Source organism: Muricauda sp. MAR_2010_75 (assembly GCF_000745185.1).
GTDB lineage: Bacteria > Bacteroidota > Bacteroidia > Flavobacteriales > Flavobacteriaceae > Flagellimonas.
The window spans coordinates 3,635,024-3,692,057 of sequence record NZ_JQNJ01000001.1 but is presented as its reverse complement, the minus strand read 5'-3'; the positions used below and the strand labels follow the sequence as shown (position 1 = coordinate 3,692,057).

General features: G+C 41.5%; 61 protein-coding genes (2 of these 61 cut by a window edge). 22 read left to right on the top strand and 39 right to left on the bottom strand.

All coding sequences use genetic code 11. The features are described from left to right. On the bottom strand, positions 1-379 hold the 5' portion of the coding sequence (locus FG28_RS16595; RefSeq protein ID WP_036384769.1) for a DUF2461 domain-containing protein. It extends 299 nt beyond the left edge of the window; the window shows 379 of its 678 coding nt (coding positions 1-379); it begins with the start codon at positions 377-379; the stop codon falls past the left edge of the window. Between the two features lie 98 nt (positions 380-477). On the opposite strand from FG28_RS16595, the gene epsC reads away from it, so the two are divergent. Continuing rightward, on the top strand, positions 478-1,269 hold the full coding sequence (epsC, locus tag FG28_RS16590) for a serine O-acetyltransferase EpsC (RefSeq protein ID WP_036386772.1): 792 nt from the start codon (positions 478-480) through the stop codon (positions 1,267-1,269). Then, entirely contained in the window at positions 1,262-2,146 is an 885-nt protein-coding gene (cysM, locus tag FG28_RS16585; protein ID WP_036384768.1) for a cysteine synthase CysM, read from the top strand. Before epsC ends, cysM begins: the two co-directional genes overlap by 8 nt. Here cysM and FG28_RS16580 read toward each other — a convergent pair whose 3' ends face one another. Both FG28_RS16580 and FG28_RS16575 read right to left on the bottom strand, forming a co-directional pair. Beyond that, a complete protein-coding gene (locus tag FG28_RS16580; RefSeq protein WP_231562647.1) occupies positions 2,147-2,851 on the bottom strand; it encodes an alpha/beta hydrolase in 705 nt (234 codons plus the stop codon). Between the two features lie 79 nt (positions 2,852-2,930). Continuing rightward, the gene (locus tag FG28_RS16575) at positions 2,931-3,806 is read right to left on the bottom strand and encodes an alpha/beta hydrolase (protein WP_036384766.1); all 876 of its coding nucleotides are present in this window, start codon (positions 3,804-3,806) and stop codon (positions 2,931-2,933) included. A gap of 240 nt (positions 3,807-4,046) precedes the next feature. On the opposite strand from FG28_RS16575, the gene FG28_RS16570 reads away from it, so the two are divergent. After that, positions 4,047-4,529 carry a hypothetical protein gene (locus FG28_RS16570; protein ID WP_036384765.1) on the top strand — a complete coding sequence of 161 codons (483 nt, stop codon included), beginning with the start codon at positions 4,047-4,049 and terminating at the stop codon, positions 4,527-4,529. Between the two features lie 12 nt (positions 4,530-4,541). Here the strand turns inward: FG28_RS16570 and FG28_RS16565 are convergent, their stop codons facing one another. The 24 genes from FG28_RS16565 to FG28_RS16450 form a co-directional block, all read right to left on the bottom strand. Further along, positions 4,542-6,011, bottom strand: a complete 1,470-nt coding sequence (locus FG28_RS16565; protein ID WP_036384764.1) for a hypothetical protein — start codon at positions 6,009-6,011, stop codon at positions 4,542-4,544. Positions 6,012-6,019: 8 nt separating this feature from the next. After that, positions 6,020-7,183, bottom strand: a complete 1,164-nt coding sequence (locus FG28_RS16560; RefSeq protein ID WP_036384762.1) for a VWA domain-containing protein — start codon at positions 7,181-7,183, stop codon at positions 6,020-6,022. A gap of 63 nt (positions 7,184-7,246) precedes the next feature. Next, on the bottom strand, positions 7,247-7,843 hold the full coding sequence (hisIE, locus tag FG28_RS16555) for a bifunctional phosphoribosyl-AMP cyclohydrolase/phosphoribosyl-ATP diphosphatase HisIE (RefSeq protein ID WP_036384760.1): 597 nt from the start codon (positions 7,841-7,843) through the stop codon (positions 7,247-7,249). A 78-nt stretch (positions 7,844-7,921) separates the two neighbouring features. Further along, positions 7,922-8,677 (bottom strand): imidazole glycerol phosphate synthase subunit HisF, encoded by a 756-nt coding sequence (gene hisF, locus FG28_RS16550; RefSeq protein ID WP_036384757.1) that lies wholly within the window; start codon positions 8,675-8,677, stop codon positions 7,922-7,924. A 203-nt stretch (positions 8,678-8,880) separates the two neighbouring features. Then, on the bottom strand, positions 8,881-9,396 hold the full coding sequence (locus FG28_RS16545) for a DinB family protein (protein WP_036384755.1): 516 nt from the start codon (positions 9,394-9,396) through the stop codon (positions 8,881-8,883). Beyond that, complete coding sequence (gene hisA, locus FG28_RS16540; RefSeq protein WP_036384752.1) at positions 9,389-10,168, bottom strand: 1-(5-phosphoribosyl)-5-[(5-phosphoribosylamino)methylideneamino]imidazole-4-carboxamide isomerase; 780 nt, start codon at positions 10,166-10,168, stop codon at positions 9,389-9,391. Before hisA ends, FG28_RS16545 begins: the two co-directional genes overlap by 8 nt. 1 nt (position 10,169) lies before the next feature. Further along, entirely contained in the window at positions 10,170-10,586 is a 417-nt protein-coding gene (locus FG28_RS16535) for a GNAT family N-acetyltransferase (protein WP_036384749.1), read from the bottom strand. After that, on the bottom strand, positions 10,586-11,170 hold the full coding sequence (gene hisH, locus FG28_RS16530; protein WP_036384746.1) for an imidazole glycerol phosphate synthase subunit HisH: 585 nt from the start codon (positions 11,168-11,170) through the stop codon (positions 10,586-10,588). The genes FG28_RS16535 and hisH overlap by 1 nt, the downstream gene beginning before the upstream one ends. 51 nt (positions 11,171-11,221) lie before the next feature. After that, positions 11,222-11,575, bottom strand: coding sequence for a four helix bundle protein (locus FG28_RS16525; RefSeq protein ID WP_036384745.1), 354 nt, complete (start codon positions 11,573-11,575; stop codon positions 11,222-11,224). Positions 11,576-11,610: 35 nt separating this feature from the next. Then, positions 11,611-12,747: a bifunctional histidinol-phosphatase/imidazoleglycerol-phosphate dehydratase HisB gene (hisB, locus tag FG28_RS16520; protein ID WP_036384744.1), complete on the bottom strand. Its 1,137-nt coding sequence runs from the start codon at positions 12,745-12,747 to the stop codon at positions 11,611-11,613. Beyond that, entirely contained in the window at positions 12,747-13,796 is a 1,050-nt protein-coding gene (hisC, locus tag FG28_RS16515; protein ID WP_036384743.1) for a histidinol-phosphate transaminase, read from the bottom strand. The genes hisB and hisC overlap by 1 nt, the downstream gene beginning before the upstream one ends. Before the next feature lie 32 nt (positions 13,797-13,828). After that, positions 13,829-15,118: a histidinol dehydrogenase gene (gene hisD / locus FG28_RS16510; protein WP_036384742.1), complete on the bottom strand. Its 1,290-nt coding sequence runs from the start codon at positions 15,116-15,118 to the stop codon at positions 13,829-13,831. Next, positions 15,111-15,551, bottom strand: a complete 441-nt coding sequence (locus tag FG28_RS16505) for a GNAT family N-acetyltransferase (RefSeq protein WP_036384740.1) — start codon at positions 15,549-15,551, stop codon at positions 15,111-15,113. Before FG28_RS16505 ends, hisD begins: the two co-directional genes overlap by 8 nt. Before the next feature lie 12 nt (positions 15,552-15,563). After that, complete coding sequence (gene hisG, locus FG28_RS16500) at positions 15,564-16,421, bottom strand: ATP phosphoribosyltransferase (RefSeq protein WP_036384738.1); 858 nt, start codon at positions 16,419-16,421, stop codon at positions 15,564-15,566. 201 nt (positions 16,422-16,622) lie between these two features. After that, complete coding sequence (locus FG28_RS16495) at positions 16,623-17,438, bottom strand: prohibitin family protein (protein WP_036384736.1); 816 nt, start codon at positions 17,436-17,438, stop codon at positions 16,623-16,625. Between the two features lie 9 nt (positions 17,439-17,447). Then, complete coding sequence (locus FG28_RS16490) at positions 17,448-19,478, bottom strand: VWA domain-containing protein (protein WP_036384734.1); 2,031 nt, start codon at positions 19,476-19,478, stop codon at positions 17,448-17,450. A gap of 6 nt (positions 19,479-19,484) precedes the next feature. Next, positions 19,485-20,234: a 3-oxoacyl-[acyl-carrier-protein] reductase gene (fabG, locus tag FG28_RS16485; protein WP_036384726.1), complete on the bottom strand. Its 750-nt coding sequence runs from the start codon at positions 20,232-20,234 to the stop codon at positions 19,485-19,487. 105 nt (positions 20,235-20,339) lie between these two features. Beyond that, positions 20,340-21,212 (bottom strand): succinate--CoA ligase subunit alpha, encoded by an 873-nt coding sequence (sucD, locus tag FG28_RS16480; protein ID WP_036384725.1) that lies wholly within the window; start codon positions 21,210-21,212, stop codon positions 20,340-20,342. Between the two features lie 59 nt (positions 21,213-21,271). Continuing rightward, entirely contained in the window at positions 21,272-22,207 is a 936-nt protein-coding gene (locus tag FG28_RS16475) for a UDP-3-O-(3-hydroxymyristoyl)glucosamine N-acyltransferase (protein ID WP_036384723.1), read from the bottom strand. 5 nt (positions 22,208-22,212) lie between these two features. Then, positions 22,213-22,779, bottom strand: coding sequence for an elongation factor P (efp, locus tag FG28_RS16470; protein ID WP_036384721.1), 567 nt, complete (start codon positions 22,777-22,779; stop codon positions 22,213-22,215). A 4-nt stretch (positions 22,780-22,783) separates the two neighbouring features. Beyond that, complete coding sequence (gene lpxA, locus FG28_RS16465; RefSeq protein WP_036384719.1) at positions 22,784-23,569, bottom strand: acyl-ACP--UDP-N-acetylglucosamine O-acyltransferase; 786 nt, start codon at positions 23,567-23,569, stop codon at positions 22,784-22,786. Beyond that, positions 23,569-24,981, bottom strand: a complete 1,413-nt coding sequence (locus FG28_RS16460; protein ID WP_036386770.1) for a bifunctional UDP-3-O-[3-hydroxymyristoyl] N-acetylglucosamine deacetylase/3-hydroxyacyl-ACP dehydratase — start codon at positions 24,979-24,981, stop codon at positions 23,569-23,571. Before FG28_RS16460 ends, lpxA begins: the two co-directional genes overlap by 1 nt. Further along, the gene (gene lpxD / locus FG28_RS16455) at positions 24,968-25,999 is read right to left on the bottom strand and encodes a UDP-3-O-(3-hydroxymyristoyl)glucosamine N-acyltransferase (protein ID WP_036384718.1); all 1,032 of its coding nucleotides are present in this window, start codon (positions 25,997-25,999) and stop codon (positions 24,968-24,970) included. The genes FG28_RS16460 and lpxD overlap by 14 nt, the downstream gene beginning before the upstream one ends. A 23-nt stretch (positions 26,000-26,022) precedes the next feature. After that, the gene (locus tag FG28_RS16450) at positions 26,023-27,249 is read right to left on the bottom strand and encodes an HD domain-containing protein (protein ID WP_036386768.1); all 1,227 of its coding nucleotides are present in this window, start codon (positions 27,247-27,249) and stop codon (positions 26,023-26,025) included. 36 nt (positions 27,250-27,285) lie between these two features. Between FG28_RS16450 and FG28_RS16445 the strand changes: the two genes are divergently transcribed. The 6 genes from FG28_RS16445 (at position 27,286) to FG28_RS16425 (ending at position 31,803) form a co-directional block, all read left to right on the top strand. Continuing rightward, on the top strand, positions 27,286-28,830 hold the full coding sequence (locus FG28_RS16445) for a PglZ domain-containing protein (RefSeq protein WP_036384716.1): 1,545 nt from the start codon (positions 27,286-27,288) through the stop codon (positions 28,828-28,830). A gap of 7 nt (positions 28,831-28,837) precedes the next feature. Continuing rightward, positions 28,838-29,254 carry a tRNA (adenosine(37)-N6)-threonylcarbamoyltransferase complex ATPase subunit type 1 TsaE gene (tsaE, locus tag FG28_RS16440; protein ID WP_036384714.1) on the top strand — a complete coding sequence of 139 codons (417 nt, stop codon included), beginning with the start codon at positions 28,838-28,840 and terminating at the stop codon, positions 29,252-29,254. Between the two features lie 174 nt (positions 29,255-29,428). Continuing rightward, positions 29,429-29,563: a hypothetical protein gene (locus tag FG28_RS21060; protein ID WP_262491877.1), complete on the top strand. Its 135-nt coding sequence runs from the start codon at positions 29,429-29,431 to the stop codon at positions 29,561-29,563. 86 nt (positions 29,564-29,649) lie between these two features. Beyond that, positions 29,650-30,192 (top strand): hypothetical protein, encoded by a 543-nt coding sequence (locus tag FG28_RS16435; protein WP_036384712.1) that lies wholly within the window; start codon positions 29,650-29,652, stop codon positions 30,190-30,192. Between the two features lie 47 nt (positions 30,193-30,239). Beyond that, a complete protein-coding gene (locus FG28_RS16430) occupies positions 30,240-31,439 on the top strand; it encodes an alanine dehydrogenase (protein ID WP_036384698.1) in 1,200 nt (399 codons plus the stop codon). A 4-nt stretch (positions 31,440-31,443) separates the two neighbouring features. After that, complete coding sequence (locus FG28_RS16425) at positions 31,444-31,803, top strand: hypothetical protein (protein WP_036384694.1); 360 nt, start codon at positions 31,444-31,446, stop codon at positions 31,801-31,803. A 72-nt stretch (positions 31,804-31,875) separates the two neighbouring features. Here FG28_RS16425 and FG28_RS16420 read toward each other — a convergent pair. Both FG28_RS16420 and FG28_RS16405 read right to left on the bottom strand, forming a co-directional pair. Then, a protein-coding gene (locus FG28_RS16420) for an IS3 family transposase (RefSeq protein ID WP_231562646.1) occupies positions 31,876-33,014 on the bottom strand; the annotation gives its coding sequence in 2 pieces (ribosomal slippage) (positions 31,876-32,753 and positions 32,753-33,014; 1,140 coding nt in all). Between the two features lie 804 nt (positions 33,015-33,818). Next, the gene (locus FG28_RS16405; RefSeq protein ID WP_036384681.1) at positions 33,819-34,991 is read right to left on the bottom strand and encodes a proline dehydrogenase family protein; all 1,173 of its coding nucleotides are present in this window, start codon (positions 34,989-34,991) and stop codon (positions 33,819-33,821) included. 91 nt (positions 34,992-35,082) lie between these two features. Here FG28_RS16405 and aroB point away from each other — a divergent pair, with 91 nt between their 5' ends. Both aroB and FG28_RS16395 read left to right on the top strand, forming a co-directional pair. After that, positions 35,083-36,141: a 3-dehydroquinate synthase gene (aroB, locus tag FG28_RS16400; protein WP_036384679.1), complete on the top strand. Its 1,059-nt coding sequence runs from the start codon at positions 35,083-35,085 to the stop codon at positions 36,139-36,141. Positions 36,142-36,236: 95 nt separating this feature from the next. Beyond that, a complete protein-coding gene (locus FG28_RS16395) occupies positions 36,237-36,581 on the top strand; it encodes a hypothetical protein (RefSeq protein WP_036384677.1) in 345 nt (114 codons plus the stop codon). A 9-nt stretch (positions 36,582-36,590) separates the two neighbouring features. On the opposite strand, the gene FG28_RS16390 is transcribed toward FG28_RS16395, so the two are convergent. The 3 genes from FG28_RS16390 to FG28_RS16380 form a co-directional block, all read right to left on the bottom strand. After that, positions 36,591-37,106 (bottom strand): DinB family protein, encoded by a 516-nt coding sequence (locus FG28_RS16390; protein ID WP_036384676.1) that lies wholly within the window; start codon positions 37,104-37,106, stop codon positions 36,591-36,593. Between the two features lie 18 nt (positions 37,107-37,124). Beyond that, positions 37,125-37,604, bottom strand: coding sequence for an Lrp/AsnC family transcriptional regulator (locus FG28_RS16385; RefSeq protein WP_036384670.1), 480 nt, complete (start codon positions 37,602-37,604; stop codon positions 37,125-37,127). 100 nt (positions 37,605-37,704) lie between these two features. Next, positions 37,705-38,811 carry a M14 metallopeptidase family protein gene (locus FG28_RS16380; RefSeq protein WP_036384668.1) on the bottom strand — a complete coding sequence of 369 codons (1,107 nt, stop codon included), beginning with the start codon at positions 38,809-38,811 and terminating at the stop codon, positions 37,705-37,707. 286 nt (positions 38,812-39,097) lie between these two features. On the opposite strand from FG28_RS16380, the gene FG28_RS16375 reads away from it, so the two are divergent. Genes FG28_RS16375 through FG28_RS16365 form a run of 3 tightly spaced genes read left to right on the top strand, consistent with a single transcriptional unit; the run spans position 39,098 to position 40,750 of the window. Then, positions 39,098-39,520: a helix-turn-helix transcriptional regulator gene (locus FG28_RS16375; protein WP_051947427.1), complete on the top strand. Its 423-nt coding sequence runs from the start codon at positions 39,098-39,100 to the stop codon at positions 39,518-39,520. 31 nt (positions 39,521-39,551) lie between these two features. After that, complete coding sequence (locus tag FG28_RS16370; protein WP_036384664.1) at positions 39,552-39,929, top strand: hypothetical protein; 378 nt, start codon at positions 39,552-39,554, stop codon at positions 39,927-39,929. Between the two features lie 2 nt (positions 39,930-39,931). After that, a complete protein-coding gene (locus FG28_RS16365; protein WP_036384660.1) occupies positions 39,932-40,750 on the top strand; it encodes a TerC family protein in 819 nt (272 codons plus the stop codon). A gap of 7 nt (positions 40,751-40,757) precedes the next feature. Here FG28_RS16365 and FG28_RS16360 read toward each other — a convergent pair whose 3' ends face one another. From FG28_RS16360 to FG28_RS16335, 6 genes are all read right to left on the bottom strand, one after another. Continuing rightward, complete coding sequence (locus tag FG28_RS16360; RefSeq protein WP_036384659.1) at positions 40,758-41,714, bottom strand: sterol desaturase family protein; 957 nt, start codon at positions 41,712-41,714, stop codon at positions 40,758-40,760. Between the two features lie 69 nt (positions 41,715-41,783). Continuing rightward, on the bottom strand, positions 41,784-44,414 hold the full coding sequence (locus FG28_RS16355) for a DNA gyrase/topoisomerase IV subunit A (protein WP_036384658.1): 2,631 nt from the start codon (positions 44,412-44,414) through the stop codon (positions 41,784-41,786). 25 nt (positions 44,415-44,439) lie between these two features. Then, complete coding sequence (locus FG28_RS16350) at positions 44,440-46,299, bottom strand: DNA topoisomerase IV subunit B (protein ID WP_036384657.1); 1,860 nt, start codon at positions 46,297-46,299, stop codon at positions 44,440-44,442. Positions 46,300-46,402: 103 nt separating this feature from the next. Continuing rightward, entirely contained in the window at positions 46,403-47,305 is a 903-nt protein-coding gene (locus tag FG28_RS16345) for a DMT family transporter (protein WP_036384656.1), read from the bottom strand. Between the two features lie 67 nt (positions 47,306-47,372). Next, positions 47,373-48,467 carry a redox-regulated ATPase YchF gene (ychF, locus tag FG28_RS16340; protein ID WP_036384654.1) on the bottom strand — a complete coding sequence of 365 codons (1,095 nt, stop codon included), beginning with the start codon at positions 48,465-48,467 and terminating at the stop codon, positions 47,373-47,375. Positions 48,468-48,741: 274 nt separating this feature from the next. Continuing rightward, positions 48,742-49,095, bottom strand: a complete 354-nt coding sequence (locus tag FG28_RS16335; RefSeq protein WP_036384649.1) for a 4Fe-4S dicluster domain-containing protein — start codon at positions 49,093-49,095, stop codon at positions 48,742-48,744. 85 nt (positions 49,096-49,180) lie between these two features. Here FG28_RS16335 and FG28_RS16330 point away from each other — a divergent pair, with 85 nt between their 5' ends. The 8 genes from FG28_RS16330 (at position 49,181) to FG28_RS16295 (ending at position 56,867) form a co-directional block, all read left to right on the top strand. Further along, complete coding sequence (locus FG28_RS16330) at positions 49,181-50,227, top strand: acyl-CoA reductase (protein ID WP_036384648.1); 1,047 nt, start codon at positions 49,181-49,183, stop codon at positions 50,225-50,227. Between the two features lie 72 nt (positions 50,228-50,299). Beyond that, positions 50,300-51,364 carry a 3-phosphoserine/phosphohydroxythreonine transaminase gene (serC, locus tag FG28_RS16325; RefSeq protein ID WP_036384646.1) on the top strand — a complete coding sequence of 355 codons (1,065 nt, stop codon included), beginning with the start codon at positions 50,300-50,302 and terminating at the stop codon, positions 51,362-51,364. A 76-nt stretch (positions 51,365-51,440) separates the two neighbouring features. After that, positions 51,441-52,394: a D-2-hydroxyacid dehydrogenase gene (locus FG28_RS16320; RefSeq protein ID WP_036384643.1), complete on the top strand. Its 954-nt coding sequence runs from the start codon at positions 51,441-51,443 to the stop codon at positions 52,392-52,394. A 66-nt stretch (positions 52,395-52,460) separates the two neighbouring features. Further along, positions 52,461-53,102 (top strand): DUF937 domain-containing protein, encoded by a 642-nt coding sequence (locus FG28_RS16315; protein WP_036384641.1) that lies wholly within the window; start codon positions 52,461-52,463, stop codon positions 53,100-53,102. Between the two features lie 74 nt (positions 53,103-53,176). Beyond that, entirely contained in the window at positions 53,177-53,623 is a 447-nt protein-coding gene (locus FG28_RS16310; protein WP_036384639.1) for a DUF6146 family protein, read from the top strand. 31 nt (positions 53,624-53,654) lie between these two features. After that, on the top strand, positions 53,655-54,170 hold the full coding sequence (locus FG28_RS16305) for a DUF6787 family protein (protein WP_036384637.1): 516 nt from the start codon (positions 53,655-53,657) through the stop codon (positions 54,168-54,170). A 54-nt stretch (positions 54,171-54,224) separates the two neighbouring features. Further along, on the top strand, positions 54,225-54,563 hold the full coding sequence (locus FG28_RS16300; protein ID WP_036384633.1) for a hypothetical protein: 339 nt from the start codon (positions 54,225-54,227) through the stop codon (positions 54,561-54,563). 45 nt (positions 54,564-54,608) lie between these two features. Next, positions 54,609-56,867, top strand: a complete 2,259-nt coding sequence (locus FG28_RS16295; RefSeq protein WP_036384632.1) for a TonB-dependent receptor — start codon at positions 54,609-54,611, stop codon at positions 56,865-56,867. An 81-nt stretch (positions 56,868-56,948) separates the two neighbouring features. Here FG28_RS16295 and FG28_RS16290 read toward each other — a convergent pair whose 3' ends face one another. Beyond that, positions 56,949-57,034, bottom strand: partial view of a hypothetical protein gene (locus FG28_RS16290; RefSeq protein ID WP_036384631.1) — the 3' portion only. It continues 211 nt past the right edge of the window; 86 of the gene's 297 nt are visible here — the last part of the coding sequence; the start codon falls outside the window, past its right edge; its stop codon occupies positions 56,949-56,951.

Here is a 57,034-nt window from a genome sequence, read left to right as displayed (position 1 = left end):
GCTCCTTACGGATACGGAACAAATCCTCTTTGTTGGGATCCCAAAAACCAGTCGCCAAAAATGAACCTCCTGGCGTGAGATGGATGTAATATCCGCCGCGTAAATGTGCCCCTAAGCGTGCAAACGAAGCCGCCAAGTGGGTTTTATAGGGTGTCTTATCTTTTGAAAAACGCACATCCCGATAAATTCGGAACATTTTCATTTTTTCTATTTCATCATGGTGGCTAAGCTCGTTCTTCACACTTTCAAAAAAGGATTTTACCGCCTTTTCATGTGCTTTGAAAGTGGGTTTATGCTGTTCGAACCAATCTTTGTTGTTATTTTTGGAAAGCTCTTTTAAGAAGTCAAATGCATCTTTTGGGATAGTGGAATTGCTCACAGTCTTATTTTGATAATATGTTATTTTTTATCTAAAGTTAGCTTTTTATCGGGGAGCATGGTAAGGATTTGTCTAATTTTAAGACCATAATGAACAGTATGGATAAGGAAAAGATAATTTCTGAGTTGAACAGGCATAAGAAACTGCCCTATCTTGACTTTAGATTAAAACAGGAAACCGAGGATTTTACCGATACACTTTTTTATACCCTTTTTGATGCCAACACACCAGTTGCCGTAAACTTGGAAATGTTGGAGAAAAAGTTCAATACCCTGCTTGATATGGCTTGTTGGGAACTGGAAAGACCCTGTAGCGAGTTTTGGGACAGTTATGTTACCACATTGCCGGAAATTCTGGAGAAACTCAATCTGGATGCCGAGGCAATATTGAACTGCGACCCAGCATCATTGTCAATTCAAGAAATTTATATGGCCTATCCTGGATTTTATGCCATCGCCATATACAGATTGGCACATGAACTATATGTGCAGGGCGTGCCGTTGATTCCAAGATTGATGACTGAATATGCGCATAGACAGACTGGTGTGGACATAAATCCAGGTGCTACCATTGGAAAATCGTTTTTCATTGACCACGCAACTGGGGTTGTGATTGGTGAGACGGCGGTGATTCATGATAATGTTAAAATCTATCAAGGAGTTACCTTGGGAGCCCTTTATGTGGCCAAGAACCTGCAAAAAACCAAAAGGCATCCCACCATTGAATCCAATGTTACCATTTATGCCAATGCCACTATTTTGGGCGGGGAAACAGTAATTGGAAAAAACTCCGTTATCGGCGGTAATGCATGGCTTACCTCTTCAGTTCCTGCCAACTCAACCGTTTATCACACACCAGAAATCAAAATCAAGACAACACCCAATGTCTAAAAGCATTCTCGACCTTATTGGTAACACCCCTATGGTGGAATCCAGAGTTTTAAATACCAATCCCAATGTAAAATTGTTCTTTAAGCTGGAAGGTAACAATCCCGGAGGGAGCGTTAAAGACCGACCCGCTTATAACATGATCAAAAGCGGTCTGGAACGTGGTGATTTTACCAAAGATTCGAAACTGATAGAAGCCACCAGTGGCAACACTGGCATCGCCTTGGCTATGATTGCAGGGCTTTATGGTTTGGATATAGAATTGGTTATGCCCGAAAATTCAACTAAGGAAAGAGTGCAAACCATGCGCGCTTACGGCGCCAAAGTAACTTTGACTCCTTCTGATGTAGGCATTGAAGGTGCTCGGGATTATGCCGAGGCCAAAGTAACAGATGAGGGCTATATTATGCTAAATCAATTTGCCAATAACGACAATTGGCAGGCCCACTATAAAACTACGGGGCCGGAAATATGGAGAGATACGCAAGGGGAAATTACCCATTTTGTCTCCAGTATGGGTACCACAGGAACTATTATGGGAACATCAACCTATTTGAAAGAGCTAGACCCGTCCGTTCAGATTGTTGGGGTTCAGCCTACGGACGAATCCCGTATTCCAGGCATTCGGAAATGGCCAGAAGAATATTTACCCAAGATTTTTGATCGGAACAAAGTGGACCGTATTATGGAGGTCAGTGAGGAAGATGCTGTCAACATGGCCAAAAAATTGGCCAAGGAAGAGGGTATTTTTGCGGGGATGAGTAGCGGTGGTGCTGCCACAGTTGCACTACGACTTGCCGAAACCTTGGAAAGCGGAACCATTGTTTCCATTGTTTGCGATCGGGGAGATAGATACTTGTCCTCGGATTTATTCGATTAGTTATCTTAGCTCTTTCCTGATTCCCTCCCAATAGGTCTCAAAATCACTAAGGTTGTTGTGCCCGCCATCTTCTATAGTATACATTTTTTTATGGTCATGGAGAATGGATTCAAAGAGCTTTTTACCAGATTCGTAGGAAACCACATTGTCCTTAGTACCGTGAAAAATGCGGATAGGTCTACTTACCTTTTGTATAAATTTGAAGGAAGGCATTTTATATTTTAGGAGTTGCTTGGTGGGTAAAAAAGGAAAACGCTCCTGAGCCGTTTCCTGCAAACTGTAGAACGGAGTTTCCAAAATCAACTTTTTGGGATTGTTGTTGGAAGCCAAATGGGTGGCTATACTAGCTCCCAATGAACGGCCATAAATAATGATGTCTTGAGCTGCATATTTTTCGAGGGCACGGTCATAAAACAGTTGTGCATCAGCATAGAGTGCTTTTTCACTGAGTTTTCCCGTACTTTTTCCATAGGTACGATAATCCATTATGAGGACATCGTAACCCAAATCTGTAAAAGGAACAACAATCCTTCCCCATCTGGATAGATCCCCAGCGTTTCCATGAAAGTATAAAATCAACCCCTTTGGATTCTCCGCATAAAATTTCAGGGCATTCAGCCGTGCTCCATCCGGTGCACTTAGAAACAACTCCTCAAATTCAGCATTAAAAGTATACACATGGTCCTCTGGCAGTTTGGTGGGCAAAAAAATAAGTTTTTCCTGAAGAAAATAAAGCATGGCTAAAATCAAGAATAAAAGAGCGAGCCCGTAAAGGCTTATTCGTTTAAGGGTTGCTTTTGACACGTTTTGAGGAATGCGTTACGTTGATACTGGAACCTTCCAAATTTGTTTTCTTAGGACGGCTCGTTATAATTTCCTCCAACATGCTATGATAGGATTCAAAATTGTTCAAGTCCTTATGTCCACCACCTATTACTGTATACAATTTGGTGAGTTCGGGTTTTATCTTGGAAAGCTTCACGCTGGTTTTGTATGGAATCAATCGGTCATTGGTACCATGAATGATATGAATGGGGCAATTCACATATTTCAACCATTTATAGGTGGGCATGGGAAATTTTATCAATATGGACAAGGGCATAAAGGGAATGAACTTTTTTGCCACCTTGCTCAGGCTATAGTAAGGCGCGTCCAAAATAAGCATTCTGGGGTCGTTCATGGAGGCCAACTTGGCGGCAAATCCAGAACCCATGGAACGCCCGTACAGAATAATGTATTTTTCATCCACCTTTTCCTTTATTTTGTTATAGATGACCTGCATATCGCGTTTCACGGCTTTTTGGGTCCTTCTTCCAGTGCTTTTCCCGAAGCCTCGATAGTCTACCATGATTACATCATACCCATGCCGCGTAAAGTCGACGGCAAATTTGCCCCAACCTTTTATGCTCTTTGAGTTTCCCTTGAGGTAAAAGACTACACCCTTTGGGTTCGGTGACCTGAACCGCAGCCCATTGATTGTGGCGCCATCCCGGGTTTCCACATTATATTCCTCAATTTCTTGGTTGTCATAGTAAAATTGAAAATCCTTTGGAAGCTTTTCAGGTTTGAACAAAAAATAATCCTGAAGAAAATAGAGCAACACACTGATCAAAAGATAGAGCCCGATAACAGCCAATACGATGTAGAGCCAGTTTTGCATGCAACCCGTGTTTTATCCAAAATACAAAAAATATGGATACATAGATTTTATGATCTTATGAATCAGGCGGTTGGATTTACGAGTAAGGAAAGTTATTGCACACATCACTGAAAATTGTGTTTTCACATCGGTTTTTTCGGGTTATCCAACATTGTCCTCGGTTCATCGATTTGTTTAAAACAATACGACCTAAAAACCCTTTCTTTACATCAAAATAAAGTCCCAAATCCTTATTTTGATATGAATACACTTTCAAAAATAATCACTTGGAAAAGGAACATTCTGGCTAGTTTAGCAGTTTTGTTGATTTTGATTGTTTTGAATTTTTATGGTGTTTATACCAATCAATTCTATTTTACAAAACCAGACAATTACATATTCCCCATACTTAGCTCGGTACATTTTCTTTATCTGTACGTGATATGGTTCAAAATTTCGGAAGATGAGCTTCCAGACCCTAAAATGCGGAATATTGAATATGTGCTATACGCCATCATTATTGTATATTTTTTTAAAATCTATGATAGCGTAATGGTTCTCAACTCCGTTGAAGCATACGGTGAACATATCATTCCTACTTCCTTTAAACCTATGGCCACTCTTACGCTTGTTCTTTACAGCATATTGCCCATATTGTCGCTTTATACGTTTTGGCTCAGGAAACGATATATTGGGGTGTACAATTTTGAGAACTACAACGACAATCTAAATATCTGGCAATAGTTTTGTCAAGGTTTAGAGTCCTCTGATATAACTTCCGTATAAATCCTTAAACTGAATCCCTTTGGTAAAACGGTGTTTGCTCAGCTTTTTATGGGCTACCAATCCCCAGAGCAATAGTTCTTTCATAAAATAGCTATCTTCTTTGGAAATAGAGGGTTGATATTCCTTTAAAAGATTATTGAGTGGTCCTACCGAATCCAGTTTGGTTTTGTAGTCGTCATCGGAATCATCATCCAGTAGGTCAAATCCTTCGCCATCAAAAAACCAGTTCACCAATTCGTCGTATTCGGTTTCTGCTTCTTTGCGCTGAAGTTTGTCTATTTTGGGGAAATAACTGGGAAAAAGGGATTTTATGGCATCCTCAATCAAGGTTTCGGCAACAAAACCGGCACCTTCTTGCTCGCCTTCATACACCAATTCAATTTTTCCGGTGATGGAAGGAATTACACCCATAAAATCACTTAATCGAACGGAAGTTTTTGTATCACCGGAATGAACAGCACGGCGTTCAGCGGTACTCAGCAGATTCTCAAAAGCGGTAATGCTCATTCGGGCGCTAACCCCACTCTTGGCATCAACATATTCGCTATTCCGGGCCTCAAAGCTTATTTGCTCCAAAACATCCATTGCCACTTCGGGCACATAAATGTTGTCCGATTGTCTTTGGTCCAGTTGGGCCTCTTGCTTGGTGATTTTCTTGGCGATTTCGATACTTTCTGGATAGTGGGTCAAAATTTGGGAGCCAATCCTATCTTTCAACGGGGTTACAATACTTCCTCGATTTGTATAATCCTCTGGATTCGCCGTAAATACAAATTGAAGGTCCAACGGCAACCGCAATTTAAACCCACGAATCTGAATATCCCCTTCCTGAAGGATGTTGAACAACGCCACTTGTATCCTCGCTTGAAGGTCGGGTAACTCATTGATCACAAAAATACAGCGGTTGGCCCTGGGAATCATCCCAAAATGGATTACACGGTCATCCGCATACGAAAGTTTTAGGTTTGCGGCCTTAATGGGGTCCACATCACCAATCAAATCGGCTACGGTAACATCTGGCGTAGCCAGTTTTTCGTAAAACCGTTCGTTTCTGTGAATCCAGCCTATGGGCGTTTTATCGCCTTTCTCCTTGATTAGCTCCGTGGCATATCGAGAAATTGGTTTGAGTGGGTCATCATGCACTTCGGAACCTTCAATAATGGGCATCCATTCGTCCAAAAGCTGCACCATTAATCTAGCCAAACGGGTCTTGGCTTGTCCTCGAAGGCCAAGAAGATTGATATTGTGTCGGGAAAGAATCGCGCGTTCCAATTCGGGAATTACAGAGTTTTCATAACCCCAAACGCCTTCAAATACTTCTTCTCCTTTTGAAATTTTGTTCAGGAGATTTTCACGTAGCTCATCTTTGATGCTCTTACTTTGGTACCCTGCCGATTTTAAGTCTCCTAAAGTTTTGATTTTGGTATGATCCAATTTCATATACTAGTTTATCCTTTAATTCTTCGTTTTCTGTTCTGTTCGTAATCTTCAAAAATCATCTCCCCTAATCCTTTAAGTCCCGTATAAAAGGCTTTGCCTTTGTTGGCTTGGGTAAATTCACGCACAAATTGCATTAAATAGGGATCTTGGGCAATCATAAAGGTGGTAATGGGAATATGAAGTTTCCGAGCCTGCTGGGCCATCGCGTAGCATTTTTCCACGATGTACTCATCTAAACCAACACTGTTCTTGTAATAATCACCGTTGGGCAAACGCAAACACGACGGCTTTCCATCCGTAATCATGAATATTTGTTTATTGGTATTCCGTTTTCTACGAAGCATATCCATGGCCAATTGCAATCCGGCTACGGTATTGGTGTGGTATGGCCCGACTTTCAAATAGGGCAAATCCTTAATGGGAATGGGCCAAGCATCGTTTCCAAATACCAAAATTTCCAAAGTGTCTTTGGGATATCGCGTAGTAATCAATTCTGCGAGCGCCATAGCCACTTTTTTGGCTGGGGTGATTCGGTCTTCACCGTACAAAATCATGCTGTGGCTGATATCGATCATCAACACGGTACTCATTTGGGCCTTGTAATGGGTATCTTCCACCACCAAATCGTCCTCATTCAAGGAAAAACTGTCCAAACCATGATTGACCTGTGCATTTCGTAAACTTTCGGTCATGGAAATACTTTCCAAGGAATCTCCAAAACGGTATTCCCTAAAATCACCGGTATGCTCATCTCCCCTGCCCGACTTTCCAGTACGGTGATTTCCGGCACCGCTTCGTTTGAGCTTTCCAAAGATTTGGTCCAAAGCACGTTGCCGGAGCACACGTTCCAGTTTAGCCGTAATGGAGAGATTTCCTGGTCCGCCGCCTTCTTCGCCCTCTTCACCTTCACCCCCTTCGCGGTCATCCATGTCAAATTCCTCGCGGATGAATCCTTTTGCTTTAAGGTCTTCTATAAAATCATCGATGGTGTAGTCCTCATCAGTGAGTTCATATTCCTTGTCCAACTCACGGAGCCAATCCAAAGCTTCCTCAACATCGCCAGAAGTATGTGTAATGAGTTCTTGAAAAATCTCAAAGAGTTTTTCAAACGGGGTCTGGTCTGGGGCTTCGTAAGTAGTAAAACGAAACCCTTTTCTTGTGTTCATAGCCATTACATAAAATTACGGTATTTCCGTGTAACGACTAGGCCTTTAAAAAAAACTTAACGCTCTTGTTCAATGGCGTTTTTGAAGTACTTGGGCAATATCATGCAATTTATAGCCCTTGGCCTGCAACAAAATCAAATAGTGGAATAAAAGGTCTGCACTTTCATTTAAGAATAGTTCCTCGTTATCATCTTTGGCCTCAATCACGGTCTCCACAGCTTCCTCGCCCACTTTTTGGGCAATTTTATTGATGCCTTTTCGGAACAATGAAGCGACATAACTATCTGGATTTTCGGGGTCATTTTTTCGGGAAGTGATAATTTCTTCCAAAGCGGATAGAAAACCATATTCTTGAACATTTTCCTCAGCCCAGCAGGTGTCGGTGCCTTTGTGGCAAGTTGGTCCAACCGGATTTACAGTAACTAAAAGTGTATCACTATCACAATCCGATTTGATATCAACCAAGTTTAGAAAGTTGCCACTTTCTTCTCCTTTGGTCCACAGCCGTTGCTTGGTACGACTGTAAAAGGTGACTTTTTTGGTTTTCTGAGTCTCCTCCAAGGCTTCTTGGTTCATATAGCCCAGCATCAAAACATTTTTGGTCTGCGAATCTTGTATGATGGCAGGTACCAGTCCGTCTGGGTTTTTGTTGAAGTCTATTTTCATTTTTTTATTCTTGGAATACACTACATCTCGACTGCTCCTTCGACTGCGCTCAGGATGACAGCTTGGTGTGGCATCATATTAAATTCTTACAGGAATTCCTTTTCCTTTTAATTCGTTCTTTAAATCCTTTATTTCAATCTCTTTAAAGTGGAAAACGCTTGCTGCCAAAGCTGCATCTGCTTTTCCATTTGTAAAGGTATCCGTAAAATGTGAAACGGTTCCCGCACCACCTGAAGCGATTACAGGAATGTTTACCAACTCGGATAATGTGGCCAAGGCCTCATTGGCAAACCCGTTTTTAGTGCCATCATGGTCCATGGAGGTGAACAGAATTTCGCCCGCCCCTCTTTTTTCAACCTCTTTAGCCCATTCAAAAAGGTCAATCTCCGTAGGAACCTTGCCTCCCACCAAATGGACTTTCCAATTACCATTCACTTGTTTGGCATCAATGGCGACTACAATACATTGGGAGCCAAATTTAGCCACCAACTCATTAATGAGTTCGGGACGTTTTACCGCGGATGAATTGATGGAAACTTTATCAGCTCCATTTTTCAGCAAGATGTCCACATCTTCCACCGATGAAATTCCACCACCCACCGTAAACGGAATATTGATGGTTTCGGCCACATGATAGACCAACTCTGCAAGCGTCTTCCGTTTTTCTTCAGTGGCAGAAATATCTAAAAAAACCAGTTCGTCAGCACCTTCTTTCGCATAAATGGCAGCGAGTTCCACTGGGTCGCCGGCATCCCGAAGGTCAACAAAGTTGACCCCTTTTACGGTTCTTCCGTCTTTGATGTCCAGGCAAGGTATAATTCGTTTTGTGAGCATAGTTTTTGTTCGTCACCCCGAACTTGTTTTAGGGGTTTCCGTAAATTATTTATATCCTTTGTATGTGATGCTGAAGCGAGTTCAGCATGACACTTTATACTTTAAATATCCATACTAAATTGTCGTCACCCTGAACTTGTTTCAGGGTCTCATTAAACATTGATTTATTCATGATGAGATTCCGAAACAAGTTCGGAATGACGTTATTCGTTCTTTACATTGAGGTCCACGCCATCATAAAAACCCAAATCTTGATTGTTCAATAGCTTGGTCCATAGTGCAATTTGTCCTGTATGGTAGGACAAGTGCTCGGTAACATGAATGATATTGGCCACTCCTGAAAAATTGAATCCTTGGACCGATCTTTTACGAAGTAATTCCTCTAACGGTGCCTCGTAGAAAGCCCTTTTGGCTTCATCAATGGTATCGCTCAGTTTTTGAATCAATTCGTCCTTGGAATATCCAGAAGTTGTAGAAAACTCTTCGTCACGTTTGCGGTTATCTTCCAAGTTCTGAATGGAAGCTATTCCATATTGGGTAATGTTTCCGCAAAGGTGTACTATCAAATTCCCAATGCTGTTTGATGATTCGTTCGGTTTTTGCCAAACCGCTTTTTCCGAAAGCCGGTCCAAACAGATTTTGATCATGCGCAGGCTTTCGTTCATACGATACCCTGCATTCCAAACGATTTCTTCCTGAAGCTGTTTTTCTTTATCCATTTTCAACAATGTAGTGTTCCAATTGTTTTAAACTGATTCGATTCTCATAAATGGCTTTGCCAATTATGGTGCCCTCACAGCCTATTTCGGCGAGTTCGGGGAGTTCATCAAAAGTTGAAATGCCACCACTGGCTATCAAATTAATACCAATGGTCTCCACATCTTCTACACCACTGCCCGTAACCAATGTTTCGTGCTTCATGGTTTTGGACAGGATTCTTTTATAAAGTTCAAACGAAGGCCCTTCCAACATCCCATCTTTGCTAATGTCGGTGCATATCACATATTTAACCCCCTTCTTTTGGTAGGATTGGATAAAGGGAACCAACTCTTGGTTGGATTCCTCCTGCCATCCAGATACGGTCACTTTCTCATTCTGCGCATCGGCTCCCAGAATGATTTTATCCGAACCGTAGGTTTCCAACCATCCCAAAAACGTTTCTTCGTCCTTGACCGCGATGCTACCCCCGGTAATCTGATGGGCACCACTCTCAAAGGCAATATATAGATCTTCATCGGATTTCAATCCCCCTCCAAAGTCAATTTTTAAGCTGGTCTGGGATGCAATGGCCTCCAATACCTTATGGTTGACGATGTGCTTGGACTTAGCTCCGTCCAGGTCCACCACATGCAAATACTGAATACCGTGCGCCTCAAACTCTTTAGCTACTTCCAAAGGATTCTCGTTATAAATCTTTTTTGTGCCATAATCCCCTTTGGAAAGACGAACGCATTTTCCATCAATAATATCTATAGCAGGAATCAATCTCATGTTAATCGTATTTTGCTTTGTCCATGGCCATCCACATCTCGGAATCCCCAACTCTTGAAAATCCTAAAGGCTCATATAATCCATGAGCATCTTTGGTTTTCAACGCAACGGTGAAAACGTTTTTAATGTCTGGGTGTTCCAAAATATGTCTCACTAATAGTTTTCCCAGGCCTTTCCCTTTATAAGGTTCAAAAATCAGGACATCCATAAGATAGGCAAAAACCACCTTGTCTGTTAGGACTCTGGCGAAACCAATTTGCTCATCTTCTTGGGTATATAATCCAAAACACAAACAGCTCTCAATGGTTGTGGTGGTCAATCCCAAGGTGCGATAACCTCCCCAATAGGTGCTTTTGACCTGTTCGTGAATTTTTGGGATATCCAATTTATCCTTATCGGTTGAAATGTAATAGTCCATCAAATGACCGTTAAAAAATTCTTTAGTATCTTACTCCCTACATCACTACTTTTCTCGGGGTGAAATTGTACTCCATAAAAATTGTCTTTCCGCAAGGCAGCGCTGTAAGACAGCCCATATTCCGAAACAGCAATCGTTTCTGCATGTAGAGGAGCATAGAAACTATGCACCAAATAAACATAGGATTTGTCTGGAATTCCTTGGAATAAATCTGTCTTCAAGTTGGTGATTTGATTCCATCCGATTTGCGGTACTTTTACGGTTTTGGAGAATTTCACCACATCCAAATCAAAAATGTTAAGGCCTTTTGTATTACCCTCTTCAGATGACCTGCACATTAACTGCATCCCCAAACAAATGCCCAAAACCGGTTGTTTTAATTGGGGAATGATTTTGTCCAAACCAGTAGCTCGCAATTTTGACATGGCAGAACTCGCTTCCCCCACCCCTGGGAAAATGACTTTATCGGCATTTTGGATTTCCGCCACATCATGGCTCAAAACGGCTTCATAGCCCAACCGTTTGATGGCAAATTTGATGCTTTGGATATTTCCTGCGCCGTAATCAATGATGACTATTTTCATAGCGAAGTACGGAGTTTGAAGCTGAAAGTACGAAGTAGGTATTTCTTTTTATTATTTTCCATTTGCTCGTGCTGTTTTGATTGAAGAAACTACTATGGCCAAAATTTCATTGGCTTCAGCGTGAATTAATTTCATTTCTGAAATATTCTCTTTACTCGTTTCTATTAGCAGTTCCAAAAAGTACATGCTTTCATCTATTTCTTCTTCAACTATTTTAAGCTTGTTGATAAAATCAGCTCTCGATTTAGCTCTTTGGGAGGCCCTGTAATTCGCACCTACAGAACTTGAACTCCGTATTAATTGATTCACATAGGCATTGAACTCTCTTGACTTTGGAAAACTTGAACACAATTTCCAAACCCTTATGGCAAAGGCCTTAGTTCTATCTTTTAAATCTTTCTTCATAGAATTTCGTACTTCTTAGTTCGTACTTCTCCCTTTTAAAGCATTCCTTTGGTTGAAGGCAGTACCATTTTCTCCGCATCTCTTTTTACCGCCATCTTGATGGATTTGGCAAAAGCTTTAAAAATAGCCTCGATTTTATGGTGCTCATTGGTGCCTTCCGCTTTAATATTCAAATTGGCCTTGGCTCCATCAGTAAAGGATTTGAAGAAGTGCAAAAACATCTCCGTAGGCATCTCCCCTATTTTTTCCCGTTTAAAATCGGCATCCCAAACCAGCCAATTTCGTCCTCCAAAATCAATGGCAACTTGGGCCAAACAGTCGTCCATAGGTAAGCAGAAACCGTAGCGTTCAATACCAAGTTTATTTCCCAAAGCTTTTGAAAACACTTCACCCAAAGCGATGGCCGTATCTTCAATGGTGTGGTGTTCATCCACTTCCAAATCGCCATCAGCTTTTATGGTTAAATCCATTTGGCCATGGCGCGCCAATTGGTCCAACATATGATCAAAGAAAGCAAGACCAGTTTGTATGTCGCTTTTGCCGGTTCCATCTAAATTTAGCTTGATGTAAATATCAGTTTCATTTGTTTTGCGGGATATTTCCGCAATTCGATTTTCTAGTTTTAAAAACTCATAAATCTTTTCCCAATCGTTACTTTCCAGAGCGATGTAGCTATCCAATTCGTCACGTTTCACGGTGATTTCTCCCGTTCCCAAGTGGGTTTCATCATTGATGAAAATACCTTTGGCCCCCAAATTTTTAGCCAATTCAATGTCCGTGAGACGATCACCGATTACAAAAGAACTCCCTAAATCATACTCTTCCGAAAAATAGGAAGTGAGCATTCCTGTTCCCGGTTTCCGGGTATCGGCATTGTCCTTTGGAAAGGTACGGTCTATAAAAACTTGGTCAAAAACAACCCCCTCATTTTCAAAAGACTTCAAAATAAAATTATGCACGGGCCAAAAGGTTTCCTCCGGAAAAATATCGGTTCCCAACCCGTCTTGGTTGGTAATCATGGCCAATTCATAGTCCAGTTCTTTGGCAATTTTCCCTAAATAGGTGAACACTTTTGGATAAAATGATATTTTCTCAAAAGCGTCAATCTGCTCGTCTTCCGTCTCTTTGATGATGGTCCCATCCCGGTCGATAAAAAGTACTTTCTTGCCCATTATCCCAATTTTTTTAAAATGGCTATCAGTTTTTTGTTTTCTTCTGGAGTTCCTACAGTGAACCGAAGCGTATTCTCGCACAGCGGTTGTGTACTCCGGTTTCTGACCACTACTCGTTCCTCCAACAATTCTTGATACCGTTGATTGGCATTATCCACTTTGGCCAAAACAAAGTTGGCATCGGTGGGGTAAATTTCCTGAACGAATCGCACACTTTTCAATGCGACAATCAAGTTATCCCGTTCTCGTAAAATCTGTGTCACTTCTTTATCAACAGCATCTTGGTTCAACACGCGTATCAAGGCTTGCTGCTGTGTCAATTGATTGACATTGTAAGGCGGTTTGATTTTATTGAGGATGGCAATGATTTCTTCGGATGCATAACAAATTCCCAATCGAATTCCTGCCATGCCGTATGCTTTGGACAGCGTTTGGGTAACAATCAGATTAGGATAGTCTTTTAAGTTGGTCAACCAACTCTCTTGATCCGAAAAATCAATATAGGCTTCATCAATCACCACCAATCCATTGAAATTCTCCAATAGTTCGCCCACCTTTTCTCTGGAAAATGCATTTCCTGTGGGATTATTGGGCGAACAGATGAATAACAGCTTGGTGTTTTTATCAGCGGTCTTCAAGATTTCAGGGACATTGGGTTCAAAATCCGAGTTCAACAATACTTCCCTATTTTCTACAGCATTGATACCAGATAGGACTTTGTACATGCCATAGGTGGGTGGCAATGTAATAATGTTGTCTTGATTCGGTTCACAGAAGGCCCTGAAAATAAGGTCTAAAACTTCGTCACTCCCATTACCAAGTAATAGGTTCGTCTCAGAAACCCCTTTTTGCTCTGCCAAAAGCGACTTTAAACTTCTCTGATAGGGGTCTGGATAGCGGTTGACCCCATTTTCAAAGGGGTTTTCGTTGGCATCCAAAAAAATCATTTCAGAACCATCGGAAACGTACTCATCCCGAGCGGAGGAATAGGGCTTTAGATTTCTTACACTCTCCCTGGTCAATGAAACTATGTTGAATATCTTATTCATTTTTTAAGGTCTCGACTACGCTCGACCTGACTTTAATTCTTTTCTAAACTATTTAATCTGAGGGTTACCGCATTCTTATGAGCTTGTAGGCCTTCGGCTTCGGCCATTAACTCAATGGCGTTCCCAATTTTTCCCATTCCTTTTTCGGATATTTTCTGAAAGGTCATACTCTTCATAAAACTATCCAGATTCACCCCGCTATATTGCTTGGCGTAGCCGTTTGTGGGCAGTGTGTGATTGGTTCCCGATGCATAATCCCCAGCACTTTCCGGGGTATAATTCCCAATAAACACTGACCCTGCATTTTGAATGTTGTTAAGGTAAAATACCTCATTCTTCACACAAACAATAAAATGCTCAGGGCCATATTCATTGATAAGGTCTATGGCAATTTCATCATCCTTCATCAAAATTAATTTGCTATTGGCAATGGATTTTTCTGCAATTTCCTTTCTGGGCAAAGCTATAAGCTGCTCTTCAATCTCGCTTTCCACATCATCCAGCATTTTTTCTGAAGTGGAAACCAAAATGACCTGACTGTCCACACCATGCTCGGCCTGACTTAATAAATCAGAGGCCACAAAAGCGGCATTTGCAGAATCATCGGCCACGACCAAAAGTTCACTTGGCCCAGCAGGCATATCTATGGCTACGCCATATTTAGTGGCCAATTGTTTTGCCACGGTCACATATTGATTTCCCGGCCCAAAAATTTTATACACTTTAGGAATGGATTCCGTACCAAAGGTCAAGGCTGCGATGGCCTGAATGCCACCAACCTTAAAAATTTGGGTCACGCCACAAAGGCTGGCCGCATATAAAATAGTCGGGTTCACTTCTCCATCTTTGTTGGGCGGCGTGCACAGCACAATTTCCTTACATCCTGCCAATTTAGCAGGAATTGCAAGCATTAAAATCGTGGAAAATAAAGGAGCTGTTCCACCAGGAATGTATAATCCCACTTTTTGTATGGGTCGTTTTTCTTGCCAACACTGTACTCCAGGCATCGTTTCCACTTCAACTTTGGCTGTTTTTTGTGCAGCATGGAATTTTTCTATGTTTGATTTTGCCAAGTGGATAGCCTGTTTCAGTTCCTCGGAAACCAATTCAGATGCCTCCCTAATTTCGTTGGCACCAACCAAAAGCGAACTCAGGTTGGCCTTGTCAAATTGTTCCGTATACTTTTGAACAACAGTATCCCCACCCCTTTTTACGTCTTCAAAAATGGTGTTCACGGTCTGCTCAATATCCGACACCGTTTGGGTTGGACGCTGCAACAATTGCTGCCAATCCTCTTTATTTGGATTAACTATTTTATTCATCCTTCAATCTTTTGATCATATGGAAACCCAATGGCACATACCCATGGGTTTCCCAGAACTTCTTCCCTCTTTCGTTTTTAACATAACAGTTGACCTCAGCAGTTTCGCAACCAATTTCTCGGGCATAATCCACCAAGAAATCCATCATGAGCTTTCCAATGCCTTTACCTTGATAATCTGGCGATATAATTACATTATCTGGTTCTATGTGTTTGCCGGCATAGAGCTTGTTCAATATCCAAACTCCACAAATTCCGATCAATTCATCGCCATGATAGACGCCAATGCATTTGTATCCCATCGGGATCATCTCTGATAATCGATCTTGCAAAACTTCCATTGAAATTTGTTCCCCATTGAGTATGTAGGCCAAAGGCAGAATACTCTTCAGGTTTTCAATGGGAATCCACGATATGGTAAATTGTGTTTCCATACCTCAATGTTCTTACATGACCATTTTTTCAATGGGACACACCAAAATGCCTTCGGCTCCGGCTTTTTTTAGTTCGTCAATGACTTCCCAAAATGTGTCCCGTTTAATGACGGAATGTACAGAACTCCACCCTTCTTCAGCTAAGGGCAATACCGTGGGGCTTCGCATCCCTGGTAAAATGGAAATAATCTTATCCAATTTGTCATTGGGAGCATTTAAAAGCACATACTTGTTCTGTCTGGCCTGGAGCACAGATTTAATCCTGAACTGCATTTTCTTCAGGATTTCCTTTCGTTCTTCCGAAATTAACGGAGAAACAGCCAGTACCGCTTCACTCTTTAATATGACCTCTACCTCCTTCAAATTATTTTTGAAGAGGGTACTTCCACTGGAAACAATATCACAGATACCATCGGCCAAACCAATATTGGGAGCAATTTCCACAGAGCCATTGATAATGTGTAAATCTGCCGTAACTCCTTTTGATTTAAGGTATTCGATGACCGTATTGGGATAGGAAGTAGCTATTTTTTTGCCTTCAAAATCTTTCACCGAATTGTACTTGACCGTCTTTGGAACGGCCAAAGACACTTTACATTTTGAGAAGTTGAGTTTCTCGGCTACGGAAATGTCCTGGCCTTTTTCAATAAGTACGTTTTCACCAATAATGGCAATGTCAACCACCCCATCCCGCAAATATTGGGGGATGTCGCCATTGCGTAAATAAAATACTTCCAACGGAAAATTCATGGCTGTGGCCTTTAGTTGGTCTTTTCCATTGTCAATGCTGATGCCACAGTCCTTGAGGATTTTGAGTGAATCCTCATTTAAGCGTCCACTCTTCTGGACGGCAATTCTAATTTTTGTCATTTTTCAATCGTTTTGTCTGAAAAATCAAATAGGTACAAAAAATAAACCCGCTTGATTTCTCAAACGGGTTAGAATTATATTTTTAAAAACAACAATACATTTCTATCTCGCTTGAGGGCAAGTATACAAATGATGATATGTGTTTTTGTTTCTCATTTCACTCCAAAAGTAGGATATATTTTTTTATCAAAAAAGCCTTATTTAGTTATTTCCCAAAATTAATGGTAATCCATTATCACCCGACCCCACTACCACCACTTTGGCATTTGGCGATTCTGAAAGCTTTAGTGTTGCATCTATTCCTTTGTCCTGAAGTATTTTATCTGTTAGTGACGCACTGAGTATTCGGTTGGCATCTGCCTTACCTTGTGCTTCAATTCGGACTTTTTCTGCTTCTTTCTCAGCAGTCACCAATCGAAACTCGTATTCCAACGATTCTTGTTCTTGTTTTAATTTGCGTTCAATGGCATCCTTAATGGTTGGTGGTAAGGTTACATCCCTCACCAATACTTCGTTTAACTGAATGTATTGGGCGCTTACAATTTTTTCGGTCTCCTCAAAGATTTCCTGTTGAATGGCATCCCGTTTACTGGAGTATAACTGCTCCGGGGTATAACGCCCCACAACACTACGTGCGGCGGACCGAATTGCAGGCAATAAAACACGTTCAATATATTGTTCGCTTTTTTCTTGGTGCAATTTCCCAAGTTCTTCATACTTGGGCTGGAACCAAACGGAAGCTTCCAGCTTAATATCCAGTCCGTTGGAGGAGAGCACATTCATTTTTTCAAGCTGTTCCTGCTGACGTACTTCATAAATAAATACCTTGTTCCAAGGGGCGACCAAATGAAAACCTTCTCCCAAAGGAGGCTCATCGGTAACAACACCTCCACCGAAATACTTGTAGAGCACTCCGGCTTCACCGGAACCTATGGTCACGGTTGATCTCGAAATAAATATGATGAGAATAATAATGCCCGCAATGGCAGGCAAAGCAATTTTTGGTAATCTGTCCATATATATAGTTTATATTAATCCATTGTATTTTCTGATGAACCATTCCAGGGCAAGAGCTAGGACAATCAGTCCCAATAAAATACGGAAATCTATTAAAGATACAACATTTTGTTGGCTCTTTTGAATCGGAAGATAGCGTTGTGAGGTCGATAGCTCATCCACCAGTTCATCCAGCTTATCTGGAAAGTAAAGTTTTCCATTAGTTTTCTCTGCGAGGCGTTGTAATTTAGAGTGATTGGATGAGATGAGTTGTTTTTCTGGATTAAAGTCCAAAATCTTAAAGGATCCAGAGCGCTTTAGGTTTTCTCCTGAAACCGTTACCGTAAATTGATATTCTCCTGCCTCAAGGTCACTCAAGTCCACCTCATAAAAATTACCTTTGAGCAGCATGGGCGATTCGCGATTGAAATTGTTGTTCTGGCCTTGAATGGCAATGGTAATAGAACCATCAGGGTCAAATTGATAGCTTTCATCAAAATAAGACGCCCTTATCCGGGCCATGCTTGCATTGTCATAGACTAACTCAAAATCCAGTTCCAAACGGCTTCGTTGGTCATTGCTGCCCAAGTAGACCATAAGATTACCCATAAGCTCATCAAAATTGTTGAAACTTTCGGTGTTGCGATACGTTTGGGCCCGCCATCTCCAGATATTTTCACCAAACAGGGCCGCTTCCCGTTGTTTTCCTTCCGTTAAGACCGCAAGCAGTGGTTGGTCCAAATCCACTCCTTTAATCTGTTGATAAAGCAGGGTCTCCCCATTTTTCAGTAGGTCGATATTTCCCAAATTCCCTCTAAGCGGAGGAAAATTATCCACATTGAAATTTCCAAGACCAAATACGCCAAAAGCATTGTTTAGTATAGGTATGATATCTTCGGTCTGATTAATGTTCTCTTTCGCAAAACTCTGTTGGGTCCGATTTAAAAAATTCCAATCGGTTTTGGACCCAGTAATGGTAAAAATACTTTTACCCGATTTTGAAACATAGTCGTAAATGCCTCTGAAATTTCGGTTGGGTTGATATAGAATTAGAATGTCCGCATCTTCCAGATCTGAAGCAGCATTTGGTTTTGCGATGCGCACGGAACGCTGTTCGTTAGCTTCAATTGATTTTTTCAATGCGCCTATGTCTGGGTGAAGTATATCAGAAACAATGAACACATTGGTTTTTTCGTCAATGACCTCGATGGCTGTTTCCTTGCCATTATTGAATGGATTTTTTTCATTTTCCAGGGGTTCAACCTCAATTTTCAAGGTCTTCACCCCCACACTTTTAGCTTCTATGAGGGGATTGATGGTTTGACTGTTTTTGGATGCATCAAAATTCAGGCGTTGTTGGTACACCCGACTTTCATCCAAAGAAATTGACACTGTTTTGGAAACAGGGCGTGAACCTCGGTATAAAATGGTCGCCTCCACAGGAAACTGATTGCGAAGAAAAGCGTAGGTATTGCTATTGAGCAGTCCCACTGAAATGTCTTCATACGCCGTGGTGTCCCCTACCACCATGGGATTTACGGATAAATTAGAGCCAAGGCCAATATATTCATAATCCCTACCAAGCGTTTGGTTGCCATCGGTTACCAATACTACCGCATTGGTGCCATTAACAAAAATTTCATTTACAGTGGATAGTGCATTGGAAATATCGGTGTTCCTTTGACTGAAGTTGAGCGAGTCCGTGGCTTGCAAGGTCGTTCCAAACGTATATTGGTGAATGGAAAACCGTTCGTTCAATTCATCATTGGTTGTGAGTTGTTCCACCAATGGAGATATGGGAGTTTCTGCTTGTGCTTCTTGTATTGACGATGAATCATCTACCAAGACAATCAAATTGGCTTTTTCCAAAAAATAGTCCCTGTTGATGAATTTGGGGTTTATCAACAGCAGAAGTGCACAGAACAATGTGATGAATCGCAATGCGGCCAAAACAAATTTCAGCCAGCCCTTTCTGGGATTTTTATAGAAATATTGATAGAAAACTACGATAAGCGCGGTAATCGCTGCAAGAATAATAAGGAGTACCGTGCGAAAATCCATCCAATTCTATGTTAACATACCACCGTCCACGTTGAGCACTTGTCCGGTAACATAATCCGATAAATCTGAAGCCAAAAACAAACACGCATTGGCCACATCTTCAGGACTTCCACCTCTTTTCAACGGAATGGCATCTCGCCAGCCTTGAACCGTTTTTTCATCCAATTTGTCGGTCATCTCAGTTTCAATGAAACCGGGTGCAATGGCATTGCAGCGGATGTTTCGCGAACCCAATTCCAAGGCTACGGATTTTGTGAATCCAATCATTCCCGCTTTTGAAGCGGCATAATTGGTCTGTCCCGCATTTCCTTTTACACCAACTACACTACTCATGTTGATAATGGAACCTTTGCGTTGTTTTAACATGGTACGCTGCACTGCTTTGGTCATGTTGAAAACGGATTTCAGGTTGATTTCGATAACCGTATCAAAATCCTCTTCGCCCATTCGCATCAATAAATTATCTTTGGTGATTCCAGCATTATTGATCAATACGTCGATTCTTCCTTCAAAATCTTCCAAAACTTGGGCGACCAGTTTTTCGGCTTCTTCGAAGCTAGCGGCATTACTTTTGTAGGCTTTGGCCGTAACGCCCATGCCGGTTAATTCTTTCTCCAATTCCAAAGCGGGAGCCTCACTGGAACTATAGGTAAATGCCACATTGGCGCCATGTTTTGCGAAAACTTGGGCAATTCCTTTTCCAATACCTCTACTTGCTCCAGTTATAATTACGTTTTTGCCTTCCAAAAGTTTCATAGATGATGTGTTTGAACGGTTATCAACCAAATATAGTTGTTGTTTTATGTTTTTAAAGAAAAAAATCCCGCATAAAACGGGATTTAGAATAGTTTTAACGGTTGGTTATCCAACCACTTCCTTTACTTTTTCGCCAATTTTAGCGGGTGAATCCACCACGTGAATACCGCACTCGCGCATGATTCGTTTCTTGGCTTGGGCTGTATCATCGCTACCGCCAACAATGGCTCCAGCGTGACCCATGGTACGACCAGCAGGTGCAGTTTCACCAGCGATAAATCCAACGATCGGTTTCTTACTTCCGCTCTCTTTGTACCATTTTGCGGCATCAGCTTCCAATTGACCCCCAATTTCACCAATCATGACCACACATTCAGTCTCTGGGTCGTTGATCAGCAATTGAACGGCTTGTTTAGTGGTGGTTCCAATAATAGGGTCTCCACCAATACCAATGGCAGTGGTAATACCCAATCCTTGGCGTACCACCTGATCGGCAGCTTCATAAGTGAGCGTTCCAGATTTGGATACGATACCCACATTTCCTTTTTTGAAAACAAAGCCGGGCATGATACCCACTTTGGCTTCACCGGGAGTAATGACACCTGGGCAGTTAGGCCCTACCAATGTACATTCTTTATCTTTGATATAGTCGTTTGCCTTTACCATATCGGCAACAGGAATACCCTCAGTAATGGTAATAATTACCTTGATTCCAGCGTCAGCAGCCTCCATGATAGCATCTGCGGCAAATGCAGGAGGAACAAAAATAATCGTGGTGTCGGCACCAACTTCTTTTACCGCTTTTTCTACAGTGTTGAAAACAGGTTTCCCCAAATGTTCTTGTCCACCTTTTCCTGGTGTAACTCCACCAACAACATTGGTACCGTATTCGATCATTTGTTCGGCATGAAATGTTCCTTCACTACCTGTAAAACCTTGTACAATTATTTTTGAATCTTTATTTACTAAGACGCTCATATATTAAACTTAATTAGGTGCAAAAATAAACTTTGCAGGGGGTTTTGTCTATTGATTTTTTAATTCTTTTTTAATTTTTCGAGGATTTCCGGAATCTTTTTTACATGCGCCATTTGTTTTAGCTTATCTCTAGCTTCCTCGGCTGGGCTTCCAAAATAGGCTTTGCCCCCTAGCAACGATTTGCCTACTCCACTTTGGGCAAGTAATACCGCTTTTTTGCCGATGGTAACTCCGCTAGTGACCCCAACCTGTCCCCATAGGGTAACTTCATCCTCAACAACCACACAACCTGCAATTCCCACATGGGAGGCAATCAAACATTTTTTACCTATTACCGTATCATGGCCCACCTGAATCTGATTGTCCAGTTTGGAACCTTCTTTAATGGTAGTATCACCTGTAACACCTCTGTCAATAGTACAAGATGCTCCAATATCCACATTATTTTCAATCACTACCCTTCCTCCAGAGAGGAGTTTGTCAAACCCTTCAGGTCTGTTTTTGTAATAAAAGGCATCTGCACCCAACACAGTTCCTGCATGGATGGTAACATTGTTGCCAATAATACAATTGTCGTAGATGGTGACATTGGGGTGAATCACACAATGCTTACCAATCCTTACATTGTTACCAATAAAAACATTGGGTTGAATGATGGTCCCCTCCCCAATTTGGGCCGTATCCGAAATGGAGGTATTGGCACTCTGAAAGGGTTTAAAATGGCGGGTCAATTTATTGAAATCCCGGAAAGGATCATCGGAAATTAGCAAGGCCTTTCCCTTGGGACAATCCACTTTTTTGTTGATAAGCACCACGGACGCTTTGGATTGAAGGGCTTTATCATAATATTTGGGATGGTCCACAAATACAATATCACCTTCTTCCACAATGTGGATTTCGTTCATCCCGAATACGGGAAACACATCATCCCCAACATATTCGCATTGAATGATTTCTGAAATCTCTTTTAAAGTGTGGGCTTTAGGAAATTTCATTTCCCTTATTCTTTAGCGCGTTCCAAATAGGCTCCTTTTTCCGTATCAATCTTAATCTTGTCACCTTCATTAATGAACAACGGCACATTGATGCGGGCACCGGTTTCTACGGTGGCAGGCTTGGTAGCATTGGTTGCGGTATTTCCCTTTACTCCAGGTTCGGTATGGGTCACTTCCAAAATAACGCTGGCGGGCATTTCAACCGAAAGTGGCATATTATCCTCCGCATTGAAAATGATGGTCACCACTTCACCCTCCTTTAGTAAGTCCGGCGCATCCAGTGCATCTTTTTGCAAAGCAATTTGGTTGTAATCGTCCGTATTCATAAAATGGAAAGTCTCCCCTTCTGGGTAGAGATATTGGTATGAGCGTGTTTCCACGCGCACATCCTCAATTTTATGACCTGCGGAGAACGTATTGTCGATTACTTTTCCCGTGGTAACGCTTTTTAATTTTGTTCGGACAAAGGCTGGGCCTTTTCCCGGTTTTACGTGAAGAAACTCCACAATTTTATAGATGTCATGGTTGTACCGTATGCACAACCCTTTTCGAATATCAGACGTGCTTGCCATAAATTTAATTTGAACTAAAATAACCTTTCATGATTCCTCTTTGCGAATCCCGGATAAACTGAAGTATCTCATCCCGCTCTGGAGTTGCTTCCATTTCCGCTTCAATGATGGATGCCGCTTGGGAATTGTTATAATTTTGTTGATATAGAATTCGGTATATATTCTGAATCTCCCTGATTTTATCGGCTTCAAAACCTCTTCGTCGTAATCCAATGGAATTGATTCCAACATACGAAAGCGGTTCACGGGCTGCTTTTACATAGGGAGGAACATCTTTTCGAACCAAAGACCCTCCGGTAACAAAGGCATGGTTTCCGATAGAAACAAATTGATGCACGGCGACCATTCCCGCCAAAACCACATTTTGACCAATGGTGACATGGCCTGCCAGTGTGGAATTGTTGCTAAAAATACAACCATCTCCCACAACACAGTCGTGGGCCACGTGGCAATACGCCATGATAAGGCAATTATTGCCGATTACCGTTTTCATCCGGTCTGAAGTACCTTTATTAATAGTGGCACATTCCCGAATAGTGGTGTTGTCCCCAATTTGAACCGTGGTATCCTCACCTTGATATTTTAAATCTTGTGGCATGGCCGATATTACGGCACCTGGGAAAATATTACAATTTTTTCCAATGCGTGCACCTTCCATTATGGTGACATTGGACCCAATCCAAGTGCCTTCCCCAATGGTCACATTATTGTGTATGGTGGTGAAGGGTTCAATCACTACATTTTTGGCGATTTTAGCGCCTGGATGTACATATGCTAAGGGCTGGTTCATTACGAATCGGTGTTTTTGGTTTTAACGATCTGCGCCATCAATTCCGCTTCTGAAACCAACTTACCGTTAGCATAGGCATAGGCCTGCATGTGGCAAATTCCCCTTCGAATGGGTGAAATTAAATCGCATTTAAAGATTAAAGTATCCCCTGGCACTACTTGTTGTTTAAACTTCACATTGTCTATTTTCATAAAGAAAGTCAAGTAGTTTTCTGGGTCTGGAACGGTGCTCAGCACCAAAATCCCTCCTGTTTGGGCCATGGCCTCAACTTGCAAGACCCCGGGCATTACAGGTGCCCCGGGAAAATGCCCTACAAAAAAAGGTTCGTTCATGGTCACATTCTTTACACCGACCACATGGGTATCTGAAAGTTCCAAGATTTTGTCCACCAATAAAAAAGGTGGTCTGTGCGGCAACATGTTCATGATCTGCTTCACGTCCATTAAAGGAGTTTGGTGAAGATCATAGGTTGGAACTTTGTTTCGTTTTTCGATTTTAATGATTTTAGAAAGCTTCTTTGCAAATTGTGTGTTTACAAAGTGGCCGGGTTTATTGGCAATAACCTTTCCTCGGATTCGGGTTCCGGCCAAGGCCAGGTCCCCCACTACATCGAGTAATTTATGCCTTGCCGCTTCATTGGGATAATGAAGGGTAAGGTTGTCCAAGATTCCGTTGGGCTTAACGGACAATTTCTTTTTATTGAACGCCTTTTCCAATTTTTTCATTGTGGACTCTGAGATTTCCTTATCCACATATACAATGGCATTGTTCAAATCCCCGCCTTTGATCAGTCCATGTTCCAAAAGCATTTCCAATTCATGGAGAAAACTAAAGGTGCGGGCATCGGCAATATCTTCCTTGAAATCCGAAATTCTTTCCAAAGTTGCATTTTGTGTGCCCAAGACCTTGGTGCCAAAATCCACCATTGTGGTTACTTGGTAGTGATCAGAGGGAATCACGGTAATTTCACTACCCGTGGTCTCATCTTTATAGGAAATGACATCTTTTACGATATATTCTTCGCGTTCAAGATCTTGTTCCACAATGCCTGCTTCTTCCAGAGCTTTTACGAAAAACTTGGAAGATCCATCCATAATGGGAGGCTCTGGGGAATCAAGTTCAATCAGGACATTGTCAATGTCCAATCCCACCAAGGCAGCCAAAACGTGTTCAGAAGTTTGAATCTTTACGCCGTTTTTTTCCAAGTTGGTCCCACGCTGGGTGTTGACCACATAATTGGCATCGGCCTCAATAATGGGCTCGCCTTCCAAATCTACCCGCTTAAAGGCAAAACCGTGATTTTCCTTTGCAGGAACGAAACTCATGGTAACGTTTTCGCCCGTGTGCAACCCTACTCCTTGTAGCGTTACTTTCTTTCCTATGGTGCGTTGCTTGTTGCTAGTTTTGCTCACCTTCAACCTTTTTTTCTATGTTGGAGATTTGATTTACCAATTTTGGCAAATTTTTAAAGTGTACATAAGATTTATTGAAGTCACCGTAGTTGAATGCCGGAGATCCTTGAAGGACTTCATCATCCTTCACGTTTCTTCCAATACCGGATTGTGCTTGGATTTTTACCCGATCACCAATGGTAATATGGCCCACAATACCCACTTGACCACCAATAAGGCAATTTTTTCCGATTTTGGTGGATCCTGCGATACCGGTTTGGGCTGCGATGGCGGTATGCTCACCAATTTCAACATTATGGGCAATCTGGATTTGGTTGTCCAATTTTACGCCTTTTCTCAGTATTGTGGATCCCAAGGTGGCACGGTCAATTGTGGTTCCGGCGCCTACATCTACATTATCTTCTAAAATTACATTGCCTGTTTGGGGTACTTTGCTGTATTCGCCATTGGAATTTGGAGTGAATCCGAAGCCATCGGCACCAATGATCACCCCACTATGAATGGTGCAATTGTTCCCAATAATGGATTCAGAATATATTTTGGCCCCAGCAAATATCATTACGTCATTGCCAATAGTAACATTATCTCCTATATATACATTGGGATAAACCTTTACGTTGCTACCAATCTTCACATTTTCTCCCAAATACGAAAAGGCGCCCAAATAGAACCCTTCTCCATAGTTTGCACTTTCAGAAATGAAGGTGGGACTTTCTATGCCTACTTTATTGCTTTTTACCTGATTGTAGTATTCCAATAATTTGGAAAAGGATTTGTAGGCATCATCTACTTTAATCAATGTTGTGGACAAGGATTGTTCTGGGATAAAATCTTTGTTTACAATAGTGATGGATGCCTTGGTGGAGTATATATAAGAAGTGTATTTTGGATTGGCCAAAAATGTCAGCGAGCCTTTTTCCCCTTCCTCAATCTTGGATAATTTATGGACAGCAATTTGAGGATTTCCCTCAACTTCCCCTTCTAGGATTCCGGCAATTTGGGTCGCTGTAAATTTCATTTGTGCAAAAGTAACAAAATTTGTTAAACAGCTTCTTTGGGGTAGCAGCTATAATATTTGAATACGGTTGTGGACAATGCTTTTAAACTGAGTTGATCGGATTCTTTGAGCACATCGGTTATCTTTCCATTCTTTTTAAGAATGTTAATGGCCTGTTGTTCTTCACTGTACGCCTTATTTGAGATTTCACCCTGAAACACAAAGTTGGCGGCATCCGCTGCTGAAAGATCGTACTTTTGGATGATTTCCTGCAATTTTTTCTCCAGTTTTTGAGGGTCGGCCTTTCGCTTTTTTATTTTGATGTGCAACAACTTCCGATCCAACAGCATCTCACACATTTTTGAGAGTACAAAATCATTATGGGATCGCCATGATTTTACCGCTCCCAAAATATCAACATCATCCAACTGGGCAAAAATTGACAATATTTTGGAATCGAAATTAATGGTGCCATTCTGCTTTAAGAAATACAACAGTGGTTGACTTCCTTCCAAATGGCCTTCTTCGGATAAAATCTTGCGAGCACGCTGCATAATCCGCACCAACAGCTGTTCCGCCACCAAGCCTGTTTTGTGCAAATACACCTGCCAATACATAAATCGCCTTGCCATCAGGAACTTTTCCACGGCATAAATGCCTTTTTCTTCCACTACCAGATTTCCGTCGGCAACATTGAGCATGGAAATAAGCCGTTCTGAGTTGATATTCCCCTCGGTTACCCCGGCATAAAAGCTGTCCCGTTTCAGGTAGTCCATGCGGTCCATGTCCAGTTGACTTGAAACCAACTGGTTCATATAAGGTTTTGGATAGTCTCCTTTAAAAATGGAGATGGCGGTATTCAATTGTCCACCAAATTCAGCATTGAGTTCTTCCATGAATTTCAATGAAAGGGATTCGTGGCTCAGATTCTTCACTACAAACCCTTCCAGAGCATGGGAAAATGGACCATGACCAATATCGTGCAACAATATGGCACAAAGCAAGCCTGTTTCTTCGTCCTCAGAAATAGTTATGCCCTTTAATTTTAGGATTTGAATGGCCTTATCCATAAGGTGCATGCTTCCCAAAGCATGATGGAAACGAGTATGGTGCGCTCCCGGATACACCAAATAGGACATCCCCATTTGCGAAATCCGCCGCAACCGCTGAAAGTACGGATGCCCTATCAGCTTAAAAATAAGTTCATTTGGAGTTCCAATAAAACCGTAAATTGGATCGTTAAAAACGTTAAGCTTATTGGTTTTTACCAAGGAAGTTTGTTTTAATGCCACAAAGATAACTACTATATGAACAAGATTACAATTCTTTGGGTCGATGATGAAATTGATCTGCTAAAACCGCACATTCTTTTTCTGGAGAGCAAAAATTACAACGTAGTTACCAGCCAAAGTGGGCAAGATGCGTTGGAGGAACTGCGAAATTCCTTTTTTGATATTGTTTTTTTGGATGAAAATATGCCGGGAATCTCTGGTTTGGAAACCTTGAACGAGATCAAGAAGTTCGATGCCTCCATTCCGGTGGTGATGATTACCAAGAGCGAGGAAGAGTATATTATGGATGAGGCCATTGGTTCCAAAATCGCCGATTATTTGATCAAGCCTGTCAATCCCAATCAAATATTGCTGTCTCTAAAAAAGAGCTTGGATAATTCCCGATTGGTGTCGGAAAAGACTACTTCGAGCTATCAGCAAGAGTTCAGGAAGATTGCGATGGACCTATCCATGGTAAACAGTTGCGAAGAATGGGCAGAACTTTATAAAAAACTCATTTATTGGGAACTCCAGTTGGAAGAAATTGAAGATTCTGGCATGTTTGAAATTTTGGAATCCCAAAAAGTGGAGGCCAACTCCCAGTTCAGCAAGTTTGTGGACAAGAAATACACGAGTTGGTTTAAAGGGGGCGATGCCCCCATTATGTCTCACACCTTATTTAGAAGTAAGGTTCAACCCGAACTGGAGGGAAACAAAACCTTGTTGGTGGTCATCGATAATCTTCGCTACGATCAATGGCTGGCTTTTGAGGAAACCCTTTCGGTACATTATAAAAAGAAACAGGAAAGTGCCTATTTCAGTATCCTCCCTACCGCCACACAATATGCCCGGAATGCTATTTTTTCGGGATTGATGCCCTTGGATATGGAAAAACAATATCCCAATTGGTGGAAGAACGACACGGAAGATGGCGGGAAAAACCTTTTTGAAGCTGATTTTTTGGGAGCACAATTGAAGCGGTTAGGCTTAAACCTGAAGTGGGAATATCATAAAATCAGTAATTTGAAACAGGGGAAACAACTGGCGCAGAACTTCAAATCGCAGAAAAACAACGACCTGACCGTAGTGGTCTACAACTTCGTGGACATGCTTTCCCATTCCAAAACCGAAATGGAGGTGGTTAAGGAATTGGCCTCCAATGACAAGGCTTACCGATCACTTACCTTGAGTTGGTTTAAGAACTCACCCTTGTTGGAAATCATTCAGCAAGCCCAAAGCTTGGGCATGAAACTTATTTTGACCACTGATCACGGCACCATAAATGTGAAACAACCTTCCAAGGTCATTGGAGATCGGGAGACCAGTCTAAACCTTAGGTACAAGACCGGGAAAAGCCTCACGTATGAAGATAAAGATGTGCTGGCCTCAAAAAACCCGCAGGAGATTCATCTGCCCAACATCAACTTGAGCAGCAGCTATATTTTTGCCAAGAACGACCTCTTTTTTGCCTATCCCAATAATTACAATCATTATGTGAGCTATTACAGAAACACCTACCAACATGGCGGGGTTTCGTTGGAAGAAATGATTGTTCCTTTTGTAGTTTTGGAAGCAAAATAAGACCAACTTGAAAAAAACGTTCCAATTAAATGAAATCCAACAGGTGGCAAAATCCATTATTGAAGCCGCCCCTGGCAAGCAACTCTGTTTTTATGGTGAAATGGGTGCTGGCAAAACTACTTTGATCAAGGCATTGGTAAAAGAATTGGGGGCTGTGGACAGCGGAAACAGTCCCACTTTTGGTTTGGTAAATGAATACCATGACAGCCAAGACAATTTATTGGCCTATCATTTTGACTTTTATCGGTTGGAAGATGAAGTAGAAGCATTGGACATGGGACTTGAGGATTACTTGGGTTCCAACGCTTGGGTCTTTATGGAATGGCCCGAAAAAATAAAGTCACTCTTACCTGAGGATGTTGTATCCATTTTCTTGCACTTTATCGACGAAAACACACGTTCAGTCGAGTTAAATATTCGTTAAAGAGCATTCCTGCTATCTTGAACTCATTCGTCTGCGATATTGTATGGAATCGATAAAATGATTGTTTTAAACGTTAAAATGCCATTTTTATCGACAAAATGTAGTGTAGGTTGAAATATTTTCCTACATTTGTATTGTAGATGAATTCATTTATTAACCAAAAACTCTTTTACGATGAACACTAAAAAAGTTTTTTTTGGACTACTTGCTGTTGCTTTTTTGGCAATGACTGCGGTTTCAACAGGTACTGTTGATATTGACAAAGATCAGACCGTAAGCGTTAAGAAAAAAGATATCGGTAAGATGTAAGAAGTCAAAAAGATTATTCTTTTAAAACCCCTTCTCGGAAGGGGTTTTTTTATACAATAAAACGGGGCATCTGTAGTTATACATGTATGCGCAGTAAGAAAAAAATAAGAAAACGTTTTATTCTTGAGGGGCTTATTACTTTGCTTATAGTGCTTTCGCCCATCATGTTTTATTCGTATAAATATATGCCCAGTGATACAGAATCATTGGACTTTATCATATTTAAGATTGGCACAAATGGGTTTGCCGATGCCAGGACAGCAGTTTGGTTTTATCTCATCAAACTGATTCCTTTGGTATTATTGATCATTTGGTTTGTCACCAGTAAGCAATGGTGGTACCATGCCGTATTGATTCCCATATCCATGTACAGCTTTCAATTGTACAGCGCCATATTTGAAAGCTCCCAAGAAGTTGATGAAAATGAGGTGTTCTATGTAATCGCCGTTACCATGGTGGTGGTCCCCATTGTATATTTTATTCGGGTTAAATTGGTGGATAAGCATGTGCATGGGATTGATCTTGATGCCATGGACACCGAGCTGCAGATATTAAAGGAAAAAGAAGAGCTTCGTAAAGAGCGTGAGAAACTGGAAGAACGCCAAAAGACCCTTTCAAAAAAAGTGTAAATTTGTTTTCTTACCTTGATGTGGTACGATGAACAGATTTACTACGTATGAACCAACCGTCATCCCCTTTTAGCAAACAACAACTTTTGCCCCAAGAAGAAACCTTAGAGGTTCTCAAACAAAAGGGAGAACTTTTTATAGGTATTCCAAAGGAAAACCAATATCAGGAAAAGCGGGTATGCTTAACCCCGGATGCTGTTAATGCCATTACTGCGCATGGACACAGGGTCTTGATTGAATCGGGTGCCGGGGATGGCGCCAATTTTTCGGATCTAGACTACACCAATGCCGGTGCCGAAATCACAAGGGATGTCAAGAAAGTTTTTTCTTGTTCCATCATTCTTAAAGTGGAACCTCCTACCCTTTCTGAAATAGATTTACTCAACCCACAGACCATTATTATTTCTGCCTTGCAGATAAAAACACAGAGCAAAGAGTATTTTGAGACCATGGCCAAAAAAAGACTTACGGCCATTGCCTTTGAATACATCAGGGATGAAGACGGAAATTATCCCGCGGTACGTTCCTTAAGTGAAATTGCAGGGATTTCCTCTATCCTCATTGCTTCGGAATTGATGGCCACAACCAGCAAGGGGAATGGTTTGATGTTTGGCAACATCAGTGGTGTGCCCCCAGTGGAAGTGGTGATTATTGGTGCAGGAACTGTCGGGGAATTTGCCGCAAGGTCAGCCTTGGGATTGGGTGCCAACATAAAGGTTTTTGACAATTCCATCAGTAAGTTGAGGCATATACAGACCAATCTTAACCGTACTGTTTATACATCCACCATTCAGCCCAAGAATCTTATAAAAGCCCTTAAGCGGTGCGATGTTGCCATCGGCGCCACTCGTGGAAAAGATCGTTCGCCCGTTGTGGTTTCCAGTTCCATGGTGGAGAACATGAAAAAAGGGGCCGTCATTATCGATGTGAGTATTGATATGGGAGGTTGTTTTGAAACTTCGGAATTGACCACGCACAACAAGCCCACAATCGATAAGTTTGGGGTTATCCATTATGGCGTGCCCAACATTCCCTCCCGTTATCCCAGAACATCCTCAATTTCCATCAGCAATATATTTACACCCTATCTGCTTAAAATTGGTGAAGATGGTGGTTTGGAACATTCCTTGCGTTTTGATAAAGGCTTGCGAAATGGCCTTTATATGTACCATGGCATCTTGACCAATAAGTCGGTTGGTGATTGGTTTGGATTGAACTACAACGATATTAATTTTCTTATTTTTTAATTGAATGGCATTTTTACGGCGCTTGGGATGGTACTTGGTAGGACTGTCCATTGGGATAGTATTTTTGGTATTTTTTCTAAAGAAAAAATCGGGTGAGGAAGGAATAGACTTCTGCTATTTTCCCAATTGTAGGGTACTTAAGGACATGCGCTCAAAACCTCTCACCTTTGGTGAGGCGTTGCCCGAAAAATATAGGGACACCTTGTTCGTGAAGTCCTTTTTAACGGATGGCGACGTGGATTTTGGCAAGAGCGATACCAAGTCCGAGCCGTGTAAAACGTATTATATTGAAAAAGACACTCGAGTTTTAAAAGTAAAAAACTGCCCAGATAAACTAATTCTTGAGACTGTTTCGGAAAATTGAAGTATGTACTGTTGATTCAGTACTGACTTTTATATTTAAAACTCATTATCCAACTTTGTAGCCTTACCCCTTTTAGGACATCGCTAAATTCATAAAATTATCATTAATGTTGTCTGTTTCGGGGAAGAATTCTTCCCCGAAACGTTTCTTGTATTCCCTGGGCGGCATATCCCCGATGGATGAATGGGGATGCCTTGTATTGTAATCCTCTATCCATTTTTGGGTCAGTGCCCTTACTTGGTGGAGGTCGTTGAACCAATAGGCATCGAGCACATCCTCCCTGTAAAACCTGTTCAGGCGTTCCATATATCCGTTCTGCATGGGCTTGCCGGGCTGGATGAACTGCAGCTCGACACGTTTGGCCTTGCACCATTGTGATAGGGCCTTGGATATGAACTCCGGACCGTTGTCGCAGCGTATGGTCTTTGGCAGGCCTATTTCCTCCTCCAGTTGTGATAAGGTCTCCACTACCCTTATCGCCGGATAGTTCAGCCCCACGTCCATGGCCAGTGCCTCCCGGTTGCAGTCGTCCATCACATTGAACACCCTTATCTTCCTTCCATCGGACAGCACATCGGCCATAAAGTCCATGCTCCAGACCTCGTTGAGCTCCATCGGGGCCCCCAGTGGGTTCTTTGTCCTTGCAGGAAGCCTCTTCTTGTGCTTCCTCCTGAGTTTTAGGTTCATGGACCTGTAGACCCTCAACACCCGTTTCCTGTTCCAGTTGCGGCCTTCGCGACGCAAACGCTTGTAATACACCTCGAATCCCCTTGTCGGCAGCTCTTCGGCCAGCCTGGAAAGGGCATCGACGACCTCGGTGTCGTCCCTCCTGCTATGGTAGTACCACATCGACCGGGCAAGGTCCAGTACCCCACAGGAACGCGATACACATACAGAATAGGCCTCCTGGAGATATTTGGCGCGCTGCTTCTTGTCGGAAGGCCCTAGAACTTTTTTGACAGTACGTCCTTGAGCATACGGATGTCAAGACTGGCATCGGCGTACATCTGCTTGAGTTTGCGGTTCTCCTCCTCGAGTTCCTTCAAGCGCTTCATATGCGCAACTTCCATGCCCCCGTACTTCTTCCTCCAATAATAAAAAGTGCTGGTGTCAATCCCCATCTCACGGGATATGTCACCCACCTTGCGGCCCTGTTCGTTCTCTTTCAGTGCCTTGATGATCTGGCTCTCGGTAAACTTGCTTTTTTTCATGTGACAGTTAAAATTTAAAGTTAGAAAATCTGAATTTTAAACTGTCCTATTTTTAGGGAAGGCTACAACTTTCTCAAGTTTTTAATGAGACTCTCGAAATTTATGATAAAACGACCATAAACGAATCTGTAGATTTTATAAATCAAAATGGTAAAACCCAAGGTCAAAACAACTCCGAAAACAATTAATGCCACATAAACAAATCGTTCTTTGTCTTGCAATAGGACCGTCACCTCGCTATTATTGAACAGCTCCCAGATAAAACTCATTAGAAATGTAATGGCAAAGATGGCGAGGTTGTAATAGATATATCCATTAACTATCCTTTTCGTGTTTAGTATTCTGACAATTAGCAGCTTAATGTCACCTATAACATTGATTGTTTTAAATGATAGCAGAAAGGCTAAAACAAACAACCCCAAGGCTACATAGTTTAACTTTTCTATAAAAACCAGTGGTTGAAATTCTAAAAATGATTGCGGATTGTAATCGCTAAAGTATACTTGAAATCCAATACCAATCACTCCCCATAAAAAGAACTCAACTAGGGAAAATATGAATAGTCTTTTTGTGATTGTCTGGGAATGTAAAATGGACTTATTCCTGAATTTGGTGGGAATTTCACCTATTTTTTGGTTGGATATCTCAAAATGAAGTTTTTGCCAGTTTTCCTTTAATACTTCTAGTTCCATAAGAAAACTATTTACCCATATGTCTCATCATTTGCCTTTTTGTTACAAAAAACAGTTTCTTTTAGATATTGGGAATTAAACCCCAGTGCTTTCAAAAAAACATTTGTAGATTTTACTCCTCCAACTTTCGTCTCTTCCGCTCTTTTTGCAATAAGGCCAATTCCCGTGAAGTCTGCCCGGCAACCGAAGTGTTCTCCTCTGCCCTTCGTATTAAATAGGGCATTACGTCCCGAACCGGGCCATAAGGCACATACTTCACCGCATTGTAACCCTGCGCCGCCAAGTTGAAGGTGATGTGGTCACTCATACCAAAAAGTTGCCCAAACCAAACACGCCCATCCGAAGGGTCAATGTTTCTTTCTTTCATGTGAGCAATCAGTTTAAAGGAACTTTCCTCGTTGTGCGTACCAGCAAATATGGTGATGTCTTCCAAATGCTCCATAATATAGGCTATGGCCGCATTGAAATTTTCATCGGTTTCCCTTTTGTTTTTGCAGATGGGGCTGGTATACCCTTTTTCCTGTGCCCTTTCATTTTCTTTTTCCATGTAAGCACCACGAACCACTTTTGCCCCGATTTTAAAGTTTTCATCACAGGCAATTTTGTGGATTTTCTTTAAATAATCCATTCGGTCCCAACGGTACATCTGAAAGGTATTGAAGACAATCGTCTTTTCCTTGTTGTACTTGCGCATCATATCAAGCACCAAATTGTCAGCAGCATCCTGCATCCAGCTTTCTTCGGCATCAATGAGCAACGCTACTTCTAGATCGTGGGCCTTTTTACAAACTTTTTCATATCGATTTATGAGGCGGTCCCATTCAGCCGATTCACTTTCAGTCAATTTTACGCCAGCACTGACTTTTTCATACAATTTGAACCGTCCAAACCCACTGGGCTTGAATACGGCAAAGGGAATGGCATCTTTTTCCTTGACAAAATCCAAAATTTCCAAGGTCTTCTCCAAGGCAAAATCAAACTGGTTGTCCGCTTCCTTTCCCTCTGCTGAATAATCCAAAATGGAGTACACCCCTTTCTCGTACATTTTGTCAATCACCGGAAGGCAATCTTTCTCACTGACCCCACCGCAAAAATGATCAAAGACCGTTGCCCTGATCAACCCCTCAACGGGGAGGTGTGCCTTAATGGCAAAATTGGTCACCGCAGTGCCAATGCGAACCAAAGGTTCATTGGCAATCATCTTAAACAAAAAATAGGCCCGCTCCAATTGGGAGTCGGTTTTTAACTCAAATGCTATTGCAGTATTCTCAAAATTTGGTTGCATTATTGGAAATCCATTAAAGATCCAAATATAAGTACGTATTCCATATCCATTTCTATAAAAATAATCTTTATTTAGCAGTGTAATTTGAATTATGGACTCTATAATATCACAATCCTACGAGGTTCATTTTGGAGAATTGGCGAAAGCTGCTCTAAAACAGCACATTGCAAAAAGTGGGTATTCCAAGGTGTTTGTTTTGGTGGATGAGAACACTAAAAAATACTGCCTTCCATTTTTTAAAAAGGAAATCATGGCTCACCCCATTGATTCAATTTTTGAGATTGAATCTGGGGAAGAAAACAAAAATATAGGCACCTGCACCAAGGTTTGGGAGTTGCTTTCCAATTTTGATGGAGATCGCAAAAGTCTTTTGATCAACCTAGGGGGCGGTGTGCTCACTGATTTGGGCGGATTTGTGGCTTCAACCTTCAAAAGAGGCATTGACTTTATCAACATCCCCACAACCCTACTTTCCATTGTAGATGCTTCGGTTGGCGGTAAAACGGGAGTGGATTTGGGTGTATTGAAAAACCAAATTGGAGTCATCAATCAACCTGTAATGGTATTGGTTTTTACTGAATTCTTAAAAACATTGGAGCCAAGACAACGGGTAAGCGGATATGCCGAAATGTTGAAGCATGGACTCATTTCAGACAGGGAATATTGGAATGAATTGAAGGAAACCGGCAATTTTACCGAACCTGATAGCATTCAAAAGTCCATTGCCATTAAAAACAAGGTTGTCCTGCAAGACCCAACAGAGAAAGGATTGCGAAAAATTTTAAATTTTGGCCATACCTTAGGACATGCCATAGAATCCTATTGTTTGGAAACCCCTGAGAAAAAAGCATTGCTCCACGGAGAGGCCATTGCCGTTGGAATGATTTTGGAAGGATATCTTTCGCACGAATTAAAAGGCCTTTCCAAACTTTACTTGGAAGAGATCAAAGAAACCTTTTTGCACTATTTTGATCCTGTTGATTTTACCGATGTGGATGTGGATGCCATCCTTCAGCTTCTTAAATTTGATAAGAAAAACACGCATGGGGACATTAATTTTGTATTGCTACAATCCATCGGAGAAGCCGTTTCTGATGTAAAGGTTCCCGAAGAACTTTTTTATAAAGCATTTGCATACTACAGGGAATAAGCACTTCATATACTATTTTTTTAGGTTTACAACTCTTTGAATAGCACCTACTTAAAAAGTTTTAGCTTCAGGATAGGAATTTAAACCTATCCATTATGAAACGTATTTTGATAGATTACAAAAAGCTGGACCATAGTGTTGCGGCGGTTTTGATTGATTCCTACCCTTATGGGTATGGCGATGATGACATCATCACCCTTAAAAAACCTAATGGAGAAATTATTGAGGCGGTTGAAGTAAAAACGGAAGACACCATTTATCTGGTGAAAATCAGTAAGAGCCTTTCCAACTTCATTGCCAATTTTGAAGAGACCATTGAAAGGGAATTGGAAAAAAGTTTAGAAAAGGAAGCAGTTTTGGATGCGGATGAAACCTCGTACAACGACTCAGATTTTGAAGCTGATCCAGATACGGACCCAGAAAACGAAAGCCTATATTAGAAAATTACACTACAAGTACCTTTTACGGATAATTTTTAAATGATGGGCCTGGTGACCGGATATGATATATCCCATTGCACGGACACTCATTTGGGACCCACTGGCCACCCCTACCCGTTTCATAACATCATCGTCAAAGGAATTAAAAAGGCATAGTGTTGATTCCCGGATTGCCTTGTATTCCTGAAGCAAATCATCCTTTGTTCTAGCAGATGCATTGGATTCGGGAACATATTCATCTTGGTCAAAACCAGGAAATGGCGTTTTGTCGTTGCGCGCAAAGCACAAAGCCCTGTATTGGAAAACCCGTTCCGTATCCATAATATGCAAAAACACTTCGGCCAAGGTCCATTTGCCTTCACCGTAGGCATAACTCAATTTACGCTCCGGAATTTCTTCCAAAAGTGCTATAAGTTCATCCCTTCCCCTATTTAATTCTTGGATTAGGTCCACATCACCCAAAGCCAACAAATAAGTCTGATAAAAGGGATTGTATTCAGAAATTGGTAATTCTGAACGCAACATATCCTATGAAAATAAAGGTTATAGTTCGTTGAAAATGGTGTGCATCAATCGTTTTTTGTCGTTGATGCTTTCTTCCAATGAAATCATGGTCTCCGTCCTACTAATACCATCAATGTCATCTATCTTAAAAATAATATTCTTGGCATGTGTGGTGTCCCGTGCACGGATTTTACAGAAAATATTGAATTTTCCAGTGGTGATATGCGCAACCGTCACATATGGAATCTGGTTGAGGCGCTCCAGCACAAATTTGGTCTGATGCGTTTTTTCCAAAAATATGCCCACGTAAGCAATGAAAGAATAGCCAAGCTTAACATAATCTAATGTAAGCGAAGAACCTTTAATGATCCCGGATTCTTCCATTTTCTTTACCCTGACATGGACGGTACCGGCGGAAATCAACAGTTTTTTGGCGATGTCGGTGAATGGTGTACGGGTATTATCAATCAACATATCCAATATCTGGTGGTCGATTTCGTCGAGTTTTACTTTGTTCATTACATTGAAATTTTCAGCAAAATTAGTTAAATAAGGAAATTTACGTAATAAAAATGGGTCTTTTTTAAATAAAACGCAAGACCTAACTAAAAATAGTTGATCATTCCTCAGCCTGAAGCAGTAATTCATACAGTTCCCTATTGGATTTTACAGCTTCAAAATCCATGGAATCAGCACATTTGAAGGTCTGATGCCCAAAAAAGCCGTTAAGATTTCCAACATCGATGATTTCGGGTTTAAAACGGATTATATCATTTTCCAAAATTTCCTTAAATCGAATCCCGATGGCACTACCTCCTGACAAAGCTGGGTTTAGTACCTGTGGATTTTTGACCAAAATATCATAGAACAACTTTCCATTCGCAGGAATGTTGAAATAATCACCTGTACTGAATTGGCCAAGGGAATCAGTGGACGCAGTTTTTAAAGCTTCGATCAGTGCCAAAAAAATGTATTTCCGTGTTTGTTCCCTTTCATAATCATTGGGATAATGTCCTGCTTCGAACAGCACTGTGGGAACTCCCAACATTTGAAAGCTGTCGCCCACACAATTATCATTGAATCCATCGTCATAACGCCCCACCTGGCCGGGAATCAATTTTTGAAGCATTGCGTTCATCGCAGCTATTAGTTTCATCGCTTTCACTCGGGTTGGTGTTATGTCGCGGGCAGCATTGCTTGATGGAGACAAAAAGGAAACCGTTGCAGGCTTCTCTACTTGCCCAGCACTGAAAAGGGTCCGCTGACCATGAAGGTTAAAGCAATAATCTGGTTTAAAATCCTCGAACAATTTTCTGAGCGCAACACTTTCAGGTTGGGTAAGTTGCTTGGCATCCCTGTTTAAATCAACTGCATTGGCATTGACACGGGTATACGCTTTTGCCCCATCTGGATTGAGCATGGGAACAACCATTAGGGTACAATTCTCCAAAATAGCTTTCGCCAGGGGATCATTGGAACGTAGAAAGTTTGCCATATCCCAAACTGCTTTGGTGGTGGTCGATTCGTTTCCATGCATTTGTGACCACATCAGAATGTGTTTGCTTCCGTGCCCCAATATAAAAGAGTGTATGGGAACCTTAAGCACGGATTGTCCAATTTCCTCGATTGACGAAGCGGGCAGTTCTGCAAAACATTTCTGCAGCATGTCATGGGTTATGTATCTATTTTGAATTGAAGCTTCCTTATATAATGAATGCGCTATCATGTATTCGGATTCTGTTTTCGACCACAAATGTAAACTTTGATTTGATTACAATTGTATCAATGTGCAAATACCTATTCTATACAAATGTATACAAGGACATGATGGTGTTTTGCAATACCTGTGACAAATGTTACTTAAAGTCAACGGTATCTATGTAAATAACACGTAAACAGTGGTTTGAATAGTATTATTTCAATATAAAGTTTAGATTGATAATTATATTATTCTTTATTTATTGCCTGTTTCTTGTTCAATGGTTAACTTTGGTGCTAACTAATTTACAATTGTGAATAAAGGAATTGTAACACGCATCAAAAGCATTATTGCTCATTACGGACTTAGTGTTTCAGCTTTTGCTGATACCATTGGCGTACAACGATCCAGCATTTCCCATTTGCTCAATGGAAGAAACAAGCCAAGTTTGGATTTTGTTTTAAAATTGGTCGAGGCCTATCCAGAAGTTGATTTGTATTGGTTGCTTCAAGGAAATGGAGAATTTCCTGCAAAAGAACCCCGGGAAACCCAAGTTACATTAAGAGAAGATTCCCCTACTCTTGATTTTGTGAACACCCCTCATAAACCCGAAGTAAAAGACAAGCAGCCCAAAAATCCACCACCAATAAAGACAATTGATGGGGATACCCCTGAAAGAATAGTCTTCTTTTACGCTGACGGAACATTTACCACATTCAAGTCAAAAAATGATTGACCCTTTTGGCTAGTTTCCGTTACTTTGCTGTATGGCAAAACATTTTCTTTTAGGAGTCGTATTAGCGTTATTGGCATCTTGCAAACAACCTCCCCAACGTAACTGCACCGATTTTAAAACTGGGGAATTTTCATTTACTACCATTGTTGATGGCGAGGAAAAGAAAACCACTTTCCAGAGGACCTTGGATACCGAAGTGGATTATTTTGAAGGGCATCGCGATACATCTTCCGTACGGTGGATCAACGATTGTGAATATGTGCTGAAGAACAAAAACCCAAAAAACAAGTCTGAAGAGAAATCAATCCATATAAAAATATTGACCACAACAGATTCTTCATATACTTTTGAATACAACGCCATTGGCGATAAACGAAAATTTAAAGGAACCGCTTATAAAATAGACTGATCATGTTTGAAATCTTTACCAGCCCCGATGCCTGGATGGCATTGCTTACCCTTACCTTTTTGGAAATTGTTCTTGGGATTGATAACATCATTTTTATTTCCATTGCTGCTGGAAAGCTGGAAAAGAAAAACCGTAGAAAGGCCACCAATATTGGATTGGTACTTGCTATGGTGATGCGGATTGTTCTGCTTTTTGGAATTACCTGGCTCACCAAAATGAAAAAGCCGTTTTGGGTCTTGGATGAATCATGGGTTACCGGTGGAATAAGCTGGCAGGCGGTTATTTTGTTCTTGGGTGGACTGTTCTTGCTGTACAAAAGTACCAAGGAAATCCATGAAAAGGTAGAAGATCGCGGTCACGATGAACGAGAGGTTAAAAAATCCCGTTCCTCGTCCTTGACCAATGCCATCGTTCAAATCACGGTAATTAATATTGTTTTTTCGTTTGATTCTATTTTAACGGCCATTGGAATGACAAATGGAATTTCCCCCAACCCCAATGATGCTCTTGTTCTAATGGTGACCGCAGTAGTTATTTCCGTGGTAATCATGATGTTGTTTGCCAATCCTGTTGGCGAGTTTGTAAATAGGCATCCGTCCATTCAGGTATTGGGACTTTCGTTCCTTATTTTGATTGGCTTTATGTTGATAGCAGAAGCAGCGCATTTATCGCACTTAATCGTGTTCGGAAATGAAGTAGGCTCCATACCCAAAGGCTACTTATATTTTGCCATTGCTTTTTCATTGATGGTTGAATTCCTGGACTTAAGAATGAAAAAGAATCAAGAAATGGGGCAAGAAGAAGTTGTTGAAGAAAACTGACCTAACGTCAATTGGGTCTTTGGTAGATTAACTCTGGGTGAGATTCTTTATATTTCCTGAAGAATTTTTGTTGCTGTTTCACCGTCATGGTGCTTCCATCATGGCTCCACCCCGGAGGACCAAAGATATACATCAGCTTATGGGATAACTTGTCAACTTTTTTTACATCGTTCCAAATATCCTTGAACTCATGTGTCAGTATAACCATGGGGTTATAAGAATTTGGGGCGTGTATCACACCGTATTTCACATCAATATCGTCATCGAGTTCCTTCCAGGTTCCAAACATTTTGTCAAAAATATTCAAGAATCCACCATGGTTCTTATCCAAGTATTCCACATTTTGGGCATGGTGCACTTGGTGCATGGTATGTGTATTGAAAATCTTTTCCAAAAAGCCCAATTTTGGAACATATTGGGAATGCAACTGAAATTGCCATAAGGCCTCAATTCCCAAACAAACCACTACCATTTCCGGAGGAAATCCAATGGCCACCATCCAAGCATAAAAGAAAGGCTTGTATAAAATAGTGAACCATCCGTTGCGGATTGCAGTTCCTAAATTAAAGTTATCTGAAGAATGGTGTACAATGTGTGCTGCCCAAAGTAAACGGATTTCGTGGTTGGCCCTGTGGAACCAGTAGTAGGTGAAATCGTCCGCTAGTTGGCAAAGTAGCCAAATGTACCAGGCATATCCAAAGGATTCATACCCGAGAAAATTTTGTCTGACACCATTAACTTCTGGATTGCAGAGTTCATAAACTGCTTCAAAAAAGACAATGGCAAAGGCCACTTTAAAGAGAGGGCCCAAAATGGCCGACCCAATTCCCATAAATCCACTAGCGGCTAAATCCTTCCATTCGTAGAGATGGTCGTCTCCATGTGCTTTGCTATAGGTAAGTTCAAATAAAATGAAGGCAATAAAAACGGGTACGCCGTATACCAACGGGTTGGTAAAATCCATAAGATATATTAAGCTATCTGGTTTTGGTGTGTGTCTAACTCGATACCGACAAAATAGGCAGAAAAAGCATTAAAACAAAGAGGTTTGATCAGAACCTTGATCTTTTGCTTCAATATCAGTATTGGGAGCGTCTATACTTTCCTCATCTATTACTTCCATTTCTTCTGCAGATTGTTCTTCGGGTTCCTCAAAGGGCAAGGAGTCCAATCGGTTAATATTTTTTACTTTTTCCGTAGTCAATTGATTTCCAATGGCCTTTATGCCCTTTACGCTGATAAATTCTTCAACATCCACTTCTTGGTTGGGCTTGGCATCCTTGCCGCGAGGCTTTATAAATTCAATTTCTATCACTGGACGCCAATCTGTGGAGACCATCTCCATAAACGACTTTGGATGTTCAGAAATCACCAATTCTTCTTTATTGGGATTTTCCACTAAAAAGCGCTTCAGGTAATACCGTTCCTTTTCGCCTTCATAATGCACCACGGAAATGGGCTTCTTTGGATTCCATTTCTCCAAAACGATCATGTCTTCATTAAAACGGGTCAACAAATCTGGAGCAATGGTCTTTACAATGCCTTTTTGGTCAATGACCAGCAAAAGATCATCACCTTTAAATTCTCCAAGTAACTCTCCCCTTCCATCTACATTGAGCCTGTTGACTACATCATCAAACCAAATTTTTCTGGGTTTCAATGTGGAAACCCCTTTTTCCTTCAGTTCGATGCGTTTCACGGCATATTTGGTGACCAGATTTCCTTTTGATGCCCTGCCTTTAATCAAAACATCGGCGAAATCCAGATCCCACTTCAATTTTTTGATACTACCTGATTGGCGCAACATTACGGTAACAACCTCAGCTTCACCATTGGGATTGGCAGAAAAATAAAGAACTTCCGCAGTGGCCTTATCTCCCGCCAATGGATATATTTTGTCCCGTGTAATACTGGTTACGTTGAATCGTTTGATGTAACTGGGACCACCTTTCCCGTCTTTATAAATCATATTATAAACGGTGCGCTTGTCTTTTTTCTTGAATACGGCAACGTGGAGGATGTTCTTTCCGATAAAAACCTTGGAATCCACCTTGGTTACCATCATCTCTCCTTTTTTGGTAAAGACAATGATGTCATCGATATCACTACAATCGGTGACGTATTCGTCCCTTTTTAGTGAGGTTCCAATAAAACCCTCCTCTCGATTTACATACAGTTTAGTGTTTCGGATGACCACCTTGGTAGCCTCGATATCATCGAAAATCCGTATTTCTGATTTTCGTTCCCGGCCGGCACCGTATTTCTTTTTAAGTTCCTTGAAATAATCAATGGCAAAGTCTACCAAGTGTGCCAAATGATGCTTTGTCTTGGCGATTTTTTCATCCAAACTTTCAATGAGTTGCTGTGCCTTTTCTAAATCAAATTTTGAAATCCGTTTGATGCGTATTTCAGTCAAGCGGACAATATCTTCTTCCGTTACGGCACGCTTTAGGTTTTTGGTGTGGGGTTTCAATCCCTTATCAATGGCCGCGATGACACCTTCCCAAGTTTCCTCTTCCTCGATATCGCGGTAGATTCTGTTCTCGATAAAGATTCGTTCCAATGATGCAAAGTGCCATTGTTCCTCCAATTCCCCCAATTGAATCTCCAATTCGGCTTTCAACAATTCCACGGTATTGTCCGTAGAACGCTCCAGCATTTCTGTCACTCCAATAAACAAGGGCTTATTGTCTTCAATGATACAGCCCAAAGGCGAAATAGACGATTCGCAGGCCGTGAAGGCGTACAACGCATCAATGGTTTTGTCTGGTGAAATATTTGGAGGCAGATGTACTAAAATCTCAACTTCGGCCGCCGTATTGTCTTCTATTTTCTTGATTTTAATCTTGCCTTTATCATTGGCCTTAAGAATGGAATCAATTAAAGAAGATGTATTGGTTCCATACGGTATCTCATTGATTACTAAGGTATTCTTATCAAGTGTTGAAATCTTTGCTCGAACTCGGATTTTCCCACCTCGCATGCCGTCATTGTAGTTGGTAACATCAATGATACCCGCTGTAGGAAAATCAGGATACAGTTTAAAACGTTGCCCCTTTAAATGTTTGATGGACGCATCTATAAGCTCAATGAAATTATGTGGCAATATTTTTGTTGACAACCCAACCGCAATACCCTCTGCCCCTTGTGCCAATAACAAGGGAAACTTTACCGGTAAATGAACAGGCTCTTTTTTTCTACCATCATAGGATAGCTGCCAATCAGTAATCTTTGGGCTAAAGACTACCTCCAATGCAAATTTGGAAAGTCTAGCCTCAATGTATCGGGACGCGGCAGCACCATCACCAGTCAAGATATTTCCCCAGTTTCCCTGGGTATCAATGAGTAGGTCCTTTTGTCCAATTTGGACCATGGCATCCGCAATGCTGGCATCACCGTGGGGGTGGTACTGCATGGTATGCCCCACTACGTTGGCCACTTTGTTGTAACGACCATCGTCCAATTCCTTGAGGGCATGCATGATTCTGCGCTGTACCGGCTTGAATCCGTCTTCAATAGCGGGAACGGCCCGCTCCAAAATCACGTACGAAGCGTAGTCTAAAAACCAATCCTTGTACATCCCAGTAACCTTGACCAGGCTATCTTGGGAATTGTCCTCTTGGTTTTCTAAACCTTCATCATTCAGTTCTTCGTTCTCTTCCATTTAGAAGGGCGTGCATTTAATAGGTTTATAGTTGGTTTTCCTCAACTAGATCAAGTTCAACTTTAAGGTTATTTATGATAAATTCTTGTCGGTCTGGGGTATTTTTGCCCATATAGAACTGCAACAGACTATCTATGCTCATGGCCTTGTCCAACATTACGGGTTCCAATCGAATATCGTCTCCAATAAAATGCTTGAACTCATCCGGAGAAATCTCACCCAATCCCTTAAAACGGGTGATTTCTGGTTTTCCGGTCAATTTTTCAATGGCGTTTCTTTTCTCTTCTTCACTGTAACAATAAATGGTTTCTTTTTTGTTGCGAACCCTAAAAAGCGGCGTTTGAAGAATATACAGGTGATTTTCCTTGATCAATTCTGGAAAAAACTGTAAAAAGAAGGTAATCAACAACAACCGAATGTGCATCCCATCTACATCGGCATCCGTGGCGATTACAATATTGTTGTACCGCAAATCCTCCATGGATTCCTCAATGTTCAACGCGGCCTGTAGTAAATTGAATTCCTCGTTTTCGTAGACAATCTTTTTGGACATTCCGTAGGAATTCAATGGTTTGCCTCGAAGACTGAAAACAGCTTGCGTATTTACATCCCTCGACTTAGTAATGGAGCCTGATGCAGAATCCCCCTCAGTAATAAAAAGGGTGGTTTCCAATCTTCGATCCTTCTTCATGTCCTGTAAATGTACCCTACAGTCCCGCAATTTTTTATTATGAAGGCTTGCTTTTTTAGCGCGTTCCCTAGCCAATTTTCGAATGCCTGAAAGTTCCTTTCGTTCCTTTTCGGCCTGAACAATTTTGCGTTGGAGAGCCTCAGCAGTTTTAGGATTTTTATGCAAGTAATTGTCCAGTTGGGTGCCTACAAAATCATTGATATAGGTACGTACTGTGGGCAGTTTTCCACCCATGTCCGTAGAGCCTAACTTGGTCTTGGTCTGGCTCTCAAAAACAGGTTCCATCACTTTAATTGAGATGGCAGAAATGATTGACTTTCTTACGTCTGAAGCATCGTAGTTTTTTCCGTAGAAATCACGAATGGTCTTTACCACAGCTTCCCGAAAAGCGGATTGATGTGTTCCGCCCTGTGTGGTATGCTGCCCATTTACAAAGGAATGGTACTCCTCGCTATATTGCGTTTTGCTGTGGGTCATGGCTACCTCAATATCATCCCCTTTTAGGTGAATGATGGGATATAGAAAATCGTCTTCATTATTGTTGTCCTCCAACAAATCCTTCAATCCATTCTCTGAATGGAATTTTTCGCCATTAAAGACAATGGTCAACCCAGGATTGAGGTAGACGTAATTTTTGAGCATGCGTTCCACATACTCATTTCGGTATTTGTATTTTTTGAAAATGGACTCGTCCGGTACAAAACTTACTTTGGTTCCACGCCGTCTGGAAGTCTCTTCCAGCAGCTCTTCGTTGGTCAGGTTTCCGGTTTCGAATTCTGCAGTTTTGGATTGCCCATCACGGGTGGACTCCACCCGAAAATAAGTAGATAGGGCATTCACGGCCTTGGTCCCTACCCCATTCAATCCCACGGATTTTTTAAAGGCTCGCGTATCGTACTTACCACCGGTGTTCATTTTGGAAACCACATCCACCACTTTTCCCAGTGGAATGCCACGTCCAAAATCACGAACATGTACCGTGTTGTCCTTTATATTGATTTCGATGGTCTTCCCAGCACCCATGACAAACTCATCAATACAGTTGTCTATGACTTCCTTAAGAAGAATGTAAATACCATCGTCTGCGGAGGAACCATCTCCCAGTTTTCCAATGTACATCCCTGGGCGCATGCGAATATGCTCCTTCCAATCCAGGGAACGAATGTTATCCTCGGTATACTGGGTTTGCGACATTAGTTAAGGGTTAATCCTTGCAATATAAAATTTCGGAGCAAAAATAAAAGTATTGGCGGCAGAAAGTAATCAACAAAGAAAACGGTATGATTGTTAATATAAATTAGCGCAAGGCCTTTCTTTTTCTGTTCAGCGAGAGATAGGTGACCCCAAAAATCACAATCAACATTCCAAATAATTGCCAATACGTGAGTTTTTCAGCAAGAAAAACGTAGGCCAATAAAATGGTGGACACAGGACCTAAACTACCTAAAATGGAAAAGTTGGAGGCGCCCAAGCGTTCAATCGAGGCCGAGACCAGAAATGAAGGTATCAAAGTGGCAAAAATGGCCATAGCGAATCCGTACCCATAAACAGGGAGTGGATACTGGAACAAGTCCCAATCGCCAGCGAAAATATAATGCATCAGAATGCAACAGGTGGATACAATCATAGCATAGCAGGTGAACCGGAGCACCCCAAACTTGGGAATCAACCAACCACTACCCACCAAATACGAAGCGTAGGTAATGGCACTCAACAAAACCAAAAATCCTCCTATCAAAGCTTCATTTCCCGCGATTTCTAATTCGTTCCAAAAGGTGACCACTACACCCATATAGGTAATGATGATGGCCGTGGTTTGTACTTTTGTTATTTTCTCCCTAAAAAATAACCATCCCAAAAACACCACAATAGTGGGATAGACAAATAAAATGATGCGCTCCAATCCTGCCTTGATGTAGTTGAGGCCCAAGAAATCAAAATAGCTGGCCAAATAGTAACCCACAAAGCCAAAGGCGAGCAACCATAGATAATCTTTTGTCCTGATTTCAACGGAAGGACGCTTCTTTCGTATGATAAAAAGAATAAGAATATAGAATGGCAGGGAGAGAAACATTCGGAACATAAGCAGGTCCAAAGTGTCCACCTGATATTGGTAGGCCAGTTTTACCATGACCGCCTTTGAGGAGAACAAAACTACCCCCAATATTCCGTATAAAATGCCCAGGCCTTTTGTTGACATGGGATAAAGCTACATCAAGGTGTTTTCAAAAAAATATTGAAAAAGAGTGAATTACAATGCCCAAGCGCTAGACATTAAACCTAAAATGCATGACGTCACCATCTTTAACGATGTATTCCTTGCCTTCTACCCGCATACGGCCAGCTTCTTTTACTTTGGTCTCGCTACCATATTTAATATAGTCATCATACGCAATGACCTCGGCACGGATGAATCCTTTTTCAAAATCGGTGTGGATGACTCCTGCGGCTTGGGGTGCAGTGGCCCCAACAGGAATGGTCCATGCGCGTACTTCCTTGACCCCGGCGGTAAAATAAGTTTCCAAATCCAATAATTTGTAAGCACCACGAATCAATTTGGCGGAACCCGGTTCTGAAAGCCCTAAATCCTCTAAAAAGAGTTGACGCTCCTCATAGGTTTCCAACTCAGTGATGTCAGCTTCAGTACCGACCGCTAAAAAGATGACCTCCGCATTTTCGTTGGCCACGGCTTCTTTTACTTTTTCAACATAAGCATTTCCAGTCGTAGCAGCTCCCTCATCAACATTACAAACGTACATCACCGGCTTATCGGTAATAAGTTGCATGGGTTTTACATATTCCGCTCTATCATCGTCACTGAATTGTATGGCCCGTACCGATGTTCCAGATTCCAACCCTTCTTTCAAGGCATTTAGAACGGCTTCTTCTTTTTGAGCTTCTTTATTTCCGGTTTTGGCGGCACGTTTTACCTTATCGAGTTTCTTTTCAACGCTTTCCAAATCCTTCAACTGAAGCTCCATATCGATGGTCTCCTTATCGCGGATAGGGTCAACGGAACCATCTACATGTACAATGTTATCATTGTCAAAACAGCGCAACACATGCAAAATAGCATCGGTTTCACGGATGTTTCCCAAAAACTGGTTTCCTAACCCCTCCCCTTTGCTGGCACCCTTCACCAAACCGGCAATATCCACAATTTCAACCGTGGCAGGAACCACACGCTCAGGATTGACCAACTCCTCCAATTTTTCCAAACGGGTATCAGGTACGTTAACCACACCAATATTGGGTTCAATAGTACAAAAGGGGAAGTTGGCACTCTGTGCCTTTGCGTTGGACAGACAGTTGAACAAAGTCGATTTTCCTACATTGGGCAATCCTACAATACCGGCTTTCATTGGCTCTTACTTAAGATTTCAGTTGTCAGATTTCAGACATCTGAAGTCCGAGGTCTGAATTCCGGCTGCAAATATAAGTTGAAGTTTTGTTTTAGGGGCCTAAAATCCATTGATCAACAAATAGAAGCCAATAATAAAAACGGCGGCTATACCTAAAATGGCCAAAAGGGAGAGTATACAGCCCAGCTGTTTCCAAAATCCATTGTATGCTTTTTCTTTTTTCATAAAAAAACCCCGAAACACGTTCGGGGCTAAAATACTTAAACTTTATTGCTTACCCGTCTGGGTGCATAAACTTCTGCTTGCCCAAAAGGACTTCTTCGCTCTCCACGTGATCTTCATCGGGAACACAACAATCCACGGGACAAACCGCAGCACATTGGGGTTCCTCATGAAAGCCCATGCATTCTGTACATTTATCTGGAGCAATATAGTATATTTCATCACTAATGGGTTCCTGTACGTCATCGGCATTCACCGCTTTTCCATTGGGAAGCACCACGTCGCCCGTTAAGGAAGTACCATCGCTATATCTCCATTCATCCGCACCTTCATAAATTGCAGTATTTGGGCATTCTGGCTCACAAGCACCGCAGTTTATACATTCATCAGTTATGATAATCGCCATAATTTTCTTTTTCTATTGTGCCGAATTATTTCAGCATGCTTACTTTTGGCAAAAATAAACCCTACCAAATTAGTATACAAATATAATGACCGCACATCTCCCAATATTGGAAGCTTTTGTTAAACTTGGAAATTATCTAACGGATTTTTGTGAATATTCTTATGAAAACCCATCCGATACCCATTCCGATTTTGAGGTTGTTATTACCAAATCGCAGCAACAAAATGCGTGGTTTACCCGTGAAAACATCCTTTTTGCACTAAAACAGTGGTCAGCATTGCTGACTGAAAATAACTTGAAACAATGGTTGTCCAATTATAATTTTGAAAATAGCGGGGCACCAAAGACCATTGGGATAGTGATGGCCGGAAATATCCCCATGGTTGGATTCCATGATTTTCTGTGTGTTTTGTGCTTTGGCAACAAGGTTTTGGCCAAACTCTCATCGAATGACAAGGTATTATTACCCTTTCTTGCCCAATATTTAATTGAACAAGAGCCTTTGCTTGCGGAACGGATTAAATTCACTGAGGGGAAATTAGAAGGTTTTGATGCCGTTATTGCAACTGGCAGCAACAACACCAGTCGCTATTTTGAATATTACTTTGGGAAGAAGCCCAATATTATCCGAAAAAATAGAAACTCTGTGGCGGTGCTTACTGGAAATGAAACCCAGAAAGAACTCAAAGCTCTTGGTGAAGATATTTTCAGGTATTATGGACTGGGGTGCCGCAATGTCTCCAAGATCTATGTGCCTACAACTTATGATTTTGATTCGTTTTTCAAGGCAATTTTTGAGTTTGGGGCGATAATCCATCAACATAAATATGCCAATAATTACGATTATAATAAAGCGGTATATTTAATGAGCAATTTTAAACTTCGGGACAACGGTTTTTTGATCTTAAAGGAAGATCAAGGCTTTTCTTCCCCAATTGCTGCTCTTTTTTATTCCTACTATACATCTGAGGAGGAGTTACGCATGCATCTTGCCGAAAATGAAGAACAAATCCAGTGTGTGGTTTCAAACCGTAAAAGTGCTGATGACATTCCTTTTGGTGAAACACAGAAGCCCCAACTCAACGATTACGCCGATGGTGTGGACACTATGGAGTTTTTACTAAAACTATAGGGTTCAACCTTTGGTTTGAATCGTTTTTAGATCCAAGTTTTTTTAAGACCTTTATCCACTCAAACCTAGCAAATGAAAAAACACAATTTTAGCGCAGGCCCATGTATTTTGCCCAAAGAGGTAATGCAGAAAGCCTCCGAAGCCGTTCTGGAATTGGACGGCATTGGTCTATCACTCATAGAAATCTCACACCGAAGCAAGGAATTTGTGACTATAATGGAAAAGGCCCGTTCCCTTGCCCTAGAGCTCCTTGGATTGGAAGGAAAAGGATATCAAGCCCTGTTTCTTCAAGGCGGTGCCAGCATGCAGTTTTTAATGGCCGCCTATAATCTTTTGGATAAAAAAGCGGGATATGTGAATACGGGTACGTGGAGTCAGAAAGCCATCAAAGAAGCCCGTTTGTTCGGTGAAATCGTGGAAGTGGCCTCTTCCCAAGAACAAAACTTCAACCATATTCCAAAGGGGTATGCAATACCCTCAGATTTGGATTACCTGCACTTGACTTCCAACAATACCATTTTTGGAACACAGATCAAGAAGTTTCCAAAGACCGATGTTCCTCTGGTGTGTGATATGAGTTCGGATATTTTCTCAAGACAGCTCGATTTTTCCCAATTTGACTTAATTTATGCCGGAGCCCAAAAGAATATGGGTCCTGCTGGAACCACCTTGGTTGTGGTGAAAGAGGATGTTTTAGGTAAGGTTTCCCGAAAAATTCCATCCATGTTGGATTATGCTGTGCATGTAAGCAAAGACAGTATGTTCAACACACCTCCGGTTTTTGCCGTATATGTTTCCATGCTTACCCTACAGTGGTTGAAGGACTTAGGCGGAATTTCTGCCATTGAGGAAATCAACGAACGTAAAGCAAGCCTTATTTACTCTGAAATAGAACTGAATCCTGTGTTTTCAGGTTTTGCGGCCAAGGAAGACCGTTCCACTATGAATGCGACTTTTAACATTACCGATGATGCACTCAAAGATACATTTGATGAAATGTGCAAAGAGGCGGGCATAAGCGGAATCAATGGGCATAGGTCCGTAGGAGGGTATAGAGCTTCCATGTACAATGCAATGCCTTTGGAAAGTGTTGGGGTTTTGGTGGATATTATGAGTGAATTGGAAAAGAAGGGGTAGGTTTGTTATCAGTTATCAGTTGTCGGATTTCTGATTTCGGTTGACATCCTGCATTATTTTTTAAGAGTGAAACCCTATGAAAGTTGTACTTGCAAATGACGGATTGGCCCAATCGGGAGTTGATGCTTTGGAAAAAGTAGGCTTTGAGGTCATTACCACCAGAGTTGCCCAAGAGCAGTTGGTAAATTTCATCAATAAAAACAACATTAGTGCTTTGTTGGTACGGAGTGCCACTGAAGTCAGGAAATCACTGATTGACACCTGTCCTAACCTCAAGCTAATTGGGCGTGCTGGCGTTGGCATGGATAATATCGATGTGGATTATGCCAAATCCAAGGGAATTCATGTCATTAACACCCCTACTGCTTCCGCAGCATCTGTTGCCGAACTGGTTTTTGCCCATTTGTTGACCGGTATCCGTTTTTTGCACAACTCCAATCGAGATATGCCCTTGGAGGGTGATCACAAATTCAAACAATTGAAAAAAAGTTATGCCAGCGGAAGTGAACTCCGAGGCAAGACTTTGGGCATCATTGGGTTTGGTTCTATTGGACATGCCACTGCGAAGATGGGTTTGTCATTGGGCATGAAGGTACTGTTCACCGACCATCATATTGAAAAGGAAACAGTCAAGGTTTTATTTTTTGATGGACAATCGGTAGAATTCAAACTAACAAACAGCGATTTAAAAACGGTTTTGAAAGAATCAGACTTTATAAGTTTGCACGTCCCCGCCCAAAATGGATATGTTATTGGTGAAAAAGAGTTGGATCAAATGAAACAAGGTGTTGGAATCATCAACACCTCCCGTGGGGGTGTACTGGACGAAGTGGCTTTGGTGGATGCTTTGGACAACAACAAAGTATCCTTTGCCGGATTGGATGTCTACGAATCCGAACCAAATCCAGAAATAAAAATACTAATGCATCCTAAAATATCGCTCTCTCCCCATATTGGCGCCTCCACACAAGAAGCTCAGGAGCGAATCGGATTGGAATTGGCATCCCAGGTTATTAAACTGCTAAAATAGGCTCTTCATAAGGGTTAAAGGGCTTCTTTTTTGTACATTGTTCTTCTAACCTTAACACATAAGAAAATGTCAGGATTATTGGATTTACTCAATAGCCCCATGGGCAAACAATTGATCAGTGGTGTTTCCAACCAAACTGGGGAACCGGAAAACAAGACAGCCGAAGTTTTGAGTATGGCCATGCCCTTATTAATGGGTGCCATGAAGAAAAATGCCTCCACACCAGGTGGAGCGCAGGGATTGATGAATGCGCTATCCTCCAAACATGATGGGAGTATTTTAGATGACCTTGGAGGTCTTTTTGGCGGTGGTGTGGACCAATCCGTAATGGATGACGGAGCGGGAATATTGGGCCATGTTTTTGGTGCCAAGCAACCCCAGGTAGAAAATGCGCTCAGTAGCAAATCGGGGATTGATGCCGGTACCATCTCCCAAATTCTAAAAATTGCAGCGCCCATTATTCTGGGTTATTTGGGCAAACAGACACGTCAACAAAATGTAAGCAGTCCAGATGGCCTTAACGGGTTGTTGGGCGGACTAATGGGCGGCGGAAGAACAGCCGCAAAGCAGCAATCTTTGATTGAAACCTTTTTGGATTCAGATGGAGATGGTAGCGTTATGGATGACTTGGCCGGAATGGTATTGAACGGAGGAGGCAGGAAAAAAAGTGGCCTGGGTGGTATACTTGGCGGACTTTTTGGCAAATAACCGCAGAAAAGACCTTAACTTTATTTAACAAGGCCGTTTGAAATTTCAAATGGCTTTTTTTGTATCTTAAGATTATGAAAAAGAGAATTTTACCTGTACTGCTTATTTTCTCACTTTTGCTCTCCTGCACCGCTCAAAAGGAAGCGTTGGATATCTCAAATGAGGAACAGGCTGTTTTTAGTTCCGATGATGAGCAGGAAGTGGAAATTAAGGATGATGAAACCGAGTATGAGATCATTATCATTGAACCTGGTTTTTACACTTGGCTGAACAGTATTGCCAGACCGGAAGGCTATTATTCCCAAAGTTTTTTGGAAAACCGAAATGCCATCATGGTTACCAATTGGAACCAGCGTGTGATGCAACCACTCCGCTACAATCCCAATCTGTATGAAATGCAAATCAACTATGATCAAAATATTGATTATGGCTATGAAGTGAATTATAAGCTCTACAATTACTTCATTTATTTCCAGCGGAAATACAATCAACGCTTGGGTCCTTTCGTCCCTAGAATTTAATAGCTTAATTTTGCATCGGAACATTTAGCCGATGGAGAAAATAAAAAAGCGCTGGGAGATTTCTAAAAACTGGCAACTTACACACCTTTTTTTGGGCGTGGCATTGGTTATGATTACTTCTTACACCGTTGCCAGGCGGTTACTGCACCTATTCGGGCTCAACAATACCATTTGGGAATGGATTTTCGTCTCGGTGATTGCCATTACGCTGTATTTCCTTTTGGTTCGATTTTTTGTTTGGTGCTTTAAAAAACTGGAGAATAGATGGAAGGTCTCCTATAAATGGGAAATGATAGCCATTTTCATCGTCTTTGCCATAACCGGGAGTTTGGCAGGAAAACTGGCCGGCCCCCTCACCGAATGGATTGGCCTTGGAAGAGACAATGTCAATGGGTTTCTATATTGGACTGCCCGTATCCTCTTGATTTTTCCCATTTACCAAGTTATATTGATTGTAATCGGATGGTTTTTTGGACAGTTCCAATTCTTCTGGGAATTTGAGAAAAAGATGCTGAAACGATTGGGCTTGGGCTTCCTTTTTCCATAGTTTATGGTTTTCTTAACACATGAAATCAAAAGAGCTGACCTATCTTTGAATCGAATGACCTCGTTTCTCAATAAACGTATTGCCATTTATGTATCCCTCGTATTAACGATAGGGATACTGACCCCTTCTGCGATAAAACTTGCCCACGCCATACACGGGCACACCCAAGAAAAGAAATGTGTTTCACATGGCGACAAACACATCCATGATGGGGATATTCACTGTGAATTCCATGATTTCACCTTGGCATCCAAGGTCTTCTTTCCTTCTTCATTTATCTACACTCCCGTGGAAGCTCCCCAGTTTGGGCAGCCACAGACCTTTTTTGTTTACCATTTTAAATCCCACAAAAAGGAGTACCAAGCCCTAAGAGGCCCCCCACAAGTTTCATAATAGATATACCAGGTTAGAACATTCTAATAACTTATTATTTATCAAATGAAACAATTTTATATTTCAATGCTTTTGGCATTGACTCCCTTATTTATACATGCGCAGAACACCCTCAGCGGAAACATATCAGATTCAGAAAACAATCAATCCTTAGAACAAGTCTCTGTATATATCCCTCAATTGGAAAAAGGCACTGTCACGGATGCCAATGGAAATTATTTGCTGAAGGACCTTCCAGAAGGCACTTACAAACTGGTCATATCGTATTTGGGATACGAGACGTATTCCATTTCGCTGGACATCAATTCTGGGACCAACACTTTTGATTATGCAATGGGTCCATCGGCCATAGAAATTGACGAAGTGGTTCTCTCTACACCATTTCACAAACTGCAACGTGAGAATGTGATGAAAGTGGAGCAGAAATCCATCGCGGAACTAAAGAGTAATGGTGCCATGACCTTGGCCGATGGTATTTCCAATATTGCCGGAGTATCTTCAGTATCCACAGGGGTGGGTATTGGCAAACCTGTAATTCGCGGACTTAGCTTTAATCGTGTTTTGGTATACACTCAAGGAGTTCGTTTGGAAAACCAACAATTTGGTGGTGAGCATGGTTTGGGTATCAACGATGCCGGTATCTCCAGTGTAGAGGTCATAAAAGGCCCTGCTTCTTTGTTGTATGGTTCTGATGCTTTGGGGGGTGTGCTTTATTTAAATCCCGAGAGTTTTGAATTGCCAGGGGAAACCTCAGGGGATGTCAACCTCAATTACTTCACCAATACGTTGGGGTATGGAGCCAATGCCGGAGTGAAAACATCTGGAGAGAAACTCAAGTTTTTGGCCAGAGGTGCTTACGCTTCCAATGCCGATTACGAAACAGGCGATGGTACTGGGGTTACCAACTCCCGTTTCAACGAAGCCGATTTAAAAACAGGAGTGGCATACCAAGTCAGTAAGTTTAAAACCGAGCTCCGCTATAACTATAACTTTTCAAAATTGGGGATTCCTGAAGAAATTGGTGTACAGGATAATCAAAGAGAACCTTTGTTGCCCAATCAAGAGATTGCGACACATATCCTTAGTTCTAAAACCAATTTTTTCTTTAAAAAATCCAGTTTGGAGGCCACTTTTGGCTATATTTTCAATGATAGGAAAGAGTTTGAAGAACATCACCATGAGGAAGAAGGTGAAGAACATGAAGAAGAGGAACTTGAAGAAGAGGGCCCTTCGTTGGATATGAACCTGAGCACGTTCAGCTACAACCTTCAATACAATCCACAATGGGGCAGCATAACTACCATTTTTGGGATTCAGGGGATGCACCAGAAGAATGAAAATTTCGGAGAAGAGGTGTTGATTCCCAGTGCCATCACCAATGATTTTGGAATTTTGGCCACTTCGCATATCCATTTCAATAAAAGTGACCTGCAGTTTGGTTTGCGATATGATCTAAGATCTATAAACGGGGAAGAAAGTGGTATTGAAGGTGATGAGGAGTACATTCCTTCTTTAGATAAGAATTTCAACAGTTTTAATGCAGCAGTGGGGTATCGGGCAGATTTAACGGATAATATCTTGTTCCGATTGAATTTGGCCACTGGATTTAGAGCACCGAATTTATCTGAGCTTACTTCAAACGGGCTACACAGCGGCGCCAACCGGGTTGAAATTGGCAACCAAGAACTGGATAGTGAACAAAATGTCCAAGTTGACTTTGCCATGGAATATGGAAACCAGCACATAGAAGTGTACGCCAATGCTTTCTATAATACTATAAGCGATTACATTTACCTTCAACCCACTGGTGCATTTAGGGAGAGAGACCCCATTTATCTTTTTGAACAACAAGATGCCAAATTGTACGGTGGTGAGTTTGGATTCCACCTACATCCGCACCCTCTGGATTGGCTGCATTTTGAAAGTAATTTTGATATGGTTTTTGGTGAATTGGAAGATAAAACAGACCTTCCCCTAATTCCTGCCAATCGTTGGAACAATACACTGCGAGTAGAATGGAATACTACCAAGGGAACCAAATCCAAGAGCTACGCTTTTGCAACGATACAATCTTATTTTGACCAAAATAGAGTGGCCGCTTTTGAAACGCCAACCTCCAGCTATAGTCTGTTCAACATGGGATTTGGAGGGGAAATAAAGATTTTTGAGCAAAATGTAGGGTACAAAATAAGTGGCAATAACATTTTTGACAAGACCTACATCTCACACCTGTCTCGTCTAAAGCCTGATGGCATAGCTAATATTGGAAGAAACATTGCTTTTAATTTAAGCATAGGATTATAACAGAAATAGAAGCGCAGTCGAGAACTCAATTATTTCACAATAAAGAGGTTTCGACTGTGCTCAATCTTACCAATTATAGGTTTAATCTTTTACAGGAAGGTTTTTCTTTTTGCTCAGCAAATAGGTGTAAATCCAAGTGAGGGTAAAGGTTGGTATAACATCCATAC

What these genes read in the sequence shown, in the direction of transcription:
- epsC (WP_036386772.1), top strand. Translation starts at nt 478, where the DNA reads ATGGATAAGGAAAAGATAATTTCTGAGTTGAACAGGCATAAGAAACTG.
- cysM (WP_036384768.1), top strand. Translation starts at nt 1,262, where the DNA reads ATGTCTAAAAGCATTCTCGACCTTATTGGTAACACCCCTATGGTGGAA.
- FG28_RS16575 (WP_036384766.1), bottom strand. Translation starts at nt 3,806, where the DNA reads ATGCAAAACTGGCTCTACATCGTATTGGCTGTTATCGGGCTCTATCTT.
- FG28_RS16570 (WP_036384765.1), top strand. Translation starts at nt 4,047, where the DNA reads ATGAATACACTTTCAAAAATAATCACTTGGAAAAGGAACATTCTGGCT.
- FG28_RS16565 (WP_036384764.1), bottom strand. Translation starts at nt 6,011, where the DNA reads ATGAAATTGGATCATACCAAAATCAAAACTTTAGGAGACTTAAAATCG.
- FG28_RS16560 (WP_036384762.1), bottom strand. Translation starts at nt 7,183, where the DNA reads ATGGCTATGAACACAAGAAAAGGGTTTCGTTTTACTACTTACGAAGCC.
- hisIE (WP_036384760.1), bottom strand. Translation starts at nt 7,843, where the DNA reads ATGAAAATAGACTTCAACAAAAACCCAGACGGACTGGTACCTGCCATC.
- hisF (WP_036384757.1), bottom strand. Translation starts at nt 8,677, where the DNA reads ATGCTCACAAAACGAATTATACCTTGCCTGGACATCAAAGACGGAAGA.
- FG28_RS16545 (WP_036384755.1), bottom strand. Translation starts at nt 9,396, where the DNA reads ATGGATAAAGAAAAACAGCTTCAGGAAGAAATCGTTTGGAATGCAGGG.
- hisA (WP_036384752.1), bottom strand. Translation starts at nt 10,168, where the DNA reads ATGAGATTGATTCCTGCTATAGATATTATTGATGGAAAATGCGTTCGT.
- FG28_RS16535 (WP_036384749.1), bottom strand. Translation starts at nt 10,586, where the DNA reads ATGGACTATTACATTTCAACCGATAAGGATAAATTGGATATCCCAAAA.
- hisH (WP_036384746.1), bottom strand. Translation starts at nt 11,170, where the DNA reads ATGAAAATAGTCATCATTGATTACGGCGCAGGAAATATCCAAAGCATC.
- FG28_RS16525 (WP_036384745.1), bottom strand. Translation starts at nt 11,575, where the DNA reads ATGAAGAAAGATTTAAAAGATAGAACTAAGGCCTTTGCCATAAGGGTT.
- hisB (WP_036384744.1), bottom strand. Translation starts at nt 12,747, where the DNA reads ATGGGCAAGAAAGTACTTTTTATCGACCGGGATGGGACCATCATCAAA.
- hisC (WP_036384743.1), bottom strand. Translation starts at nt 13,796, where the DNA reads ATGAATAAGATATTCAACATAGTTTCATTGACCAGGGAGAGTGTAAGA.
- hisD (WP_036384742.1), bottom strand. Translation starts at nt 15,118, where the DNA reads ATGAATAAAATAGTTAATCCAAATAAAGAGGATTGGCAGCAATTGTTG.
- FG28_RS16505 (WP_036384740.1), bottom strand. Translation starts at nt 15,551, where the DNA reads ATGGAAACACAATTTACCATATCGTGGATTCCCATTGAAAACCTGAAG.
- hisG (WP_036384738.1), bottom strand. Translation starts at nt 16,421, where the DNA reads ATGACAAAAATTAGAATTGCCGTCCAGAAGAGTGGACGCTTAAATGAG.
- FG28_RS16495 (WP_036384736.1), bottom strand. Translation starts at nt 17,438, where the DNA reads ATGGACAGATTACCAAAAATTGCTTTGCCTGCCATTGCGGGCATTATT.
- FG28_RS16490 (WP_036384734.1), bottom strand. Translation starts at nt 19,478, where the DNA reads ATGGATTTTCGCACGGTACTCCTTATTATTCTTGCAGCGATTACCGCG.
- fabG (WP_036384726.1), bottom strand. Translation starts at nt 20,234, where the DNA reads ATGAAACTTTTGGAAGGCAAAAACGTAATTATAACTGGAGCAAGTAGA.
- sucD (WP_036384725.1), bottom strand. Translation starts at nt 21,212, where the DNA reads ATGAGCGTCTTAGTAAATAAAGATTCAAAAATAATTGTACAAGGTTTT.
- FG28_RS16475 (WP_036384723.1), bottom strand. Translation starts at nt 22,207, where the DNA reads ATGAAATTTCCTAAAGCCCACACTTTAAAAGAGATTTCAGAAATCATT.
- efp (WP_036384721.1), bottom strand. Translation starts at nt 22,779, where the DNA reads ATGGCAAGCACGTCTGATATTCGAAAAGGGTTGTGCATACGGTACAAC.
- lpxA (WP_036384719.1), bottom strand. Translation starts at nt 23,569, where the DNA reads ATGAACCAGCCCTTAGCATATGTACATCCAGGCGCTAAAATCGCCAAA.
- lpxD (WP_036384718.1), bottom strand. Translation starts at nt 25,999, where the DNA reads ATGAAATTTACAGCGACCCAAATTGCCGGAATCCTAGAAGGGGAAGTT.
- FG28_RS16445 (WP_036384716.1), top strand. Translation starts at nt 27,286, where the DNA reads ATGAACAAGATTACAATTCTTTGGGTCGATGATGAAATTGATCTGCTA.
- FG28_RS21060 (WP_262491877.1), top strand. Translation starts at nt 29,429, where the DNA reads ATGAACACTAAAAAAGTTTTTTTTGGACTACTTGCTGTTGCTTTTTTG.
- FG28_RS16435 (WP_036384712.1), top strand. Translation starts at nt 29,650, where the DNA reads ATGCGCAGTAAGAAAAAAATAAGAAAACGTTTTATTCTTGAGGGGCTT.
- FG28_RS16430 (WP_036384698.1), top strand. Translation starts at nt 30,240, where the DNA reads ATGAACCAACCGTCATCCCCTTTTAGCAAACAACAACTTTTGCCCCAA.
- FG28_RS16425 (WP_036384694.1), top strand. Translation starts at nt 31,444, where the DNA reads ATGGCATTTTTACGGCGCTTGGGATGGTACTTGGTAGGACTGTCCATT.
- FG28_RS16405 (WP_036384681.1), bottom strand. Translation starts at nt 34,991, where the DNA reads ATGCAACCAAATTTTGAGAATACTGCAATAGCATTTGAGTTAAAAACC.
- aroB (WP_036384679.1), top strand. Translation starts at nt 35,083, where the DNA reads ATGGACTCTATAATATCACAATCCTACGAGGTTCATTTTGGAGAATTG.
- FG28_RS16395 (WP_036384677.1), top strand. Translation starts at nt 36,237, where the DNA reads ATGAAACGTATTTTGATAGATTACAAAAAGCTGGACCATAGTGTTGCG.
- FG28_RS16390 (WP_036384676.1), bottom strand. Translation starts at nt 37,106, where the DNA reads ATGTTGCGTTCAGAATTACCAATTTCTGAATACAATCCCTTTTATCAG.
- FG28_RS16385 (WP_036384670.1), bottom strand. Translation starts at nt 37,604, where the DNA reads ATGAACAAAGTAAAACTCGACGAAATCGACCACCAGATATTGGATATG.
- FG28_RS16380 (WP_036384668.1), bottom strand. Translation starts at nt 38,811, where the DNA reads ATGATAGCGCATTCATTATATAAGGAAGCTTCAATTCAAAATAGATAC.
- FG28_RS16370 (WP_036384664.1), top strand. Translation starts at nt 39,552, where the DNA reads ATGGCAAAACATTTTCTTTTAGGAGTCGTATTAGCGTTATTGGCATCT.
- FG28_RS16365 (WP_036384660.1), top strand. Translation starts at nt 39,932, where the DNA reads ATGTTTGAAATCTTTACCAGCCCCGATGCCTGGATGGCATTGCTTACC.
- FG28_RS16360 (WP_036384659.1), bottom strand. Translation starts at nt 41,714, where the DNA reads ATGGATTTTACCAACCCGTTGGTATACGGCGTACCCGTTTTTATTGCC.
- FG28_RS16355 (WP_036384658.1), bottom strand. Translation starts at nt 44,414, where the DNA reads ATGGAAGAGAACGAAGAACTGAATGATGAAGGTTTAGAAAACCAAGAG.
- FG28_RS16350 (WP_036384657.1), bottom strand. Translation starts at nt 46,299, where the DNA reads ATGTCGCAAACCCAGTATACCGAGGATAACATTCGTTCCCTGGATTGG.
- FG28_RS16345 (WP_036384656.1), bottom strand. Translation starts at nt 47,305, where the DNA reads ATGTCAACAAAAGGCCTGGGCATTTTATACGGAATATTGGGGGTAGTT.
- ychF (WP_036384654.1), bottom strand. Translation starts at nt 48,467, where the DNA reads ATGAAAGCCGGTATTGTAGGATTGCCCAATGTAGGAAAATCGACTTTG.
- FG28_RS16335 (WP_036384649.1), bottom strand. Translation starts at nt 49,095, where the DNA reads ATGGCGATTATCATAACTGATGAATGTATAAACTGCGGTGCTTGTGAG.
- FG28_RS16330 (WP_036384648.1), top strand. Translation starts at nt 49,181, where the DNA reads ATGACCGCACATCTCCCAATATTGGAAGCTTTTGTTAAACTTGGAAAT.
- serC (WP_036384646.1), top strand. Translation starts at nt 50,300, where the DNA reads ATGAAAAAACACAATTTTAGCGCAGGCCCATGTATTTTGCCCAAAGAG.
- FG28_RS16320 (WP_036384643.1), top strand. Translation starts at nt 51,441, where the DNA reads ATGAAAGTTGTACTTGCAAATGACGGATTGGCCCAATCGGGAGTTGAT.
- FG28_RS16315 (WP_036384641.1), top strand. Translation starts at nt 52,461, where the DNA reads ATGTCAGGATTATTGGATTTACTCAATAGCCCCATGGGCAAACAATTG.
- FG28_RS16310 (WP_036384639.1), top strand. Translation starts at nt 53,177, where the DNA reads ATGAAAAAGAGAATTTTACCTGTACTGCTTATTTTCTCACTTTTGCTC.
- FG28_RS16305 (WP_036384637.1), top strand. Translation starts at nt 53,655, where the DNA reads ATGGAGAAAATAAAAAAGCGCTGGGAGATTTCTAAAAACTGGCAACTT.
- FG28_RS16300 (WP_036384633.1), top strand. Translation starts at nt 54,225, where the DNA reads ATGACCTCGTTTCTCAATAAACGTATTGCCATTTATGTATCCCTCGTA.
- FG28_RS16295 (WP_036384632.1), top strand. Translation starts at nt 54,609, where the DNA reads ATGAAACAATTTTATATTTCAATGCTTTTGGCATTGACTCCCTTATTT.